Source organism: Herbiconiux sp. (assembly GCF_023264855.1).
Lineage (GTDB): Bacteria > Actinomycetota > Actinomycetes > Actinomycetales > Microbacteriaceae > Herbiconiux.
The window spans coordinates 1-55,422 of record NZ_JAHFUW010000020.1 but is presented as its reverse complement, the minus strand read 5'-3'; the positions used below and the strand labels follow the sequence as shown (position 1 = coordinate 55,422).

The 55,422-nt window shown below is 69.4% G+C and carries 52 protein-coding genes, 3 tRNA genes and 1 other RNA gene (1 of these 56 only partly in view); 32 read left to right on the top strand and 24 right to left on the bottom strand.

From position 1 onward, the window contains the following. On the bottom strand, positions 1–225 hold the 5' portion of the coding sequence (locus tag Q0D75_RS10145) for a thioredoxin family protein (RefSeq protein WP_291052701.1). 198 nt of this gene lie to the left of the window's left edge; only the first 225 of its 423 coding nucleotides appear in the window; it begins with the start codon at positions 223–225; its stop codon lies off the left edge, out of view. 137 nt (positions 226–362) lie between these two features. Here Q0D75_RS10145 and thyX point away from each other — a divergent pair, with 137 nt between their 5' ends. The 5 genes from thyX (at position 363) to Q0D75_RS10120 (ending at position 5,268) form a co-directional block, all read left to right on the top strand. Next, the gene (gene thyX / locus Q0D75_RS10140) at positions 363–1,091 is read left to right on the top strand and encodes an FAD-dependent thymidylate synthase (RefSeq protein ID WP_291052698.1); all 729 of its coding nucleotides are present in this window, start codon (positions 363–365) and stop codon (positions 1,089–1,091) included. Positions 1,092–1,242: 151 nt separating this feature from the next. Beyond that, entirely contained in the window at positions 1,243–3,009 is a 1,767-nt protein-coding gene (leuA, locus tag Q0D75_RS10135; protein ID WP_291052696.1) for a 2-isopropylmalate synthase, read from the top strand. Positions 3,010–3,025: 16 nt separating this feature from the next. After that, entirely contained in the window at positions 3,026–3,703 is a 678-nt protein-coding gene (locus Q0D75_RS10130; RefSeq protein WP_291052693.1) for a GAP family protein, read from the top strand. A 15-nt stretch (positions 3,704–3,718) separates the two neighbouring features. Then, the gene (recO, locus tag Q0D75_RS10125; RefSeq protein WP_291052689.1) at positions 3,719–4,468 is read left to right on the top strand and encodes a DNA repair protein RecO; all 750 of its coding nucleotides are present in this window, start codon (positions 3,719–3,721) and stop codon (positions 4,466–4,468) included. Next, a complete protein-coding gene (locus tag Q0D75_RS10120) occupies positions 4,465–5,268 on the top strand; it encodes an isoprenyl transferase (protein WP_291052687.1) in 804 nt (267 codons plus the stop codon). The genes recO and Q0D75_RS10120 overlap by 4 nt, the downstream gene beginning before the upstream one ends. Before the next feature lie 3 nt (positions 5,269–5,271). Here the strand turns inward: Q0D75_RS10120 and Q0D75_RS10115 are convergent, their stop codons facing one another. Continuing rightward, entirely contained in the window at positions 5,272–6,078 is an 807-nt protein-coding gene (locus Q0D75_RS10115; RefSeq protein WP_291052684.1) for an alpha/beta fold hydrolase, read from the bottom strand. Between the two features lie 88 nt (positions 6,079–6,166). Between Q0D75_RS10115 and Q0D75_RS10110 the strand changes: the two genes are divergently transcribed. After that, positions 6,167–6,838, top strand: coding sequence for a DsbA family oxidoreductase (locus Q0D75_RS10110; RefSeq protein WP_291052681.1), 672 nt, complete (start codon positions 6,167–6,169; stop codon positions 6,836–6,838). 109 nt (positions 6,839–6,947) lie between these two features. Here the strand turns inward: Q0D75_RS10110 and Q0D75_RS10105 are convergent, their stop codons facing one another. Then, the gene (locus tag Q0D75_RS10105; RefSeq protein ID WP_291052729.1) at positions 6,948–7,409 is read right to left on the bottom strand and encodes a YbaK/EbsC family protein; all 462 of its coding nucleotides are present in this window, start codon (positions 7,407–7,409) and stop codon (positions 6,948–6,950) included. Between the two features lie 109 nt (positions 7,410–7,518). Here Q0D75_RS10105 and dusB point away from each other — a divergent pair, with 109 nt between their 5' ends. From dusB to Q0D75_RS10065, 8 genes are all read left to right on the top strand, one after another. Beyond that, positions 7,519–8,835, top strand: coding sequence for a tRNA dihydrouridine synthase DusB (gene dusB / locus Q0D75_RS10100; RefSeq protein ID WP_291052678.1), 1,317 nt, complete (start codon positions 7,519–7,521; stop codon positions 8,833–8,835). After that, positions 8,720–10,048, top strand: coding sequence for a deoxyguanosinetriphosphate triphosphohydrolase (locus Q0D75_RS10095; protein ID WP_291052676.1), 1,329 nt, complete (start codon positions 8,720–8,722; stop codon positions 10,046–10,048). The genes dusB and Q0D75_RS10095 overlap by 116 nt, the downstream gene beginning before the upstream one ends. Positions 10,049–10,052: 4 nt before the next feature. Continuing rightward, positions 10,053–12,005 carry a DNA primase gene (dnaG, locus tag Q0D75_RS10090; protein WP_291052673.1) on the top strand — a complete coding sequence of 651 codons (1,953 nt, stop codon included), beginning with the start codon at positions 10,053–10,055 and terminating at the stop codon, positions 12,003–12,005. Between the two features lie 26 nt (positions 12,006–12,031). After that, positions 12,032–12,964 carry an ATP-binding cassette domain-containing protein gene (locus Q0D75_RS10085; RefSeq protein ID WP_291052670.1) on the top strand — a complete coding sequence of 311 codons (933 nt, stop codon included), beginning with the start codon at positions 12,032–12,034 and terminating at the stop codon, positions 12,962–12,964. Beyond that, the gene (locus Q0D75_RS10080) at positions 12,957–13,895 is read left to right on the top strand and encodes a D-isomer specific 2-hydroxyacid dehydrogenase family protein (RefSeq protein WP_291052668.1); all 939 of its coding nucleotides are present in this window, start codon (positions 12,957–12,959) and stop codon (positions 13,893–13,895) included. Before Q0D75_RS10085 ends, Q0D75_RS10080 begins: the two co-directional genes overlap by 8 nt. A 97-nt stretch (positions 13,896–13,992) precedes the next feature. Next, a tRNA-Asn gene (locus tag Q0D75_RS10075) sits at positions 13,993–14,065 on the top strand. Between the two features lie 142 nt (positions 14,066–14,207). Then, on the top strand, positions 14,208–14,939 hold the full coding sequence (locus Q0D75_RS10070) for an AzlC family ABC transporter permease (RefSeq protein ID WP_291052666.1): 732 nt from the start codon (positions 14,208–14,210) through the stop codon (positions 14,937–14,939). Continuing rightward, complete coding sequence (locus Q0D75_RS10065; RefSeq protein WP_291052663.1) at positions 14,939–15,244, top strand: AzlD domain-containing protein; 306 nt, start codon at positions 14,939–14,941, stop codon at positions 15,242–15,244. Before Q0D75_RS10070 ends, Q0D75_RS10065 begins: the two co-directional genes overlap by 1 nt. 60 nt (positions 15,245–15,304) lie before the next feature. Here the strand turns inward: Q0D75_RS10065 and def are convergent, their stop codons facing one another. Then, on the bottom strand, positions 15,305–15,871 hold the full coding sequence (def, locus tag Q0D75_RS10060; protein ID WP_291052660.1) for a peptide deformylase: 567 nt from the start codon (positions 15,869–15,871) through the stop codon (positions 15,305–15,307). Positions 15,872–15,913: 42 nt separating this feature from the next. On the opposite strand from def, the gene Q0D75_RS10055 reads away from it, so the two are divergent. The 3 genes from Q0D75_RS10055 to Q0D75_RS10045 all read left to right on the top strand — a co-directional run bounded on the left by Q0D75_RS10055 (position 15,914) and on the right by Q0D75_RS10045 (position 18,285). After that, positions 15,914–16,828 (top strand): DMT family transporter, encoded by a 915-nt coding sequence (locus Q0D75_RS10055; protein WP_291052658.1) that lies wholly within the window; start codon positions 15,914–15,916, stop codon positions 16,826–16,828. Between the two features lie 73 nt (positions 16,829–16,901). Then, positions 16,902–18,128 (top strand): glycosyltransferase, encoded by a 1,227-nt coding sequence (locus Q0D75_RS10050; RefSeq protein WP_291052655.1) that lies wholly within the window; start codon positions 16,902–16,904, stop codon positions 18,126–18,128. A gap of 83 nt (positions 18,129–18,211) precedes the next feature. Then, positions 18,212–18,285: transfer RNA gene (locus tag Q0D75_RS10045), tRNA-Ile, on the top strand. A gap of 125 nt (positions 18,286–18,410) precedes the next feature. Here Q0D75_RS10045 and Q0D75_RS10040 read toward each other — a convergent pair. Both Q0D75_RS10040 and Q0D75_RS10035 read right to left on the bottom strand, forming a co-directional pair. Beyond that, positions 18,411–19,427, bottom strand: a complete 1,017-nt coding sequence (locus Q0D75_RS10040) for a helix-turn-helix domain-containing protein (protein ID WP_291052653.1) — start codon at positions 19,425–19,427, stop codon at positions 18,411–18,413. Positions 19,428–19,511: 84 nt separating this feature from the next. Further along, a complete protein-coding gene (locus tag Q0D75_RS10035) occupies positions 19,512–20,486 on the bottom strand; it encodes an alpha/beta hydrolase (RefSeq protein WP_291052650.1) in 975 nt (324 codons plus the stop codon). A 572-nt stretch (positions 20,487–21,058) separates the two neighbouring features. Here Q0D75_RS10035 and Q0D75_RS10030 point away from each other — a divergent pair. From Q0D75_RS10030 to Q0D75_RS10010, 5 genes are all read left to right on the top strand, one after another. Beyond that, complete coding sequence (locus Q0D75_RS10030) at positions 21,059–21,214, top strand: hypothetical protein (protein WP_291052647.1); 156 nt, start codon at positions 21,059–21,061, stop codon at positions 21,212–21,214. Positions 21,215–21,321: 107 nt separating this feature from the next. After that, the gene (locus Q0D75_RS10025) at positions 21,322–21,765 is read left to right on the top strand and encodes a hypothetical protein (protein WP_291052644.1); all 444 of its coding nucleotides are present in this window, start codon (positions 21,322–21,324) and stop codon (positions 21,763–21,765) included. Between the two features lie 80 nt (positions 21,766–21,845). Beyond that, on the top strand, positions 21,846–22,781 hold the full coding sequence (locus Q0D75_RS10020; RefSeq protein ID WP_291052727.1) for an AAA family ATPase: 936 nt from the start codon (positions 21,846–21,848) through the stop codon (positions 22,779–22,781). 10 nt (positions 22,782–22,791) lie between these two features. Further along, the gene (locus Q0D75_RS10015) at positions 22,792–24,132 is read left to right on the top strand and encodes a DUF58 domain-containing protein (protein ID WP_291052640.1); all 1,341 of its coding nucleotides are present in this window, start codon (positions 22,792–22,794) and stop codon (positions 24,130–24,132) included. Then, a complete protein-coding gene (locus tag Q0D75_RS10010; protein WP_291052638.1) occupies positions 24,129–26,504 on the top strand; it encodes a DUF3488 and transglutaminase-like domain-containing protein in 2,376 nt (791 codons plus the stop codon). The genes Q0D75_RS10015 and Q0D75_RS10010 overlap by 4 nt, the downstream gene beginning before the upstream one ends. Here Q0D75_RS10010 and Q0D75_RS10005 read toward each other — a convergent pair. Then, entirely contained in the window at positions 26,436–27,014 is a 579-nt protein-coding gene (locus Q0D75_RS10005) for a PadR family transcriptional regulator (RefSeq protein ID WP_291052635.1), read from the bottom strand. The genes Q0D75_RS10010 and Q0D75_RS10005 overlap by 69 nt on opposite strands. 207 nt (positions 27,015–27,221) lie before the next feature. Here Q0D75_RS10005 and Q0D75_RS10000 point away from each other — a divergent pair, with 207 nt between their 5' ends. After that, positions 27,222–27,725 carry a DUF3145 domain-containing protein gene (locus Q0D75_RS10000; RefSeq protein ID WP_291052632.1) on the top strand — a complete coding sequence of 168 codons (504 nt, stop codon included), beginning with the start codon at positions 27,222–27,224 and terminating at the stop codon, positions 27,723–27,725. Positions 27,726–27,895: 170 nt separating this feature from the next. Here Q0D75_RS10000 and Q0D75_RS09995 read toward each other — a convergent pair whose 3' ends face one another. The 6 genes from Q0D75_RS09995 to aceE form a co-directional block, all read right to left on the bottom strand. Next, a complete protein-coding gene (locus Q0D75_RS09995) occupies positions 27,896–29,131 on the bottom strand; it encodes a beta-ketoacyl-[acyl-carrier-protein] synthase family protein (protein ID WP_291052629.1) in 1,236 nt (411 codons plus the stop codon). A 155-nt stretch (positions 29,132–29,286) separates the two neighbouring features. Then, on the bottom strand, positions 29,287–29,535 hold the full coding sequence (locus Q0D75_RS09990) for an acyl carrier protein (protein ID WP_137837315.1): 249 nt from the start codon (positions 29,533–29,535) through the stop codon (positions 29,287–29,289). A 49-nt stretch (positions 29,536–29,584) separates the two neighbouring features. Beyond that, on the bottom strand, positions 29,585–30,589 hold the full coding sequence (locus tag Q0D75_RS09985; protein WP_291052624.1) for a beta-ketoacyl-ACP synthase III: 1,005 nt from the start codon (positions 30,587–30,589) through the stop codon (positions 29,585–29,587). A gap of 55 nt (positions 30,590–30,644) precedes the next feature. Further along, a complete protein-coding gene (locus Q0D75_RS09980; RefSeq protein ID WP_291052622.1) occupies positions 30,645–31,565 on the bottom strand; it encodes an ACP S-malonyltransferase in 921 nt (306 codons plus the stop codon). A 100-nt stretch (positions 31,566–31,665) separates the two neighbouring features. Further along, on the bottom strand, positions 31,666–32,895 hold the full coding sequence (locus tag Q0D75_RS09975; RefSeq protein ID WP_291052619.1) for a helix-turn-helix domain-containing protein: 1,230 nt from the start codon (positions 32,893–32,895) through the stop codon (positions 31,666–31,668). Positions 32,896–32,973: 78 nt separating this feature from the next. Then, entirely contained in the window at positions 32,974–35,700 is a 2,727-nt protein-coding gene (gene aceE, locus Q0D75_RS09970) for a pyruvate dehydrogenase (acetyl-transferring), homodimeric type (RefSeq protein ID WP_291052616.1), read from the bottom strand. Between the two features lie 251 nt (positions 35,701–35,951). On the opposite strand from aceE, the gene Q0D75_RS09965 reads away from it, so the two are divergent. After that, positions 35,952–36,425: a peroxiredoxin gene (locus Q0D75_RS09965; RefSeq protein ID WP_291052613.1), complete on the top strand. Its 474-nt coding sequence runs from the start codon at positions 35,952–35,954 to the stop codon at positions 36,423–36,425. Between the two features lie 43 nt (positions 36,426–36,468). Here Q0D75_RS09965 and Q0D75_RS09960 read toward each other — a convergent pair whose 3' ends face one another. After that, the gene (locus Q0D75_RS09960) at positions 36,469–37,158 is read right to left on the bottom strand and encodes a hypothetical protein (protein ID WP_291052610.1); all 690 of its coding nucleotides are present in this window, start codon (positions 37,156–37,158) and stop codon (positions 36,469–36,471) included. 49 nt (positions 37,159–37,207) lie between these two features. On the opposite strand from Q0D75_RS09960, the gene Q0D75_RS09955 reads away from it, so the two are divergent. Continuing rightward, positions 37,208–37,280, top strand: a tRNA-Val gene (locus Q0D75_RS09955). Positions 37,281–37,323: 43 nt separating this feature from the next. Here Q0D75_RS09955 and Q0D75_RS09950 read toward each other — a convergent pair. Then, positions 37,324–37,581, bottom strand: a complete 258-nt coding sequence (locus Q0D75_RS09950; protein WP_291052607.1) for a hypothetical protein — start codon at positions 37,579–37,581, stop codon at positions 37,324–37,326. Positions 37,582–37,697: 116 nt separating this feature from the next. On the opposite strand from Q0D75_RS09950, the gene Q0D75_RS09945 reads away from it, so the two are divergent. Continuing rightward, a complete protein-coding gene (locus Q0D75_RS09945; protein ID WP_291052605.1) occupies positions 37,698–38,744 on the top strand; it encodes a DUF418 domain-containing protein in 1,047 nt (348 codons plus the stop codon). A gap of 25 nt (positions 38,745–38,769) precedes the next feature. On the opposite strand, the gene Q0D75_RS09940 is transcribed toward Q0D75_RS09945, so the two are convergent. Beyond that, a complete protein-coding gene (locus Q0D75_RS09940) occupies positions 38,770–39,123 on the bottom strand; it encodes a UBP-type zinc finger domain-containing protein (protein WP_291052602.1) in 354 nt (117 codons plus the stop codon). Positions 39,124–39,217: 94 nt separating this feature from the next. Here Q0D75_RS09940 and Q0D75_RS09935 point away from each other — a divergent pair, with 94 nt between their 5' ends. From Q0D75_RS09935 to Q0D75_RS09925, 3 genes are all read left to right on the top strand, one after another. Further along, complete coding sequence (locus Q0D75_RS09935) at positions 39,218–39,679, top strand: MarR family transcriptional regulator (RefSeq protein ID WP_291052600.1); 462 nt, start codon at positions 39,218–39,220, stop codon at positions 39,677–39,679. Between the two features lie 46 nt (positions 39,680–39,725). Beyond that, on the top strand, positions 39,726–40,166 hold the full coding sequence (locus Q0D75_RS09930) for an OsmC family peroxiredoxin (protein ID WP_291052597.1): 441 nt from the start codon (positions 39,726–39,728) through the stop codon (positions 40,164–40,166). A gap of 81 nt (positions 40,167–40,247) precedes the next feature. Further along, positions 40,248–41,162: an SDR family NAD(P)-dependent oxidoreductase gene (locus Q0D75_RS09925; protein WP_291052593.1), complete on the top strand. Its 915-nt coding sequence runs from the start codon at positions 40,248–40,250 to the stop codon at positions 41,160–41,162. Here the strand turns inward: Q0D75_RS09925 and Q0D75_RS09920 are convergent. From Q0D75_RS09920 to Q0D75_RS09910, 3 genes are read right to left on the bottom strand one after another with little or no spacing between them, the layout of a single operon-like run. Then, on the bottom strand, positions 41,159–43,579 hold the full coding sequence (locus Q0D75_RS09920; protein WP_291052591.1) for a cell wall-binding repeat-containing protein: 2,421 nt from the start codon (positions 43,577–43,579) through the stop codon (positions 41,159–41,161). The two genes, Q0D75_RS09925 and Q0D75_RS09920, sit on opposite strands and share 4 nt — an antisense overlap. 9 nt (positions 43,580–43,588) lie before the next feature. After that, positions 43,589–45,994: a cell wall-binding repeat-containing protein gene (locus Q0D75_RS09915; RefSeq protein ID WP_291052588.1), complete on the bottom strand. Its 2,406-nt coding sequence runs from the start codon at positions 45,992–45,994 to the stop codon at positions 43,589–43,591. Between the two features lie 9 nt (positions 45,995–46,003). Next, complete coding sequence (locus Q0D75_RS09910; protein ID WP_291052584.1) at positions 46,004–48,364, bottom strand: cell wall-binding repeat-containing protein; 2,361 nt, start codon at positions 48,362–48,364, stop codon at positions 46,004–46,006. 209 nt (positions 48,365–48,573) lie between these two features. Between Q0D75_RS09910 and Q0D75_RS09905 the strand changes: the two genes are divergently transcribed. After that, the gene (locus Q0D75_RS09905) at positions 48,574–49,392 is read left to right on the top strand and encodes a Nif3-like dinuclear metal center hexameric protein (protein ID WP_291052582.1); all 819 of its coding nucleotides are present in this window, start codon (positions 48,574–48,576) and stop codon (positions 49,390–49,392) included. A 67-nt stretch (positions 49,393–49,459) separates the two neighbouring features. Then, a complete protein-coding gene (locus Q0D75_RS09900; protein ID WP_291052580.1) occupies positions 49,460–50,194 on the top strand; it encodes a hypothetical protein in 735 nt (244 codons plus the stop codon). A gap of 27 nt (positions 50,195–50,221) precedes the next feature. Here Q0D75_RS09900 and rnpB read toward each other — a convergent pair. The 4 genes from rnpB to panB form a co-directional block, all read right to left on the bottom strand. Next, positions 50,222–50,604, bottom strand: an RNA gene (gene rnpB, locus Q0D75_RS09895) — RNase P RNA component class A. 25 nt (positions 50,605–50,629) lie between these two features. After that, a complete protein-coding gene (gene ppgK, locus Q0D75_RS09890; RefSeq protein WP_291052578.1) occupies positions 50,630–51,475 on the bottom strand; it encodes a polyphosphate--glucose phosphotransferase in 846 nt (281 codons plus the stop codon). Next, entirely contained in the window at positions 51,465–51,653 is a 189-nt protein-coding gene (locus Q0D75_RS09885) for an SPOR domain-containing protein (RefSeq protein ID WP_291052575.1), read from the bottom strand. The genes ppgK and Q0D75_RS09885 overlap by 11 nt, the downstream gene beginning before the upstream one ends. Positions 51,654–51,726: 73 nt before the next feature. Further along, positions 51,727–52,560 carry a 3-methyl-2-oxobutanoate hydroxymethyltransferase gene (panB, locus tag Q0D75_RS09880; RefSeq protein WP_291052572.1) on the bottom strand — a complete coding sequence of 278 codons (834 nt, stop codon included), beginning with the start codon at positions 52,558–52,560 and terminating at the stop codon, positions 51,727–51,729. 112 nt (positions 52,561–52,672) lie between these two features. On the opposite strand from panB, the gene Q0D75_RS09875 reads away from it, so the two are divergent. Beyond that, positions 52,673–54,622, top strand: coding sequence for a hypothetical protein (locus tag Q0D75_RS09875; protein ID WP_291052570.1), 1,950 nt, complete (start codon positions 52,673–52,675; stop codon positions 54,620–54,622). A gap of 343 nt (positions 54,623–54,965) precedes the next feature. Here Q0D75_RS09875 and Q0D75_RS09870 read toward each other — a convergent pair. Beyond that, positions 54,966–55,422: HNH endonuclease signature motif containing protein (locus tag Q0D75_RS09870; protein ID WP_291052566.1), on the bottom strand; the 457-nt coding region annotated here is incomplete at its 5' end.

Genomic DNA, 55,422 nt, shown 5'->3' with positions numbered 1-55,422 from the left:
CAGCAGCCGGTGCGTGGCCGGGCAGGTGGAGCAGTGCTGCGTCGAGAACTGCACGAGGGTGGCGCGCGCGCCGAGCGCCGAGGCGTCGCCGAAGAGCGACGGGTGCAGCGCATCCGTCTCCGCGACCGACGCCGGGCGGCCCTGGCGGACACGCCACACCAGCCCGAGCACCGTCGCGAGAGCGACCAGACCGAGCAGCAGGAGGACGACGGCGAGCGGATGCATGATGACCGCACACTAGGCCGCATCCGGAGCCCGCAGCCGAACTGTGACGTTTGTTACGGGCCGGAGGAGGGGTGCGGGGAGGGGTGCGGGAGGCAGCGGGCGGCGCCGGTGTCGGCCGGGGACGATATCGTGGCAGCGTGGCCGAGATCCTCTTCCGTTCCGACGTGACCGTGGAGCTGGTGCGCTCCAGCGCCCATGACTCCGATGTGCTGTTCGCCGCGCGCGTCTCGACGCAGGGCGAGCAGACGCTCGAGGATGCCGAGGCGGGGACGGCGGCCGATCCGAAGCGTGATCGCGGCCTGATCAACTACCTCATGCGCGACCGGCACGGTTCGCCCTTCGAGCACAACTCAATGACCTTCTACGTGCAGGCGCCGATCTTCGTGTTCCGCGAGTTCATGCGGCACCGGATCGCCAGCTACAACGAGGAGTCGGGCCGCTACCGGGAGCTCCGCCCGGTGTTCTACGTGCCCGGCCCCGACCGCAACCTGGTGCAGGTGGGCAAGCCCGGTGCCTACGACTTCCTGCCCGGCACGCCCGCGCAGACCGCTCTCACCAGCGAGGAGGTGCGCACCGCCAGCGCGGCCGCCTTCGAATCGTACGAGCGGATGCTGGCGGCCGGCGTCGCACGCGAGGTCGCCCGCATCGTGCTCCCGCTGAACATCTACTCCTCGATGTACGTCACGGTGAATGCCCGCTCGTTGATGAACTTCCTGTCGCTTCGCACCAAGCGCGCCGACACCCACTTCCCGAGCTTTCCGCAGCGCGAGATCGAGATGTGCGCCGAGAAGATGGAAGACCTCTGGGCCGCCCTGATGCCGCTCACCTACGACGCCTTCAACGCGAACGGCCGAGTAGCCCCCTGAGAGGCGTGCTAGCCTGATCACGTGTTTTTCGGTCTGCTCCTTCTTAGCTGCCGCGACGAGTCCTAGTTCCCAGGCCTCCCTCGTCGCGGAGTTCGCCGTTGGCTGACCACCACTGGGCATCATCGCCCACACGCACGAGGGACTACACACCATGAAGAACAATCAGGCCGCTTCGGCCATGCCGATCCACAAGTACCGGCCCTACCACGAGCAGATCGCCGTCGAGCTGCCCGACCGCACCTGGCCTGCGAAGCGCATCACCGAGGCGCCGCGCTGGTGCGCCGTCGACCTGCGCGACGGCAACCAGGCGCTGATCGACCCGATGAGCCCCGAGCGCAAGCGCATCATGTTCGACCTGCTGGTGAGCATGGGCTACAAGGAGATCGAGGTCGGCTTCCCGAGCGCCTCGCAGACCGACTTCGACTTCGTGCGCTCGCTGATCGAGGAGAACGCGATTCCGGATGACGTCACCATCCAGGTGCTCACCCAGGCGCGCGAGCACCTGATCAACCGCACCTACGAGTCGATTAAGGGCGCCAAGCAGGCGATCGTGCACCTGTACAACTCCACCAGCGTGCTGCAGCGCGACGTGGTGTTCCGCACCGACAAGCAGGGCATCGTCGACATCGCCCTCGAGGGCGCGCGGCTGTGCAAAGAGGCCGAGAAGAGCATCCCCGAGACGGATGTGTACTACGAGTACTCGCCCGAGAGCTACACCGGAACCGAGCTGGAGTTCGCGGTCGACATCGTGAACCAGGTGCTCGAGGTGTTCGTGCCCACGCCCGAGCGCAAGGTCATCATCAACCTGCCCTCTACGGTCGAGATGGCCACCCCGAACGTCTACGCCGACTCGATCGAGTGGATGGGGCGGCACATCGACAACCGCGAGAACGTGATCATCTCGCTGCACCCGCACAACGACCGGGGCACCGCGGTGGCCGCCGCCGAGCTGGGTTACCTGGCCGGCGCCGACCGTATCGAGGGCTGCCTGTTCGGCAACGGCGAGCGAACCGGCAACGTCGACCTGGTCGCGCTCGGCATCAACCTGTTCACGCAGGGCATCGACCCGCAGATCGACTTCAGCGACCTCGACCAGGTGCGCCGCACCGCCGAGTACTGCAACCAGCTGAAGGTGCACGAGCGCAGCCCCTGGGCCGGCGATCTGGTGTACACGGCGTTCAGCGGATCGCACCAGGACGCGATCAAGAAGGGCTTCGAGGCGATGGCCGCCGACGCCGCCGCCCAGGGCAAAGACGTCGACGACCTGGTCTGGGCCGTTCCCTACCTGCCGATCGACCCGAAAGACCTGGGCCGCTCGTATGAGGCGGTCATCCGCGTCAATTCGCAGTCGGGCAAGGGCGGTGTGGCCTACCTGCTGAAGAACGACCACGCGCTGGATCTGCCCCGCAAGCTGCAGATCGAGTTCTCGGGAGTCGTGCAGGCGAAGACGGATGCCGAGGGCGGCGAGGTCACGAGCGACCAGATCTGGTCGATCTTCAACGACGAGTACCTGCCGGCGCCCGCCGACCACGCCGAAGACAAGTGGGGCCGCTTCGAGCTCACCCGCACCCGCACGGCGAGCGACCTGTCGGGCTCCGTCTCGCTCGAGGTGGAGCTGCGCGTGGGCGACGACGTGATCGAGACAGGCGGCACCGGCAACGGCCCGATCGCCGCGTTCCTGAACGTGATGAGCGAGCAGGGCGTCGACGTGAAGCTCTACGACTACGTCGAGCACACCCTCAGCGCCTCGGGCGACGCGCAGGCGGCCGCCTACGTGGAGCTGCAGGTCGACGGCAACCGCCTGTGGGGCGTGGGCATCGACGGCGACATCTCCACGGCGAGCCTGAAGGCCGTCGTCTCGGCGGTCAACCGCGCCATCCGCGTCAAAGACGCCGAGCGCGAGCTCGCCTCCGTCTGACGGATAGGGTGAGCACATGATCGTGTGGCATGTGCTCGGAGAGGTGCTTCCTCTCGCCTTCGCGGTGATCATCTCACCGCTGCCGCTGGTGGCCGTGATCACGCTGCTGCTCGGCCCGAAAGGGCAGGGCAATGCGGCGGTGTTCACGGCCGCCTTCGCGGTGGCGTTCTTCGCGTTGATCCTCGGTCTGGCATCCGGATCGAAGGGCACCACGCAGAACGATTCGTTCTTCGCGCAGGTGCTGCACATCGTGCTCGGCTTCGCCTTCGCTGCGCTGTTCTTCTACCTGGCCTATCGCAGCTGGAAGAAGCGGCCCAAGAAGGATCAGAAGCCCGTCGAGCCGAAATGGCTGGCCGCGATGGATTCGTTCGGCATCGCCAGATCCGCGGGCCTGGGCGTGCTGCTCGGCGTGGCCAATGTGAAGAACATCCCGATCGCCGTCGCCGCTGGCGCGCAGATCGGCAGCGCCGACCTGGCCTGGTCGCTCGTGTTCGTGTGCTCGGCGGTGTTCGCGATCCTGTCCTCGCTCGGCCTGATCGTGATCACGCTCGTCGGCGGCACCGGGGGAGCGAAGGTCTCCGGGGCGCTCGCCTCGGCGAAGTCCTCGCTCATCCGGCACAACAACCTGATCATGGCCGTGCTGTTCGTGATTCTCGGCGCGCTGCAGCTGGGGAAGGCCTTCGAGGCGTTCTGAGCGGATAATTGACGGATGCCCGTCTACCGTGATGAAGCCGTCGTGCTGCGCACCCACAAGCTGGGTGAGGCCGACCGGATCGTCACCCTGCTCACCCGCCAGCACGGCAAGGTGCGCGCCGTCGCCCGGGGCGTGCGGCGCACGGCCTCGAAGTTCGGCGCGCGGCTCGAGCCGTTCATGGTGGCCGACGTGCAGTTCTACGAGGGCCGCTCGCTCGACACGATCACGCAGGCGGTGACGATCGGCTCCTACGGCGCCGAGATCACCGCCGACTACGCCAGCTACACCGCGGCCAGCGCCATGGTGGAGACGGCCGACAAGCTCACCGAGCACGAGCCCTCGCTGCAGCAGTACCTGCTGCTGGTGGGTGCGCTGCGCTCGCTCTCGCGGGGCGAGCACGGCTCCGGGATGACGCTCGACTCCTATCTCTTGCGGGCCCTGTCGATGGCGGGGTGGGCGCCGAGCTTCTACGACTGCGCGGTGACGGGGGAGGCCGGCCCGCACTCGGCGTTCGTGGTGCAGCTGGGCGGGGTGGTGGCCGACGAGGTGGCGCCGCCCGGAACACCGCGGCTCGACCCGGGCACCCTCGAACTGCTGTCGGCGCTGCTCACCGGCGACTGGGCGGTGGCGGATGCATCCGACTCCGGCGTGCGCTCCCGGGCGAGCGGTATCGTTGCCGCGTACACCCAATGGCACCTCGAGCGCGGGCTCCGATCCCTGGAGCACGTGGAGAGGTCGCAGACGAAGAAAGTCCGAGCCCCGTGAGCCCTCGCACCACCTCGCCCCGCGCGGAGCCGTTCCGGCCGTTGGACTGGACGGGCCTGCAGCCGCCCTCCCTCCCGCGCGGAGCCGTGCCCGAGCACGTCGCCATCGTGATGGACGGCAACGGCCGCTGGGCCAACCAGCGAGGCCTCACCCGGGTGGAGGGGCACCGCGCCGGCGAGGCCGCCCTGCTCGACGTGGTGGCCGGGGCCGTGCAGATCGGCGTCAAACACCTCTCGGTGTACGCCTTCTCGACCGAGAACTGGAAGCGGTCGCCCGACGAGGTGCGCTTCCTGATGGGGTTCAACCGCGAGGTTCTGCACCGCCGGCGCGACCAGCTGAACGAGTGGGGCGTGCGCATCCGCTGGGCCGGCCGCAAGCCCCGGCTGTGGGCCTCGGTCATCAAAGAACTGCAGTTCGCCGAGCGGATGACGGCGCACAATTCCACGCTGACTCTGACGATGTGCGTGAACTACGGCGGCCGCAACGAGATCTCGGATGCCGTGCGCGCGATCGCCGACGAGGTGGCGGCCGGGCGCATCCGCCCCTCCGCCGTGTCGGAGAAACTGATCCAGAAGCACCTCTACGTGCCCGACCTGCCGGACGTGGATCTCTTCCTCCGCAGTTCGGGGGAGCAGCGCACCAGCAACTTCCTGCCCTGGCAGTCGGCCTACGCCGAGATGGTGTTCCTCGACCGGCTGTGGCCCGACTTCACCCGCACCGACCTGTGGCAGGCCATCGAGCACTACGCCGGCCGGTCACGGCGCTTCGGGGGAGCGGTCGACGCACCGAGCGCCGAGTGACCGTCACACGCTGAGGAACGCGGCGGCACGCTCGCCCCAGGTGAGCAGATCGTCGTGGCTCTCGGAGACGTGCAGCTGCGAGCCGGCGATGGCCTCCGCGAGCTTCTCGGACGTGGACACCGGATGCCCGGGGTCGCCGGCCCACGCGAGGATGAGCGTGGGCTGCCGCAGTCCGGCGATGCTCTCCGGCGCGGGCAGATCGGTCTGTGCAGCGCCGCGGAACACCGTCGGGATCAGCTCGGGCCGGATGTCGGGCCGGGGCGGGTAGCCCTCCAACCCGGAGAAGATCGGTGGGACGGGTGCCTGCGCCTGCATCTCGGCGAGGGTGCCGGGGTCGGTCGTCTCGAACAGGGTGGCCATCGTGCGATACACCTCGCCCTGGCCCGCTCGGGTCTCCCACGCGGTCGGCGGGGCCGTGAGCACGAGGCGCGAGAAACGGTCGGGCCTGCGGGTGGCGGCGTGCAGGATGGTGCCGGTGCCCATCGAGGTGCCGATCGCCGAGACCGGCGCGTCGGCGGAGAAGTGCTGGGCCAGGGCGAGCAGGTCTTCTGCCAGGAAGTCCCAGGTGTAGTGCGCTTCGACGGGCGTGCCCGTGGACGCGCCGTGTCCGCGGGCGTCGTAGGAGATCAGGCGCCGGCCGGCCTCGGCGACGGGGGAGAAGTCGGCGAGCCCCAGTGCCGCGTTCGAGGCGCGGCTGGAGCTGAGCCCGTGCGCGTTCAGAACCAGCGGGCCGTGCCCGAGATCGGTGTACGCGAAGTCGATCCCGCGCACCTCGACGTCGTCGCTCGTGCCGCTCGGTGTGCCGTTCATGGGTGGCCCCTCTCGCCGTTCTCGTCGTCACGCTACTCCGTCGCATCCGGGTCGGAATGAACGCGACCGGTTCGAGGTTGTGCCCTTCGTGAGTGACGCCATCAAGATCGACATCTGGTCCGACATCGCCTGCCCGTGGTGCTACATCGGCAAGCGCAAACTCGAAGACGGACTCGAGCAGTTCGCCTCGATCGAGGGCTCCGTGCCCGTCGAGATCGAGTACCACAGCTTCGAGCTGTCGCCGGATACGCCGGTCGACTTCGAAGGCAGCACCACCAGCTACCTGGCCGAGCGCAAGGGCATGCCGGTCGCGCAGGTCGAGCAGATGCTCGAGCGCGTGACGGGAATCGCCTCCTCGGTCGGGCTGGACTACGACTTCGACAAGGTGAAGCACACCAACACGGTGAAGGCCCACCAGCTCATCCACTACGCGAAGGCGCACGGCGTGCAGCTGCAGATGAAGGAGCGCCTGCTCAAGGCCTACTTCGTCGACGGCGAGCACGTGGGGCGGGTCGCCGAGCTGGCCGATCTGGCAGCCGAGATCGGGCTCGATCGCGACGACGTCGTGCGCTCGCTCGAGGCCGACGAGTACCTCGAGGCGGTGCATGCCGACCAGCGGCAGGCCCAGGCCTACGGCATCCAGGGCGTGCCGTTCTTCGTGATCGACGGGCGCTACGGCGTCTCCGGGGCCCAGGATGCGGCCGCGTTCGTGCAGGTGCTCGAGCAGGTCGCCGGCGAGCGCACCGAGGTGGGCGCGTGAGCGGGCGCGCCGACGGTGCGGCCACCCCTGCCCCTGGCATGCTCGCCCCGCTGACCCTCCTGGGCTCCGCGGGCGTCGTCTGCGAGGGCGACTCCTGCGAGATCCCGGATCAGGCCTTCGGCGTGAGCGGCTCGGAGATGTCGGCCACCACCGCGCCGTAGGCCGCGGCCAGCGCATCGGCCTCGACGAAGGCGCTGTGGCCGTGGGCGCCGGCGCCGAGCGCCACGCGACGGCCCGCCACCGACTCGTCGAGGTAGACCGGCCACGCGGTGCTGCTGCCGATCGGGGTGATCGTGCCGCGCTCGTAGCCGGTCGCCTCGAGCGCCACGTCCTGGTGCGGCATCGAGAGCCGGTTCACGCCCACGACCGCACGGAGCTTCGGCCAGCTGATCTGCCGGTCTCCCGGGATGAGGGCGAACAGGAAGTCGCCGTCGTGCCGCTTCACCACGAGGCTCTTCACGATGGCGCCCGGGGTCAGCCCGAGCAGCTCCGCGGCCTCCTCGAGGGAACCGGCGGCGGGGCGCTGCACCACCTCCACGTCGAGACCGCGGTCGGTGGCATCCTGCTGCATGCGGTCCAGGCCGCTCGTCTCACTCACATCCCTCCACAACCCGTGATCTCTCCACAGGATTCCCGCCGATGACGGATGTGCGGCATCCGTCTGGGAGAATTGACGCACGATGTCCTCTTCAACTCTCACTGCTCCGGCTCAGACAGCGCCCGGGCCCAAGCTCGCGATCGGGCCGATTCAGCTCGACGTGCCCGTGGTGCTCGCGCCGATGGCGGGGATTACCAACACCGCGTTCCGGCGGTTGTGCCGTGAGTTCGGCGCCGGCCTCTACGTGAGCGAGATGATCACCTCGCGCGCCCTCGTCGAGCGCACCCCCGAGACGATGCGGCTCATCACGCACCACCCCTCCGAGACACCCCGTTCCATCCAGCTCTACGGGGTCGACCCGGCCACGATGGCACAGGCGGCGCGCATCCTGGTCGACGAAGACCGCACCGACCACATCGACATGAACTTCGGATGCCCCGTTCCCAAGGTCACCCGCAAGGGCGGTGGTGCGGCTCTGCCGTGGAAGCTCGATCTGTTCCGCGAGATCGTGGAGCAGGTGGTGGAGGCCGCCGGGCCCATCCCGGTGACGGTCAAGATGCGCAAGGGCATCGACTCCGACCACCTCACCTATCTCGAGGCGGCCCGCGCCGCCGAGGGCGCGGGCGTCGCGGCCATCGCGCTGCACGCGCGCACCGCCTCCGACTTCTACAGCGGCGAGGCCGATTGGTCGGCCATCGCCACTCTCAAAGAGACCATCACGAGCGTGCCGGTTCTCGGCAACGGCGACATCTGGTCGGGTGAAGACGGCGTGCGGATGATGAACGAGACGGGCTGTGACGGCGTGGTGGTCGGCCGCGGCTGCCTCGGCAGGCCGTGGCTGTTCGGCGACCTGGCCGCCGCGTTCCGCGTGCGGGCGGGCGAGCTCTCCGCCGCCGAGGCCGCCGCGCTGCGCGCCGCCCCGTCGCTCGGCGACGTGGCACGCACGCTCCGCCGGCACACCGAGCTGCTCGCCGAGTTCTTCGGCGACGAAGACCGTGCCTGCCGTGACATCCGCAAGCACGTGGCGTGGTACCTCAAGGGCTACCCGGCCGGGCACGAAGTGCGGGCCGCGCTCAGCACCGTCAAGACGCTGGAGGCGATGGACGAGATCCTCGCCACCCTCGACTGGTCGCTGCCCTACCCGGGCGCCGACGCCGAGGGCCCCCGCGGGCGCGCCGGCAGCCCCAAGAAGACGGCGCTGCCTGAGCACTGGCTCGAGTCGCGCTCGCTCGCCGACGCCGCGGGCCGGGCCGAGCTCGCCGGGGCAGAACTGGAACACAGTGGTGGCAGACGCGATCGACGTCTCCACCTACGCCCCCACCAAGGGGTACTCCGATTCCGACGCCGAGCGTCTGCTGCCCGAAGAGCATTACACCCGCCGCAGCGACTTCGCGCGTGACCGGGCACGCATCCTGCATTCCTCCTCGCTTCGCCGACTCGCGGCGAAGACGCAGGTGCTGAGCCCGGCCGTCGTCGCCGACTTCGCGCGCAACCGCCTCACGCACTCCCTCGAAGTGGCGCAGGTGGGGCGCGAGCTCGCCACGAGCCTCGATCTCGATCCCGATGTGGTCGACAGCGCGTGCCTCGCCCACGACCTCGGGCATCCGCCGTTCGGGCACAACGGCGAACGCGCCCTCAACGACTGGGCGGCCGACATCGGCGGCTTCGAGGGCAACGCGCAGAGCCTGCGCATCCTGAGCCGGCTCGAGCCGAAGGTGTTCGACGAGAGCGGGCGGAGCGTGGGGCTCAACCTCACCCGGGCCAGCCTCGACGCCAGCTGCAAATACCCGTGGACGCATGACGACCCGGTGAAAGACCCCAGCGGCCGCCTGAAGTACGGGGTGTACGACGACGACGTCGAGGTGTTCCGCTGGCTGCGGATCGGCGCCCCCGAGCGCACCCTCTGCGTCGAGGCGCAGGTGATGGACCTCTCCGACGACATCGCCTATTCGGTGCACGACTTCGAAGACGCGGTGCTGAACGGCTACATCGACGTTCGCGTGCTCGGCGAGCGCGTCGACCACGCCGATCTGGTGCAGCGCATCCATGCCCGGGCCGGGGGTGGTTTCTCGCTCGACGCGCTCACCGAGGCCTTCGACCGGCTCGACTCGCTGAAGGTGTGGCTCTCGGAGTGGGACGACTCGCGGCGCGATCACGCTCGCCTGAAGAACCTCACGAGTCAGCTGATCGGCCGTTTCGCCGGCGCCGCCACGCGAGCCACCCGCGAGGCCTATCCGACCCCCAGCATCACCCGCTACAAGGCGAACGTCGTGGTGCCGGAGTGGGTGGCCGCCGAGATCGCCACCCTCAAGGGCATCGTCTCGGTGTTCGTGATGAGCAACGATGCGCGCCAACCCCTCTACTCCACCCAGCGCGGCCTGCTCTCCGAGCTCGCCGACGCGCTGTGGGAGTCCGACGGGCAGGCGCTCGACACGGCCTTCGCGAGCGATTGGCGCGCGGCCGGCGACGACGTCGCCCGCAAGCGCGTGGTGGTCGACCAGGTGGCGAGCCTCACCGACCAGACCGCCGTCGCCCGGCACGACTTCCTCTGCGGGGAGCCCGCACGGATGTCCGTCTCCGTGACCGGCTCCGACCACGGGAACGTATCCTAGAGAGATGGCAGGACTGATCCGTCGGGGCGACATCGACGAAGTCCGGTCGCGGATCAACATCGCCGACGTGGTGGGTGATTTCGTCACCCTGAAGAGCGCCGGGGTGGGCTCGATGAAGGGCCTGTGCCCCTTCCACGACGAGCGGTCGCCGAGCTTCCATGTGCGGCCCCAGGTGGGCTACTACCACTGCTTCGGCTGCGGCGAGGGCGGCGACGTGTTCACCTTCCTGCAGAAGATGGACCACGTCACGTTCTCGGAGGCCGTCGAGCGCCTGGCGGCCAAGATCGGCTTCCAGCTGCACTACGAAGACGGGGGAGCGGCGGCCGACCAGGGCAACCGTGCCCGCCTGCTGGCCGCGAACGAGGCCGCCCGCGAGTACTTCGCCGAGCAGCTCGTCGCTCCCGGCGCCGACGCCGGCCGCGCCTTCCTCGGTGAGCGCGGCTTCGACGCCTCGGTGGCCGCCCACTTCGGTGTGGGCTATGCGCCGCAGGGCTGGGACAACCTGGGCAAGCACCTGAAGGGCCGCGGCTTCACCGAGGCCGAGCTCACGGCCGCCGGCCTCCTGAGCGCCGGCGACCGCGGCACCTACGACCGCTTCCGGGGTCGCCTGATCTGGCCCATCCGCGACCAGACCGGCCAGACCGTCGGTTTCGGCGCCCGCCGTCTCTTCGATGACGACAAGGGGCCCAAGTACCTCAACACCCCCGAGACCGTCGTGTACCACAAGGCGCAGGTGCTGTACGGGCTCGACCTCGCCAAACGCGACATCGCCCGCAGTCGCCAGGTCGTGGTGGTCGAGGGCTACACCGACGTCATGGCCTGCCACCTAGCCGGCGTCACCACCGCGGTCGCCACCTGCGGCACCTCCTTCGGAGTCGACCACATCAAGATCATGCGCCGGGTGCTGTCCGACGACTCGGCGGGGCTCGGCGAGGTGATCTTCACCTTCGATCCGGATGCGGCCGGCCAGAAGGCCGCCCTGCGCGCCTTCAGCGAGGAGCAGCGTTTCGCGGCCCAGACCTATGTGGCCGTCGGCACCGACGGCCTCGACCCCTGCGACCTGCGGCTGGCCAAGGGCGACGACGCGGTGCGGCGCCTGGTCAAGGGCAAGAAGCCGATGTTCGAGTTCGTGATCCGCCAGAAGCTCTCGGCCTACAACCTCGAGACCGTGGAGGGGCGGGTGGCGGCCCTGCGTGATGCGGCGCCGATCGTCGCCGACATCCGCGATCCCTCCTTGCGCCCGGGCTACACCCGCCAGCTGGCCGGGATGCTCGGCATGGACCTCGACGAGGTGCAGCGAGCGGTCGCCCGGGGCGGCACCCGTGCGGCCGGTACGCCGGACGAGCGCCGCTCGTCGCGACCCGATGCCCAATCGGGCGCGGGAGCATCCGGGGACCAAGGCGCCACCCGCCCCTCCGGTTCGCGCGACGGCTCGGGCCCCGCACCGCAAGACGGCCCGCCCGCGGCGGCTCCGCGACAGTCGGTCTCGATCACCCAGCTGCCCGGCACCACCGCCGTGCGCACCGAGCGCGACGCGCTGATGGCAATGCTCCAGTCGCCCACGGTCGTCGGCCGCGACCTGCTCGAGCGGGCCAGCGGCTGCGGATTCAGCCACCCGGCGCTGGCCGCCGTTCGTGATTCGATCGGCCGCAACATCGAGTCCTTCGATCGTGCCGACTGGGTGAGCACGGTGCAGGCCGACGTGCCCGAGGAGTATCGCTCGCTGGTGGAGCAGCTCGCCGTCGCGCCCATCCCCGAGCGCCCCGAGCGCGCCCCCGAGATCTACCTGCGCAGCATCACCGTGTCGCTGATCGAGCGGCACCTCCGCCGCCGAAAGGAAGAGCTGCAGGGCCGTCTGCAGCGAACCGATGCCGTGGCCGAGCCCGTCGCCTACCGCGAGATCGCTGTGCAACTGGTGCAAGTCGAGGCCGACCGCCGCGCCCTACGAGCGGAATGAGAGCTTCCGCATAGGCTCGAAGCCTCATGGTTGACCGAAATGTGATCACGGCTTCGGACGTGACGATCGAATACCCGGCACACAGTGTGAGTTCGGCGTTCACCGCCGTCAAAGGCTTCACGCTCACCCTCGCGCCCGGCGAGATCGTCGGTCTGGTGGGCTCCAGCGGCTCGGGCAAGTCGACCCTCGCCCACGTGGCCTCGGGTCAGGCGGCGCTGCGCACCTCCAAAGACAACTCGCCGCGGATCGTCGGCGGCACGCTCGACGTGCTCGGCTACACGATGCGTGGCATCAAGCGGTCGAAGGTGAGCAAGCTCACCGCCGGCGTGGGGTACGTGGCTCAGGATGCCGGCTCCAAGCTCACCTCGAACATGACGGTCGCCGAGCTGGTCGCCGAACCGCTCTTCCTGCGGGATCGCCGTTTCGATCGACGGGAGGCCGGCCTGAAGGCCGCCACCCTGGTCGACGCGCTCCTGCTGCCCGTCGGCACGATGCTGAAGCAGCCGCACGAGCTCTCCAGCGGCCAGCGGCAGCGCGTGGCTGTGGCCCGGGGGCTGATCCTCGACCCGGTGCTGCTGATCGCCGACGAGCCCACCGCGGGTGTCGACGTGTCGGTGCGCGGCGCGGTCATCGACGTGATCGCCGGGCTCCAGCGCTCCCGCGGTGCCAGCGCGCTGATCGTGAGCCACGATCTCGATGCCCTGCGGCGCTCGGTGGACCGCATCGCGGTCATCCACGAGGGCGTCGTGGTGGGTCTCGGCACGATCGACGAGGTTCTCGGTGACCCGCGGCATCCGTACGTGGCCGGGCTGGCCCGGGAGCTGCACGTCGACGAGGTCGACGAGGACGACTACGACGACGAGGACGCGGACGAAGACGGCTACGACGACGAAGGCGGCGAGGGCTACGACGGCGAGGGCGAGCGCGGCGAAGCCGGCGACGACGCCGACCGTGCCTGACCACCCCACGCCCGGGCCGATCGCCGTGCTCCCGCAGGCCGACCGGGTGTTCACCGAGGCCGTCGCATCGGCTGGCGGAACCGTCGCGCCGCTCTCGGCGGAGACCCGGGGTCTGGTCTGGCTGAGCTATCGCGATCCGGAGGGGTTGCGACAGATCCTGCGCGAGCATCCGTCGATCGAATGGGTGCAATTGCCGTGGGCGGGCGTCGACGCCTTCGCCGAGGTCATCCGCGAGCAGTCGCGCCCCGGCCTGGTGTGGACCAGCGCGAAGGGCGCCTTCGCCCGGCCGGTGGCCGAGCACGCCCTCACGCTCTCGCTCGCCCTGCTGCGGCAGCTGCCGACCCGCCTGCGCGCCTCGAGCTGGGGCGGCAAGGCCGGGACCTCGCTGTACGGGCTCGACGTGGTGATCGTCGGCGCGGGCGGCATCGCGCTCGAACTGCTGCGCCTGCTCGAACCGTTCCAGGTGCGCAGCACCGTCGTGCGGCGCCAGGATGCCGCGGTCCCGGGTGCCGATCGAACCGTGACCGCCGAGCGGCTGCACGAGGTGCTCCCCGACGCCAATCTCGTCGTGGTCGCCGCCGCCTTCACCGGGGGCACGGCCAAGATGTTCGGGGCAGCCGAGTTCGAGCGCATGAAGCGGTCGGCTCTCCTGGTCAACGTCGCCCGCGGCGGCCTGGTCGACACCGACGCTCTGGTGACTGCCCTCGACGAGGGTTCGATCGCCGGGGCCGGCCTCGACGTCACCGATCCGGAGCCGCTTCCCGAGGGGCATCCGCTCTGGTCGGCGCCGAACGCGATCATCACGCCGCACTCGGCGGACACGCCCGAGATGACCGCCCCGATGCTCGCGGAACGCATCCGCCGGAACGTGCGCGCCTTCCTCGACTCCGGCGAATTCACGGGCCGCGTCGACCCCACGGCCGGCTACTGACCGACTCCCGGAACCGGGCGTCGACGGCTCGAAGCCGTCGTCGTGACAAAGGGCCCCCGAACTCCGTGATAGTGTATTGACGCTCATTCAGCAGCATTCCTCGATAGCTCAATTGGCAGAGCAGCCGGCTGTTAACCGGCAGGTTCTTGGTTCGAGTCCAAGTCGGGGAGCGAAGGTCCGGAGGCTCCACCCTCCGGGCCTTTTTCGTTTCCGGCCGGCGGCCGTGCGGGGGTGGGCAGAAGGCTGCCGGCACCCGAGGCCACTAGCACCCGGGTGGCATCCGGTGGGGCATACGCCATCTGGCATCATCGGATGATGACCGAGCGCACCCCCGCCGAAACAGCGGCCCTGCGCAACGGTCTCGCCGTCGGTCTCGCGACCGCCGTCTACGGGGTGTCGTTCGGCGCCCTGGCCACGCTCTCGGGGCTCGACGTCTGGCAGACCTGCTTCCTGAGCCTGGTGATGTTCACCGGCGGCTCGCAGTTCGCCCTGATCGGCGTGCTCGCCTCGGGGGGCCTGGCGGCCGGTCCCGCCGCCATCACCAGCGCGGCCCTGCTCGGCACCCGCAACGTGTTCTACTCGATCCGGATGGCGCCGATCGTGGGCCCGGGCTTCTTCAAGCGCGCGGCGGCAGCCCAGTTGACCATCGACGAATCGACTGCGGTGGCGATCGCCCAGCCCACCCTCGCGGCCCAGCGGATGGGTTTCTGGGTGACCGGAATCGCCATCTACCTCGGCTGGAACCTCACCACGCTGATCGGAGCGCTGATCGGCGACCTGATCGGCGACGTCAGCGCCTACGGGCTGGATGCGGCGGCCGCAGCCGCCTTCCTGGGACTGCTGTGGCCGCGCCTGAAGGAGCGGCAGACGCAGGCGGTCGCCGTGGCCGCAGCACTCGTCGCGACCCTGCTGACGCCCGTTCTGGTGCCCGGGCTGCCCGTGCTGGTGGCGGCCGGGGTCGCGATCGTGGTCGGCGGCTTCAACATCCTCGGCCGGAAAGGTACACCGGATGCCGCACCCGGCGGCAACGCGGAGGCGACCTGATGAATGCCTGGAACATCGTCATCCTGGCCGCCGTCATCTGCGTGGCGCTGAAGACCGTGGGCTACATCGTGCCGGAGCGCGCGTTCTCGCACCCCACCGTGGCGCGCATCGCGAGCCTGCTCACGGTGGCCCTGCTGTCGGCGCTGATCGCCGTGCAGACCTTCGGGGCCGGCCAGTCGATCCAGATCGACGCCCGCCTGCCCGCCGTGCTCGTGGCGGGCGTGCTCTATGCCCTGAAGGTGCCCTTCGTGGTGGTGGTGATCGCGGCGGCGGCCGTGGCGGCGCTCATCCGCGCCGTCACCTGATCCGCGCCGTCACCTGAACCCGGCCGTCACCGGAACCAGGCCGCCACCTGAATCGGCGGATCAGGGCTCGACGTCGTCGACGCCCGGGGTCCAGCTGAACCCGGGAACGCCCCAGCCGCGCTTGCGCTCGATCTTCTCGGCGACCTTGGCGTAGGGCCGGTCGATCCGGTCGACGTAGAGCAGCCCGTCGAGGTGGTCGAATTCGTGCTGGAAGATGCGGGCCAGCCAGCCGGAGGCCTCGATCTCGTAGCGCTGCCCGTCGAGATCGGTGGCGCGCAGCAGCGCCTTGTCGCCGCGCACGAGCGGGAACCGCTCGCCCGGGAACGACAGGCAGCCCTCGGACTCGTCGTCGGGATCGGCCGGCTCGGGCCGGGTGGGAGTGATGAACAGCTCCGGGTTGATCGCCACGCCGCGGTACTCGACGTCGTCGTCATCGGTCCAGCCGTAGACGAACACGCGCAGGCCCACGCCCACCTGCGGACCGGCCAGGCCGACGCCCGGTGCGGCATCCATCGTGTCGAACATGTCGGCCACGAGGGTGCGCAGGTCGTCGTCGATCTCGGCCACCGGCGACGCGGGGGAGTGCAGGACGGGGTCTCCGGAGATCCGGATCGGGAGAACGGCCATTCGCTAAGCCTATCCACGAGGCCGGCGGGGTAGTGTCGTCGGGTGCATCCCGAACTGCTGCTCGTCAGCGAGCCCACAGCTCTCGATCCCAAGCAGTTCATCGGCATCCCGATCGCGCTGGTCGGCGCCGTGTTCCTCAGCCTCGGCGCCCAGTTCCAGCATCGGGGGGTCGCCAAGGTCGAGGCCAAGCACGGCGATGCCGTGAAGGGTCTCAGCTCCCGCCAGATGTTCGCGCTGCTAGCCCGGCCCTCCTGGGTGCTCGGCACGCTCATGCTGGGCCTGGCCGTCGTCTTCCAGCTCACCAGCCTCGGCTTCTCGCCGATCATCGTGGTGCAGCCGCTCGGCGCGGTGGCCCTCGTGATCACGGCCGTGCTCAACTCCCGCATCAGCAAGGTGAAGCTGAACCGCAGCTCGGTGATCTCCATCGTGCTGTGCGTGGGCGGAGTGGGGTTGTTCGTGCTCGTCGCGGCATTCACCGCCGTCGACAAGCCGGTCACCGCGGGCAACCTGGTGACCATCCTGATCGTCCTCGCGGTCGTGCTGGTGCTGTTCGCCGTGGCCTTCATCGTGCTCGGCAAGAGCTTCAAGGCGATCGCCTACATCGTGGGCGCTGGCGTGCTCTACGGTTTCGTCGCGACGCTCGCCAAGGTGCTCATCTCGCGGCTGTTCCAGGGGCAGTTCGATGCGCTCACCATCCTCGCCCTGATCGGCCTGATCGCCGCCTTCGCGCTCGGCGGCTACTTCGTGCAGAACGCCTACAGCTCGGGCCCGCCCGACCTGGTGATCGCCGGGCTCACCGTCATCGACCCCCTGGTGGCGGTCGGCATCGGCATCCTGGTGCTCGGCGAGGCGTCGCAGGCTCCGGTCTGGGCGCTCTTCGCCTACCTCGCGTTCGGAGCCGTGGCGATCCTGGGCGTGTTCGGACTCGCCCGCTACCACCCTCAGGCCCAGCGTTGAGGTAGTTTCGTAGCTAGCCCTCGGCGAATCCCCGCCAGACCACCCTGAGCCAGACCCCTGAGAAAGACACGGTTTGACAGACTCCCGGCCGCTCCGCATCCTGATCGGAGCCGACACGTTCTCGCCCGACGTGAACGGATCCGCTCGCTTCTCCGAGCACCTCGCCTCGGGCCTCGCCTCGCGCGGGCACGACGTGCACGTGGTTTCGCCCTCGGCCAAGCAGCCCGTCGGCACCCGCACCGAGATCTACGACGGCCAGAAGATCACCGTGCACCGGCTCTACAGCTGGCGCTGGTACCCGCACGACTGGCTCACCTTCGCGCTGCCGTGGCGGATCCAGCAGAACAGCGCCCGCATCATCGACGAGGTGAAGCCGGATGTGGTGCACTTCCAGTCGCACATCATCGTGGGCCGCGGCGTCTCGAGCGAGGCGAAGAAGCGCGGCATCCGCATCGTCGGAACCAATCACGTGATGCCCGAGAACATGATGGCCTTCACCGGCATCCCGAAGTTCCTGCAGGACTGGGCGATCGGCCTGGCCTGGGCGGCGGCCCGCCGGTCGTTCATCCGCGCCGACGCCGTGACCGCTCCCACACGCCGTGCGGCCGACTTCTTCGAGAAGGCCACCGGCATCCAGAACATCTACGCCATCTCCTGCGGCATCAACGTCGACAACTACCAGGCCGATTTCACTCCGCGCACCGAGAACCGCATCCTGTTCGTGGGCCGGGTCACCGGTGAGAAGCACATCGACGTGCTGCTGAACGCGGTGAAGCTTCTGCCGGCCGACCTGAACGTGCAACTCGAGATCGTGGGCGGCGGCGACCAGCTGAAGAACCTGCAGACGATGGCCAACCAGCTCGGCATCGGCGACCGCACCACCTTCACGGGGTACGTCACCGAAGAGGAGCTGCGCCGCGCCTACACGCGCTCGACGGTGTTCGCCATGCCCTCGATCGCCGAGCTGCAGAGCATCGCCACGATGGAGGCCATGGCCAGTGGCCTGCCCGTGGTGGCCGCCGACGCGATGGCGTTGCCGCACCTCGTGCACGACGGCCAGAACGGATACCTGTTCACCCCGGGTAATGCGAAGGATCTGGCCGCCAAACTCGAGACGGTGCTCCGCGCTCCGCAAGAGGGCTTCGACGCGATGAAGAACGAGTCGCTCTCGATCGTCGCGGCTCACGACATCGACCGCACCCTCACGACGTTCGAGCACCTCTATCGAGGCGAGCCCGTCACCGACCCCCGCGTCGTGCCGCCGGCGCACGTGCCCGACACCGACGCGCCCTCGTCCTGACCGGCCCCGTTGCCCGGCACGGCCTCCCCGAGACGGTATCGTGGTCTCGCGGTCGCGCCCCGGGTTCCGGATGCTGCGCCCACGGGGCGGTAGCTCAGCTGGTTAGAGCAGCGGACTCATAATCCGTCGGTCACGGGTTCAAGTCCCGTCCGCCCTACCGGAGGTCTCGAGGGGTGCGGTCGTGCGCATGGGGGACCGACGAGAGCCGGAGCACGTCCGCGTGCAGCGCCGTGACGACAAGGAATACCGGTCGGGGCGGTCTGGCCGGTAGGCGTGGGCCGGTCAGTCGAAGCGGTTCTGGGCCAGGCGGTGGAGGGCGAGCGCCAGAGTGAGACGCACGCGGCCTCGTGGGGTGCGCACGTCGAAACCGAGCGAGTGCTCGAGGGCCGTCACCTTGGCCTGCACCGTGGAGTGGTGCAGCCGCAACTGCTGGGCGGCCGCGCGCACGCTCTCGGCCTCGGCCAGGGCATCCAGGAACGGCTCCAGCTGGGGCTGCGTGCGGATCAGCTCCGCCACCGCATCGACATCCGGAGCGGTGCGGGCCGCGTGCTCCGACTCCGCCAGCGCCAGGATCACGCCGAGCCGATCGGCCTCCTGCACGGGTTCCCGGAGCGAGGTGAGACGGAGAGCCACCAGAGCCGATGCCCACGACGTGTCGAGCGCTTCCGGTGCGACGGCGGGGCCGATACCCATCCGCTCCTGCCCCGCACGGTCGAGAGCGTTTGCGGCGCGCGCTTCCAGAATCAGGGCGCGCACCGATCCGACCGGGGTCCGCAGCACGACGCTCGGGGAATCGGTCATGCTCCAGGCCGTGGAGGCCGGCACGGCGACTGCCCGATAGGCCGATCCGGCGTCCAGACGCAACCGCGCGATCGCGGACGACCGCGCCTCGGCGGTGCTGTCGGGATCCAGGACGGACTCGAGGGCGCGGCGAGAGGCCGCCGTGGGGGACGTGCGCTCGACGGCGATGTCGAGCGCGAGCGCCAGCCGCTCCAGGATCATGGCGTCGTTGGTGTGGGGCGCTCCGTCACGCTCGATCCAGGCGCGGCCCCCGTCGCCGAAGGCGTGGGAGGCCCAGTCGCCCGGCGGGCCGGCTCGGCGCGCGCCCGAGTCGTCGACACGCACGGTGCGCCCGTCCACGCTGAAGCCGGCGGCGCATCCGCTCAGGATCGCGGCGCCACGCAGCAGAACCTCGACGTTCGCGTGGCCGTCGACGAGCGCGTCGAAGTACGAGATGACCTTGAGTGATTCCGTCGCTGTGGCGTCTAGAGCCGTCAGTCGACCCACGAGTTCCTGCATCGTCGCCGTTCCCGCTAGCTGTCGTCTGCCCCACCCTAACCCGCGACGGCGAGGGCGCGGGCGAGGGCGGGGCAGAGAACCGGTTCAGGAGCCGAGGATGCGGCGCAGCCACGCCACGCGGGCCGCCCTGGCCTCCAGCGAGAGCGCCGCCTGCGGCGCCATGGCGTCGAATCCGTGGAATCCGCCCGGCCAGACGTGCAGCTCGGCGATGCCGCCCTGCTCCCAGATGCGGGTCGCGTACGCGACGTCCTCGTCGCGGAACACCTCGGCCGTGGCCACGTCGATGAAGGCGGGAGCCAGTCCGCTGAGGTCGGATGCTCGAGCGGGCGCCGCATAGATCGATACGTCGTCGGTCTTCCGACGGTCTCCGAGCAAGGCGTTCCAGCCCGTGTCGTTGCTCCCGCGGTCCCACACGCCGAAGCCGTCGATCTGCCGGCTCGAGATCGTCTCGTTGCGGTCGTCGAGCATCGGGTAGATCAGCAGCTGCCCGGCGAGTGCGGGGCCGCCGAGATCGCGGGCTTTCAGCGCCACACCCGCCGCGAGCCCGCCGCCGGCGCTGGCTCCGCCGATGACGACGCGGTGCGGGTCGACACCGAGCTCCTCGGCATGGTCGGCGAACCACACCAGTCCGGCATAGCAGTCGTCGACGGGCGCCGGGTCGGGGTTCTCGGGTGCGAGCCGGTACTCCACCGACACGACGACGGCGTCGAACTCCAGCACCCAGGAGAGGAATTCGTCCGCACCGGTGAATCGGTCGCCGATGATCATCCCGCCGCCGTGCGTGTGGTAGATCCCCGGGCCTCCGGCGACGTGATCGGTGCGGCTGAAGATGGACACCGTGATGTCGGGTGCGCCCTCGGGCCCTGCCACGATGCGCTCCTCATGCCGGATCGGCCGGTCTCCGATGAGGTCGGAGATCGGCGGGGCGCCCAGCCCGCCCTGCCGCAGCGGGCCGATCAGCTCCGGGGTGACGGTCGACGGCAGCATCTCGCCGACGGCGGCGAGCACGGCTTGGAGTTCGACGTCGAACGGGGGAGCGGGGTTGGTGTGTGTCGTCATGCTGACCTCCATCGGTCGTGGCCACGGCGTTGTGGCCTGCACCCATCCTGAGACCGTGCCGAGCACGACTCAACCGCCAAGCCCACGCGGATGAGGCCCTCCCGGCCGCCAATCGGCGGGCGTGCACGGGGCGTGAACAGCGCATGAATTTCGCATCTCCGTCGGCCATCGCTATGCTACAGACGAAGATCAGCTCGGCCGCACAGTCGTGGACCACCCATCCCGGCGCAGGCGATCCGCAGCCCTGCACGAGGAGAGACATGTCCAGCGCCGACCCGCTCACTTTCGACGCCCTCGAACACTTCGCGGCGGGAGCACCGGATACTGCCGAGCGCGCGGCTTCCCCGCGATCGGCGGCCCGTCTGAGCCGCATCCGGCCCGAGAGCGACAGCGCACAGGCTCCGGATGCGCTGCCCCTCCGCGCGTCCCGTCACGTGAACGCGCCTCGCCCTGCAGAGGCACTCGCGCCTCGCCCTGCAGAGGCACTCGCGCCTCGCCCTGCAGAGGCACTCGCGCCTCGCCCTGCAGAGGCACTCCCGAGTCGCCGTGCAGCGGCACTCCCGAGCGCACCGGTGCGGCCGGAGCAGGCGCAGTTCTACCGGCCCGAACTGCACTCGTTCTGGGAGCGGTTCACCGGCCGTCGCCTCGTGCAGATTCTCGGCTGGACGGCGTTGATCGCCGGCACCGCCGCCCTGGTGGCCTTCGCGATCGTCAAGTTCGCGGCCTGAGCCCTGGCGTAGCTGGGAATCCGCAGGGTCGCGGATGACGGAGGGTCCGCCTATCGTGGGAGGACGGCGGCGACGACGGCGCCTCGATCCGACACTCAAGGAGCAGCGTGCGCGAGACCAGCAGTGACCGCGGGTTCGATTCGAGGTTCGACGTGGCCTTCCAACCCGGGTTCGACGACAGGCCGGCCGCATCCGAGGAGTTCGATCCGTTCGGCCTGAGCGTTCCCGATCGCGACGACCCGCGTCTGTTCGACGGCGAGCAGAACGGGGAGGAGCCTCTGCAGGCGCCCGTGCGGTACATCGACCGCTTCCTGATCGCCATCTGGGTCGCCGGTGCCGTCTTCGTGGTCTTCGGCATCGCCGGGATGGCCTATGGCGCCCGCTCCTACTACGGCACCGAGGGCGGCGGCCCCGACTACTTCTCCATCGTTGCCATGCAGTTCTCGCCGTGGCTGATCGTGCTCGGCCTCGGCACCCTCGTGGGCAGCATCTTCCTGCTGGCCTCCCGCTCCGACCGTCGCGCGGTCCGACGCTCGGATCGCCGCCCGTGACGCCCGAAGCCGCCGCCGCGGCCGGGTTCGCCGCCGCCCCGCTCACGCTGGAGGAGTTCGGCGGTCACACCTCGGCGATCATGGCCAACCTCGAGAGCGTCATCGACGGCAAGACCGAGGCGGCGACCCTCGCGCTGATCGTGCTGATCGCCGAGGGTCACCTGCTGGTCGAAGACGTGCCCGGCGTGGGCAAGACCACCCTGGCCAAGGCGTTGGCGACGAGCGTCGGATGCACCGTCAGCCGCATCCAGTTCACCCCCGACCTGCTTCCCTCCGACGTCACGGGCGTCTCGATCTACAACCAGGTCGACCACGCCTTCGAGTTCAAGCGCGGCGCGGTGTTCGCCAACATCGTGATCGCCGACGAGATCAACCGCGCCTCGCCGAAGACCCAGTCGGCGCTCCTGGAGTGCATGGAAGAGGGGCAGGTGTCGATCGATGGCACCACGCATCCGCTCGAACCCCCGTTCATCGTGGTGGCCACCCAGAACCCGATCGAGATGGAGGGCACCTACGCTCTCCCCGAGGCGCAGCGCGACCGTTTCATGGCCCGCATCTCGATGGGGTACCCGGATGCCGCCGCCGAGCTCATCATGCTGCACAACCGCGAGAGCGTCAGCCCGCTGGATGCGCTGCGGCCGGTGGTCGACAAGCCGCAACTCGCGGCGATGATCCTCACCGCCCGCTCCATCTACGTCAGCCGTGCGGTGGAGTCGTATGTGGTGTCGATCGTGCAGGCCACGCGGGGGCACCCGGAGTTCCGTCTGGGATCCAGCCCGCGCGGCACCCTGCACCTGGTGCGCGCCGCGAAGGTGCTGGCCGCCCTGAGCGGTCGCGAGTTCGTGGTGCCCGACGACGTGAACCAGCTCGTGGTGCCCGTGCTCGCCCACCGCATCGTCGCCACGCGGCGAGCGGCCAGTGACGCCCGCGGAGGCGGAGCCGAGGCCATCGCGACCGCGCTGCGGGCGATCGTGGCGGCCACCCCGGTGCCGCTCAGCAGAACCCGCACGAGCTGATCCGGCGCCGATGGCCGCTCATCGCCCACCTCGCTCCGTTCCGCGGCCTACCGCGCGCGGCTGGGGGCTGATCGCGGCCGCCGTGGTGGTGTTCGTGCTCACGCAGGTGTTCCGGCGCCAGGAGCTCGCCTACCTCGCCTGCTTCCTGCTCGCCGTACCGGTGTTCTCGTTCGCCTGGGTGGTGCTTCGCCGGATCGCCATCTCGGTGCGCCGCCGCTTCGCCCCCGAGTCGGGGTCGGTCGGTCAGCTGGTGGTGGTCAACACCTTCCTGCAGAACTGGGGGAGCGTGCGCACCCCCGCCGCCGTCTGGTCGGAGGGCGCCTCCGCCCCCGTGCGGCCCAGCCCGCCGGCAGCGCTGGACGCGCTGCCCGCCTACCTCTCCTCGGCGCTGGACGAGCCGGGCGTGACGCAGCTGCGGTACCGGCTCGACACCCGGGTGCGGGGAGCGCACGAGATCGGGCCGTTCACCCTCACGCTGAGCGATCCCTTCGGCTGTGCCCTCCGGCGCTTGACCTTCGGCTCGACCGACACCGTCCTGGTGACTCCCGAGGTGTTCGAGCTCGCCCGGATCGACCTCCGGCTCGCCACCGGCGACGGCGCCGAGCAGGTCTCCCGGCGTCTCATCGGCGCCGGCGAGCAAGACGTGATCGCCCGCAAGTACCTGCCGGGCGACTCCATCCGGCGGGTGCACTGGCCCGCCACCGCCAAGCACGGCGAGCTGATGGTGCGGCAAGACGATCAGCGCAACGACCAAGACGCGGTGATCCTGCTCGACGCCGCCTCCTTCGCCGATCGGGAGAGGGCGGCCGGCCGTTCCCAGCGGGGCGCCGGCGAACCGGATGCGGCCTTCGAGTGGGCGGTGAGCGCCGCCGCGTCGATCGGCGTGCACCTGGTGACCGAGGGCTACGGCGTGCGGATCGTCGGGCACTCCCTGGGTCGGCACGAGCCGCAGGCCGACGGCTCGTTCCTCGCCCCGCACGGCCAGTCGGCGCTGGTGCGTGAGCTGGCATTCGCGCGGAGCGACGGGCCGGACGACGCGGATGCGTTCCGCGCCGCCGTCGCGGAGGCCTCCCTCACCTCGCCCGACGCGCCGCCCGTGTTCGCCCTGGTCGCCGAGCGCGACGAGCCCGCCGGGAGGCCCGGCCCCCGGGGCGGCGCCGGCCCGCTCGCCGCGTCCCGGCTGCGCGATCTCGCGGCGATGTCGTCGCATCCGGTCGCCTTCGTAGTCGGCCGGCCGGGGGCCGTCGGTTTCGAACTGCGGCAGGCCGGCTGGAACGTCGTCCCCGTGGGATCGTCCGATCGGCTCGCGGAGCTGTGGCGGTCGCTCGGCGAGGCGCGGGGGATCGCATGAGCTCCCGCCGATCCGCCCGCCCGTTCGCCTCCGGTGCTCTCCCCGGCAACCGCCGGCCCGCCCCCCAGATCCGTCGCGAGGCCCGCAGTGGCGCCTGGAAGAGCTCGCTGGCGGTCGCCGTGTGCCTCGGGGCCGCCCTGCTCGGGCTCGCCCCCGTGCTGCAGGGGCTCGGCTGGTGGTTCGCCACGATGAGCATCGTGCTGCTTCTGCTCGGGGTGATGACCGCGCTGCGGGCCTGGGGGGCACCCGAGTTGGTGGTGATCGCGGCGGGCGCGGTGGTGTGGGCCGCCCTGGTGCTGGTGCTGTACGCCGGTGACAGTCTCTGGTTCGTCTTCCCGACACCCGCCACGCTCACCGACCTCTCGGTCGATCTCGCCGACGCGGGCCTCTCCATCGCCCAGCAGGAGGTGCCGGCGGTAGCCGACGGTCCCATCCTGCAGCTGATGGTGATGGCGGTCGGACTGATCGCCATCGTGTCGGACGGGCTCGCCACCGGGCTGCGGGCGCCGGTGCTCGGCGGGCTGGGTCCGCTGGCCGTGCTCGCGGTGGCGCCGCTCGTGCGGCACGTCGACCCGAATGTGCCGGTCTACGTGGCCACGGCGGCGGCCTTCCTGCTGATGCTCTGGTGCGGCTCCCGGATCGGTGTCGACGGGCCGCGCGGCCCGAGGCTGCGCGGCGGGGGCGGTCGCAACCCGCTGCTCGCGGTCGGGATGTCGGTGGCCGCGATCGCCGCGATGGTCGTGCTGCCCGCGATCACGCCGGGCCTCACCGCCGATTCACTCGCCGAGGAGTCGGGCACCGGCCGATTCCCCTCGGTCTACGCCACCGGGGTCGACCCCACCATCCAGCTCGGCCGGGATCTGCGCCGCAGCGATCCCCTGCTCTCCCTGACCTACAGCACGACCTCCGAAGAGGGGCTCTACCTCAAGATGGTCAACCTGGGCGATTTCTCGACCGGCCTGTGGGAGCCGGAGTCGCCCTACGACGCGGTGGGCTACGACGGGCAGGATTTCGGCACGCCGCCCGGACTGGCCGCCGACGTGCCCACCGTGCAGTCCTCGACCTCGGTGTCGATCGCGGCCCTGCGCAGCGACTGGCTGCCGCTGCCGTATCCGACCCAGAAGGTGGAGCAGCTGAGCGGTGACTGGCTGCTCACCCCGGGCACCTTCACGGTCACCGACCTGCGGGGCGACACGCGCGGTTTGAACTATCAGGTCACGGGCCTGGACATCCAGCCGACCGCCGAGCAGCTGGCAGCGGCGGGCGCCGTGGTGCCGGATGCGATCAGCGGCTTCCTGGCGCTGCCGCCGGATCTGCCGCCCGTGATCGCCGAGACCGCGGCCACCGTCGCCGGGGGAGCGGCCACGAACTACGACCAGGCCGTGGCCCTGCAGGAGTACTTCCGGTCAGGGGAGTTCCGGTATTCGCTCTCCGCTCCGGTCAGCAACGGCTACGACAGCGACAACGCGCTGGCCATCGCCGACTTCCTGGCTCAGAAGGAGGGCTACTGCGTGCATTTCGCCGGCGCGATGGCCGTGATGGCGCGCACGCTCGGCATCCCGTCACGGATCGCCGTGGGCTATGCACCCGGGCAGCAGGCCGATGACACCGCCGACGGCCTTCCCGTCTACGAGGTCTACACCGATCAGCTGCACGCTTGGCCCGAGCTGTACTTCGACGGCATCGGCTGGCTGCCCTTCGAGCCCACTCCGGGCCTGAACATCACCCCACCCGACTACAGCCTCCCCGACTACGCGCAGGCCGGCGCCTCGGGCAGCGCCTCGACATCTCAGCCGAGCAGCACCTCGACGGCCGCGCCCAACGAACGCCCCGACATCCTGAACGGGCAGGGCGCGCAGAGCCCCGAGCAGATCGCGCTCGGTCAGCTACGCGGCTGGGGGGTCTTCGCCGCGATTCTGGGCGCGATCGCCGTGATCGGCCTCGCGCCGTTCTCAGTGCGCCGGATGCTCCGGCGACGGCGTCTGCGCGAGCTCGACACCGCAGCTCTGCCGGGCACCCTGGCCTGGACCGAGCTCGAAGACACCCTCGACGACTACCGGGTGCAGCGCTCCGCGGGGGACACCCTGCACGATCTCGACCGGCGCGTGCGGGAGGAGCTGACGCTGCCCGAAGGCGCCCTCGAGCGACTGCGGCTGCGGGTGGAGTTCGAGCAGTACGCGCATCCCGAGAGCACGGATGCGGTGCGGCGCGCCGGCATCCGGAGCGATCTCGAAGCGCTGATCAGGGCGCTGGAACTCGGCGCGAGCCGTGCCGAGCGCTCCCGTGCCCGGCTGCTGCCGTTCTCACTGCTCAGCCGTCTCCGCGGGCGCCGTGGCCGGACGACGTCCGCGCCGGGGTCGCTCGTTCCGTAGCGGGCGGCCGAGCGCGGCGAGACCGCCGGGAAGCAACTCGAGGTCGTCGAGCCAGCCGAGTGCCGCATCCGCGAGCCGGCCCTGCGCCAGGGCGGTGGGGGAGTTCTGCGTGACCGGCGAGTTCGGCCCCGCCTCGTCGCTGTGCTCGTGCCAGGCGCGGCGATAGCGCTGAAGCAGCGTGCTGCCTGCCGCGTCGTCGAGGCTGCCGACCAGCAGCACTTTGAACACCATGTCCGGCCAGGCGGATGCGGTGTCGACGGTCGTCTCGGCGAGCCACTCGTCGCGCACCAGTCGTCCGTCGGTGGTGAGGCCGTAGAGCGGGAGCCCGTCGTCGGTGCTCCCCGCGATGCGCACCAGGCCGGCCGTGCTGAGCCGATCGAGGGTGGAGTAGATCTGGCCGACGTTGATGCGGCCCACGCGGTCGGTGCGCTCTTCGAGCTCGCCGTGGATCTGCAGGCCGTACGCATCCGCCGTGCCGAGCAGGAACAGGATGCCGGAACGGATCGACATCGCCCTCCATCCTTCGGCCTCGCGGTGGTGCCAGAAAATACTCTCTCAGTATACATCTGTGAGTTCGCGACACCCGGGATGACACGGTTGTGATTCGCGGTGCGGCGACGGCATAATGTGAGCACAACCGAATAGTGCCGCCGCATCATTTGCGCTCATCCATTCACAGGTCGTTGGGGAAGACGTACCTCACGAATGGAGAGAAAAATGGCGGCAATCGTTGCTCGCGGGGTGGTCTACGTCCACTCCGCGCCCCGCGCGCTCTGCCCCCACGTCGAGTGGGCCGCAGGTCGCGCTATCGGTCGTGCCGTGAACTTCGACTGGATCGAGCAGCCGGTACTTCGCGGTTCCCAGCGGGCCGACTTCTATTGGGAGGGTGCGCCCGGTACGGGTGCCGCCATCGCCTCGGCCCTGCGGGGCTGGGAGCACCTGCGCTACGAGGTCACCGAAGACGCCAGTGAAGGCACCGACGGCGGCCGCTGGATGCACACGCCCGACCTCGGCATCTACTACGCCCAGGTCGATGCCTCGGGCAACACCGTCATCCCCGAAGACCGCATCCGCAACGCCATGGAGGCGGCAGGCACCAACGCCCTCGAGCTGCACCGCGAACTCCGTCTGGCCCTCGGCCAGGCCTGGGACGACGAGCTCGAGCCCTTCCGCTACGCCTCCGACATGTCCCCGGTCATCTACCTCCACCGGGTTGGTTAGGTGGGGGCCGGGCTACGCTCGGCCCTCACCTGCTTCGCCGGTCCCTGCCCGGCGAAGCGCGACATGTGATCATGCGGTCGGAGAGCGCGGCCTGCGGTCGCACTCTCCGGCCACACGCTCACCCTGGGTCGTCGAGTAGGGCCCGTTGCGTTCGGTCTTGTACCGCCCGATCAGGCAGTCTTGAAGGCTACTACCGCGTTGTGGCCGCCGAAGCCGAACGAGTTCGAGATCGCCACAAGCTCGCCCTCGGGGAGCTGGCGCGGCTCGCGCACGACGTCGAGCGGGATGTCCGGGTCTTGCTCGGACAGGTTGATCGTGGGGGGAGCGGTGCGCTCGTGCAGGGCGAGCACCGTGAAGATGGCCTCGATCGCACCCGCACCACCCAGGAGGTGGCCCGTGGAGGCCTTGGTGGCCGACACCGGGATGTCGTGCAGGCGGTCGCCGAAGACGTGCAGCAGCGCCTTGTACTCGGCGATGTCGCCGACGGGCGTCGAGGTGGCGTGCGCGTTGATGTGGGCGACGTCGGAGAGCTGGAAGCCCGAGCTCTCGACCGCGGCGATCATGGCGCGCGCAGCAGCCGATCCCTCGGGGTCGGGCGCGGTGATGTGGTACGCGTCGCTGGTGACCGCGCCACCGAGCAGCTCGGCGTAGATCTTCGCGCCGCGGGCCAGCGCGTGCTCTTCGGTCTCGAGCACGAGGGCGGCCGCGCCCTCGCCGAGCACGAAGCCGTCGCGGGTGAGGTCGTAGGGGCGGGAGGCGGTGGCCGGGTCGTCGTTGCGCTTGGAGAGCGCCTGCATCGAGGCGAACGCGGCGATCGGCAGCGGGTGGATGGCCGCCTCGGAGCCGCCGGCGATGATGATGTCGGCGTAGCCGGCCTGCAGGTGCTCGTAAGCGTTGACGATCGACTCGGTGCTCGAGGCGCAGGCCGAGACGACCGTGCGGGCGCCGGCGCGGGCGCCGAGCGACATCTCGATGGCGGCCGCGGGGCCGTTGGGCATGAGCATGGGAACCGTCATCGGCAGAACGCGGCGCGGGCCCTTCTCGCGCAGGGTGTCCCAGGCATCCAGCAGCGTCCAGACGCCGCCGATGCCGGTGGCCCAGTCGACGCCGAAGCGCTCGGGCACGACCTCGGGGGAGCCGGCATCCGCCCACGCGTCGCGCGCGGCGATCAGGGCGAACTGGCTGCCCGGGTCGAGGCGCTTGGTCTCGATGCGCTCGAGCACCTCGGCGGCGGCCACGCGGGCCTGTGCGGCGAAGGTGACGGGCAACTCGCGTTCGGCCACCCACTCCTGCGTGAGCGTGGTCGCTCCGGACTCACCGGCGAGCAGGTTCTTCCAGCTCTCGGCAGCGGTTCCGCCCAGGGGCGAGGTGGCACCGATACCGGTGACGACGATCTTCTTGCTCATGGTGAAACTTTCTGTGGGTGGTCAGTCCAGGTGCGCCGGGATGGCGCCGTGTGCACGGGTGTGCTGTGGGGCCGGCAGGATCGTGTGCCTTCGGGCGGCGATCCTGCCGGCCATCCGCGGTGGGCCGGGAATCGCTTCCCGGGCCGGATCGCGTCTCAGGCCTGGGCGGCGACGATGAAGGTGACGGCGTCGCCGACGGTCTTCAGGTTCTTGACCTCTTCGTCGGGGATCTTGACGTCGAACTTCTCTTCGGCGTTCACGACGATCGTCATCATCGAGATGCTGTCGATGTCGAGGTCGTCGGTGAAGGACTTGTCCAGCTCGACAGTGTCGGTCGCGATGCCGGTCTCGTCGTTGATGAGCTCAGCCAGTCCGGCCAGTACTTCTTCGGTGGACAATGCCATTGTTCTCTCCTTGGGGTGTGTTTGACCGAGACTTAGTTTAGAGGGTTGCTCATGGCAGAACGACGACCTGCGCGCCGAACACGAGGCCCGCGCCGAAGCCGATCTGCAGGGCGAGGCCGCCCGAGAGCTCCGGCCGCTCGTTCAGGAGCCGGTGCGTGGCGAGCGGGATCGATGCCGCCGAGGTGTTTCCGGTGGTCTCGATGTCGCGGCCGATCGCGACCGACTCCGGCAGCTTCAGCTGCTTGGCGAACTCGTCGATGATGCGCATGTTCGCCTGGTGCGGGATGAAGGCGGCGAGGTCTTCGACCGTGACGCCGGCGGCCTCGAGGGCCTGCTTGGCGACCTTCACCATCTCCCACACGGCCCAGCGGAACACGGCCTGGCCGTTCTGCCAGAGCGTCGGCCACTCCGTCTCCTGGTCGCGGAACTGGATGCTGGTGCCGGTCATGTGGATCTCGTCGCGCTTGGTGGCATCCGAGCCCCACACCGTCGGGCCGATGCCCACCGTGTCGCTCGGGCCTACCACCGCGGCTCCCGCGCCGTCGCCGAGCAGGAACGAGATGGAGCGGTCGGTGGGCTCGACGTACTCCGAGAGCTTCTCGGCGCCGATCACGAGCACGTACTCGGCCATGCCGGAGCGGATCAGGGCGTCGGCCTGGCCGATGCCGTAGGCGTAGCCGGCGCAGGCCGCGCTGATGTCGTAGGCGGCGGCGAAGGGGGCGCCGATCCGCTCGGCCACGTGGGTGGCCAGCGAGGGCGTGATCACCGGGTTGGAGATCGTGGAGACCAGGATGGCGCCGATCTGCGACGGCACGATTCCGGCGCCCTCGATGGCCTCCTTGGCCGCGGCCTCGGCCAGGTCGACGGCGAAGACGTCGTGCGAGGCACGCTTGCGCTCGACGATGCCGGTGCGCTGGCGGATCCACTCGTCGGAGGAGTCGATCGGGCCCACCAGGTCGTCGTTGACGACCGAGAGGTCGCCCCGGGCGGCGCCGATGGCGTAGATGCGGGTGAACTCGGGTCCGGTGGACTGCTTGAGTGTGGGCTTGGTCATGGCGTGTTCCGCGAGGCCTTCCGTGGTCGTAGGGGGTGTCGGATGCGGCGGTCGCTCAGGCGGCCTGGTCGAGCAGATCGAAGGCGGCGGGCAGGTCGTCGGGCGTCTTGACCGCGACCGCGGGCACGCCCTTGAGGCCGCGCTTGGCGAGTCCGGTGAGGGCACCGGCGGGAGCCACCTCGATCAGGCCGGTCACGCCGGCGGCGGCGAACGACTCCATGCAGAGGTCCCAGCGAACGGGGTTGGACACCTGGCCCACGAGCAGCTGCACGAACTCGGCGCCACTGGTGACCAGCGATCCGTCGCGGTTGGTCCAGATCGGCAGCGTCGGGTCGCTCGGGTGCACGGTCGACGCGACGGCCGCGAGGCGATCGACCGCGGGGGCCATGTAGTGCGTGTGGAACGCTCCGGCCACCTGCAGCGGGATGACCCGCACACCACGCGGGGCGGCCTCGGCGAGCCGCGCCAGCGCATCCGGAGCACCGGCCACCACGATCTGCCCGCCGCCGTTGTAGTTCGCGGGCAAGACGCCCTGCTCGTGGAAGAGGGTGAGCAGCTCGGTCTGGTCGCCGCCGACGACGGCCGCCATTCCGGTCGAGGTGAGGGCTGCGGCATCCGCCATCGCCCGGCCGCGTTCGCCCACCAGGCGCATCGCATCCGGATTGGTGAGGATGCCGGCTCCGGCAGCCGCGGCGATCTCGCCGACCGAGTGACCGGCGATGCCGCCGACCCGGTCGCGACGGCCGTCGGCGAACAGGGCGTCGAGGGTGAGGATGCCGGCTGCCACGATCAGCGGCTGCGCCACCTTGGTGTCGCGGATGGTGTCGGCGTCGCTCGTGGTGCCGTGCGCCACCAGGTCGACGCCGGCGCTGTCACCGAGCTCGACGAGTGTGTCGCGGAACGAGGCTTCGGCGATCCAGGGTTCGAGGAATCCCGGGGTCTGCGACCCCTGGCCGGGGCATACGACGACGATCATGACTTCAGTCTCCCAAGAGTTCGAGCAGAGGCTGTGTCGATCGTGACCAAGAGATCGCGAAAGACACTGGAGGATAGTGACAAGCGGTCGGGGCGCACCGTCATCGGCGCGGCCCCGGGGAATCGTGGTCGTTCATCGACCCGAGGATGAGCGCCGACTGCAGGATGAGGGCCTCCCGGGCACCCGTCGCATCCCAGCCGATCACCTGGGTGACCCGCTTCAGCCGGTAGCGCACGGTGTTCGGATGCACGAACAGCTCCCGGGCGGTCGCCTCGAGCGAGCGGCCGTTGTCGAGATAGCACCACAGCGTGGTCATCAGCTCGGGGGATTGGTCTTGCAGCGGCCGGTACACCCGGTTGACGAGGGTGGAGCGAGCCAGGGGATCGCCCGCCAGCGCACGCTCGGGCAGCAGGTCGTCGGCGAGCATCGGCCGCGGGGCGTTGCGCCAGGCTCGCGCCACGGCGAAGCCCGCGAGGGCCGCCTTCGCGCTGCGGGACGCGTCCACGAGGCTCGGCACCTCGTGGCCCAGCACCAGGTAGCCGGGCCCGAAGCCGGGCTCCAGCTTCGTCGCGATGTCCAGGAACGACAGCGCCGTCTCGGGCGGCGCCGCCGAGGTCTCCTCCTCGGGCACGGCCGCGTCCAGCGGGTTCAGCCCGTTGGCGGGCTGCGCCCGGCCGATCACGAGCACCAGACGGCCGCCCTGCACGCCGATCAGCAGGTCGGCGTTGAGGTGCCGCGCCGTGCGGCGCAGCTGGTCGACGTCGACCTGACGGGGCGTCGTGCCCACCAGCACGCTCACCTCGCCGTGCCCGTGCCAGCCCAGGGCCGCGATCCGGCTCGGCAGCTCGTCGTCGTACTCCCCGCTCAGGATGCTGTCGACCACGAGGGCCTCCAGGCGCGCGTCCCAGAGACCACGGGCCTCGGCGGCGCGGGCGTAGACGTCGGCCGCCGCGAACGCGATCTCGCGCGAGTAGAGCAGCATGGCCTCGCGCAGCGAGGGGTCGGAGCCCGCCACGCGGTCTTCGACCACCTCGACGACCACCCGGATCAGCTGCAGCGTCTGCTGCAGGCTCACAGAGCGCAGAAGTTCCCGGGGCGCCGAGCCGAACACGTCGGCGGCGATCCAGGTGGTGGTGGTCGGGTCGTCGTACCACTGGATGAACGACTTGATGCCGGCCTGCGCCACCAGGCCGACGGCCGAGCGCCGCCCTGGCGGCATGTCGCCGTACCAGGGCAGCGTGGCGTCGAGACGCTTGATCGTGGCCGTGGACAGTTCGCCCTGGATGGTGCGCAACCAGGCGAGGGTCTGCGCCTTCGTCTTAGCGGCCATCGGGATGACCTCCGGCTCGACGGCTTCGGGGCAGCGGCGTCCCGACCACGATCATCGCTGTGCTCCCGCGCGTCGGCGTCAGCTCTCGCCGCCGGCCGAACCGGAGGTGCCGGCGGTCACGTCGTACAGGCGGTACTTCTCGATCGCCCAGGAGGGGGCGTTCTGGTCGACCTCGCCGCGGGCGGCGAGCTGCTCGAGAACGCGCACGACCACCGAGGGGCCGTCGATCTTGAAGAAGCGACGGGCGGCGGCGCGGGTGTCCGAGAAACCGAAGTCGTCGGCGCCGAGCGTGGCGTACTCGCCGGGCACGAACTGACGGATCTGGTCGGTGACCGCGTGCATGTAGTCGGAGACCGCGATGAACGGGCCGGGAGCATCCTGCAGCTTCGAGGTGAGGTAGGGCACGTGGCGCTCCTCGGTCGGGTGCAGGAAGTTGTGCTCCTCGGCACGCAGGCCGTCGCGGCGGAGCTCCGTCCACGAGGTGACCGACCAGACATCCGCCGAGACGCCCCAGTCGTTCGCCAGCAGCTCCTGGGCCTCGAGAGCCCACGGCACCGCGACGCCGGAGGAGAGGATCTGGGCCTTGGGGCCCTCGGTCCAGCCCGACTTGAGCTTGTAGATGCCCTTGACCACGCCGTCGACGTCGAGACCCTCGGGCTCGGCCGGCTGCACGTGCGGCTCGTTGTACACCGTGAGGTAGTACATGACGTTCGGGTCACTGTGCGCCCCGCCGTACATCCGCTCGAGACCGTCGCGCACGATGTGGTTGAGCTCGTAGCCGTAGGCCGGGTCGTAGGAGACGACCGCGGGGTTGGTGGCCGCGATCAGGTGCGAGTGGCCGTCGGCGTGCTGCAGGCCCTCACCCGTGAGGGTGGTGCGGCCGGCGGTGGCGCCGATCACGAAGCCGCGCGCCATCTGGTCGCCCGCCGCCCACAGGGCGTCCCCCGTGCGCTGGAAGCCGAACATCGAGTAGAACACGTAGATCGGGATCAGCGGCTCGCCCTGGGTGGAGTAGCTCGTGCCCACCGCGGTGAACGCGGCGAGGGCGCCCGCCTCGTTGATGCCCACGTGGATGATCTGCCCCTGAGGGCTCTCCTTGTAGGCCAGCAGCAGCTCGCGGTCGACGCTGGTGTACGTCTGGCCCTTGGGGTTGTAGATCTTGTTCGACGGGAAGAACGCGTCCATGCCGAAGGTGCGCGCCTCATCGGGGATGATCGGCACCACGCGGTTGCCGAAGTCCTTGGCGCGCGTGAGGTCTTTCAGCAGACGCACGAACGCCATCGTGGTGGCGATCTCCTGCGTGCCCGAGCCCTTCTTGAGCGTCTGGTAGCTGGAGTCGTCGGGCAGCGTGAAGGCCGTGTGCTTCGTGCGGCGCTCCGGCACGTAGCCACCGAGCGCGCGGCGGCGCTCGTGCAGGTACTGGATGGCCTCGTCGTTCTCGCCGGGGTTGTAGTACGGCGGGAGGTACGGGTTCTCTTCGAGCTGGGCATCCGTGATCGGGATGTGCATCTCGTCGCGGAACGTCTTGAGGTTGTCCAGCGTCATCTTCTTCATCTGGTGGGTCGCGTTGCGGCCCTCGAACGACGGGCCGAGCCCGTAGCCCTTGATGGTGTGCGCCAGGATGACGGTGGGCTGGCCCTTGTGCTCGCTGGCCGCCTTGAACGCCGCATACACCTTGCGGTAGTCGTGGCCGCCGCGCTTGAGGTTCCAGATCTGGTCGTCGGTGTAGTCCTTGACCAGCTCCAGGGCCCGCGGATCGCGGCCGAAGAAGTTCTCGCGAACGTACGCGCCCGACTCGGCCTTGTACGTCTGGAAGTCGCCATCCGGAACCGTGTTCATCAGGTTCAGCAGGGCGCCCTCGGTGTCGCGGTTGAGCAGGTCGTCCCACTCGCGGCCCCACACCACCTTGATGACGTTCCAGCCGGCGCCGCGGAAGTAGCTCTCCAGCTCCTGGATGATCTTGCCGTTGCCGCGCACCGGGCCGTCGAGGCGCTGCAGGTTGCAGTTGATGATGAAGTTGAGGTTGTCGAGACCGTCGTTGGCCGCCACCTGGAGCTGGCCGCGGCTCTCGACCTCGTCCATCTCGCCGTCGCCGAGGAAGGCCCAGACCTGCTGGTCGGAGGCGTCCTTGATGCCGCGGTTGGTGAGGTACTTGTTGAGCTGGGCCTGGTAGATCGCGTTGATCGGGCCGAGACCCATCGACACCGTGGGGAACTGCCAGAACTCGGGCATGAGCCGCGGGTGCGGGTAGGAGCTGAGCCCGCCGCCGATGTGCGACTTCTCCTGACGGAAGCCGTCGAGCTGGTTGGCGCTCAGGCGGCCCTCGAGGAAGGCGCGGGCGTAGGTGCCGGGGGAGGCGTGACCCTGGATGAAGATCTGGTCGCCGCCGCCCGGGGCATCCTGACCCCGGAAGAAGTGGTTGAAGCCCACCTCGTAGAGGGCGGCGCTGGAGGCGTAGGTGCTGATGTGGCCGCCGACGGCGATGCCGGGGCGCTGCGCGCGGTGCACGAGCATGGCCGCGTTCCAGCGGATCCAGGCGCGGTACTTGCGCTCGAGGTTCTCGTCGCCCGGGAACTCGGGCTCGTTCTCGGGGGCGATGGTGTTGATGTAGTCGGTCGTCGGAACCATCGGCACGTTGAGGTGCAGTTCTTTCGAGCGCTTCAGCAGGCTCAACATGATGTCGCGCGCGCGGCCGTGGCCCTGAGCGGCGACGAGGGCGTCGAGTGATTCATTCCACTCGGCGGTCTCCTCCGGATCGGAATCCACGTGTCCAGCCGAATACGGGTCCTGGTCGTTGACAGTCACCGGCGACCTCTTTCTGTTGTCTGTTTGTGTACAGAACGATGGGATGTCAGGCGCAGGCACCGGGGATGGGGTGGCGAACGCCACAGACCAGCCTAGTGACTATTTCCACCACGATCGCGCCACTGGGATGGAGGTTTCCGCTGGGCGGCAGCTGTGCGGGACGGGCCCGGCGCTTGGCGGAGCGCCACATCAGGTCTAGTGTGGGGACGCGTTTGCCGGAAAGACGTCCCGGCAGTGGAAAGGAAGCCTCCATGGCTTTGGAGAACGACACTCTCGCACCCGACTTCGATCTTCCCAACCAGTACGGGGAGCGGATCCGCCTGAGTCAGTTCCAGGGCAAGAAGCCCGTCGCACTCGTCTTCTTCCCGCTCGCCTTCTCGGGCGTGTGCACGAGCGAACTCTGCACGCTCGAAGACAACCTCGCCCTGTTCAAGGATGCGAACGTCGAACTCATCGGCATCTCGGTCGACTCGAAGGCCACCCTGCGCGCCTGGGCCGAGAAGGAGGGCTACGACTTCACCCTCGTGGCCGACTTCTGGCCGCACGGCGACGTCGCGAAAGACTACGGCGTGTTCTTGGACGAGAAGGGCTTCGCGAACCGCGCGACCTTCCTGATCGACGAGAACCGCATCATCCGTGCCTCCTTCATCACGGCCCCCGGCGAGGCCCGCTCGATCGCGGCCTACCGCGCCGCCCTCGAAGACCTGGTGCCCGCGCGCGTCTGACGCCGGTGCGCCTCCGCGCATCCGGGATCACGCGCATCCGGAATCAGCCGAGGAGGCTGACTCCGCGGGCTATGACGAGGGCCAGCAGCACGAAGCCGGCGAAGGCTTCGAGGCCCATCAGGAGCTTCGAGCGGTGCGTGAGCGGCATCGTGTCGGTAGGGCTGAACGCCATCGAGTTCGACAGCGAGAAGTAGAAGTAGTCGACGAAGCCGGGCAGCCAGTTGCTCGACTTGCTCGAGTGGGCGGCGACCTCGGGGGAGGCGTCGTGGTCTTCGTCCTGCGGAAAGCGGAAGTCGGCCGGCGGGAGCGCATCGCGGCTGCGCTGCGTGCGCACGACGGGGCCGCCGCGATCGAGCTCCCAGTAGAGCAGCGCGAAGCCGATCACGTTGGTGAGCCACACCTGCAGGGCGGCCAGCAGCAAGGTCGGGCCGTCTTCGGTGTTGGAGACGAGCAGGTAGACGAGGAAGACCAGGATGATCTGGTTCGTCGCGCCGATCACCAGCACCAGGATGACGCCGAGCCGTCGCGACCACGCGGTCTGGCGCACCATCCGGTGCGGGTTGATGATGATCACCGCCACGAGCAGGGCGGCGCACACGGCGATCACCGCGTAGCGCCCGTAGCCCAGCAGATCGTTCGGCAGAACGGCGTAGCTCAGGATGATGGCGAGCACGCCGATGGCGGCCGGCCAGCGATGCTCGGCCTGGGCGCGCTCGTGCTTCTCGTCGGGCATGTCCCTGAGCCTAAGCCTGTATGCTTTTGACGCGCCGCACGGCGCGAGGGGGCCTTTAGCTCAGTTGGTAGAGCGCCACGTTTACACCGTGGATGTCATCGGTTCGAGCCCGGTAGGGCCCACTCGCAGCAGCGTGCGGTTCAGCTCCCGGTCGGCGTGCGGAGTTCAGCGCCCCCGCACGTCGCGCGAGCGGCGGGCGATCGCCTCACGGATGCCCTCGTCGTCGACCTCGATGTCGCCCGCGTCGTCGGGGCCGCCCTCGCCGGGAACGGATTTCACCGCCGAGGCATCGATCTCGGGATCGTCGAGGTGCGCCGAGGATCGCGGATCCTGCTGCGCCGATTCGGTCTCCCGGCCGCTCGCCGGGCTGTAGGACTCGTCCTTGCGGACGGTCCCTTCGTCGTTACCGCTTTGAACTGCCATGCTCCGACGCTACGACCGATCCGGATCGCGGCAACCCCCTTGCCCTCCGGGCCGATGCGCGCCGGCTCGTAGGATTGGAGGCGACACCGCTGTGACGGCCGAATCGGATGGGGACGATGAGAGCGATCCAAGCGCACCGCATACCCGCGATCGACATCGCGCGCGGGTGGGCCGTGCTGACGATGTTCATCGCCCACACCCAGCCCGACGACGAGGGCGGGTTCTTCGGCCGGCTGCTCGCGGTCGCCGGCGGCGGGGAGCGGCCGCGCACGCTGTTCGCGATCACGGGCGGCATCGCGCTCGGGCTGTTCGTGGCGTCCCGGCTACGCGAGGGGCAGCTTCTGGGCGAGGTGCGGCGCACGGTGGCCATCCGGGGCATCTTCCTGGTGGCCCTGGGCCTGTTCCTGCAGACCATGTCGTCCGGCGTCTCGATCGTGCTCGACACCTGGGGTCTGCTGTTCCTGATCGCGCTGCCGTTCCTCGTGACGAAGTCGCGCGCGCTGCTGATCGGCGCGGCCGTGCTGCTCGTGATCGGCTCCGCCATCCGGGTCGCCGTGTCAGGACGGGCGAGCGCGTTCGTGCTCGAGCACACCGAACTGGCGCAGCTGTCGGACTGGTTCACGACCGGCAGCTACCCGCTGCTGATCTGGGCGGCCTTCCTCGCCGTCGGCTTCGCCGTGTCGCGGCTCGATCTGACGACGCGACGCAGTCAGCTGATCATCACCGGTTCCGGCGCGGTGCTCACGATCGCCGTCGTGGCGGCCCTGGTCTCCGACGGGGACGCCCCGCTGACGTTCCCGCAGGAACTGCTGCGGCACATCGCCGCCATCGGCGCCGCGCTGCTGGTGGTGGGCGTTCTGCTGCTGCTCACCTCCGGCCGGAACGCCCTCGCCCGGGTGCTCGGCATCGTGCTCTGGCCGCTCCGGGCCGTCGGCTCGATGCCGCTCACGGTCTACACCGCTCATGTGCTCGCCCTGACGGTCTGGTACAGCTCCGACGCGCCCGGGTACGGCACCTGGGAGCCTTTCGTCGTGCTCACCCTGTGCAGTCTGGTGTTCGCCACCGTCTGGCGGCTCACGATGGGCCAAGGGCCGCTCGAACGGCTGATCGCCCTCGTGTCACGGCCGCCGCGCTTCCGGGTGAATCCCGGAGGCCCGGCCTAGGCGGGGTCGCCGGAATGACGGTCGTTCAGCCGAGCAGCTGCTGCCAATCTGCTGGTACTCGCTCGGCCGGTCCGGGAACCGTCTGCGACTCCGGATGCGACGTGGGGGCGGCCAGGGCGATCGCCGTCTCGGCGTAACGGCCGGTTCCGAAGTCCCAGAACCAGTCCTCGCCCGGTTCGAAGCTCTGCATGATGCGGTGTCCCGTGGCGCGGAAGTGCGCCGTGCCGTGCTTGTTCAGCGAGTCGTCGCAGCATCCGACGTGCCCGCATTTCGCACAGCGCCGCAGGTGCACCCACCAGCTGCCGGTTTCGTCGCACTCTAGGCAGCCGGCCCCGCTCGGGGCGGCGGCGGGATCGATGTAGTCGTCGTGTTCTGCCATGCGTCCATCATGCCGCGCGTCGACGCCGAGCGCGTCGCATCCGCCGATCTGTTGTGCACAACTTGATTGGGCACAATGGTGCTACGCTCGCAGCATGCAGACGACGACCGCCGGATCGATCCCCGTGGATCAGCAGATCTGCTTCGCTCTATACAGCGCCTCGCGCTCACTCACCGCGCTCTACCGCGACCTCCTCGCGCCGCTCGGCATCACCTACCCCCAGTACCTGGTGATGCAGCTGCTCTGGCAGGGCGAGCCGCGCACGGTCGGCGCCTTGGGCGAGCGCCTCGAACTCGACAGCGGAACCGTGTCGCCGTTGCTGCGCCGCCTGGAGAGGGCCGGCCTGCTCGAGCGGCGCCGATCCGGCATCGATGAGCGAACGGTGCTCGTGCACCTCACCGACGCCGGTCGCGCTCTCCGCGAGCAGGCGGCCGACATCCCCGAACGCCTCTGCGCCGCCACCGGGCTCGAGCTCACCGACATCGCCGCCCTGCGCGAGCAGGTTTCGCGGCTGAACCGCAACGTGCGCGGTTCGCTCGACCTCGCGAGCCGCTGACGACCGTCCCTCCGTCCCTCACATCCATCACAACGCAAGGAGAATCATGCCCACTCGCACCGCTCGTACCGCCTGGAACGGCAGCCTGGAGACCGGCGAAGGCCAGGTCGAACTGACCAGCTCGAAGCTCGCGACCTTCGACGTCTCGTTCCCGAAGCGTGCCGCCGACGAGGCCGACGGATCGACCAGTCCCGAGGAATTGCTCGCCGCTGCGCACTCGGCCTGTTACGCGATGCAGTTCTCCGCCCTGCTGGGAGCCGCGGGCGGAACGGTCGAGGCGCTCGACGTCAAGGCCGACGTGACCCTCGGGCCCGACCCGGAGGGCGGCTTCCGCCTCTCCGGCATCGCCCTGACGGTGCGCGGAGAGGTCTCCGGAATCGACGCCGCCGCCTTCGCCGAGGCCGCCGCGGCCGCCAAGGCGAGCTGCCCCGTGAGCAAGGCCCTCACCGGGGTCGAGATCACCCTCGACGCCGCACTCGAGCAGTAGCAGCCCGACGGATGCCCGGGGCGGGTGGGAATCCCCCCTCGCCCCGGGTGACCGGCGGCCCGGCATGCCACGATGAACAGCATGACCACCAGCCCTCGCACGATCGTCGTCACCGGCGCCAGCTCCGGAATCGGCGCCGTCGCCGCCACCCACTTCGCCCAGCAGGGGGAGACCGTCGTGGTGGTGGGGCGCGATCCGGAGCGCACCCGCGCCGTCGCCCGCCGGATCGGGGCCGAATACCACCTCGCCGACTTCACCCGGTTCGACGACGTGCGCGCCCTGGCCGCCGTGCTCACCGAGAGGCACGAGCGGATCGACGTGCTGCTGAACAATGCGGGCGGCCTCATCTCGAAGCGCCTCCGAACGGTCGACGGCCACGAGGCCACCATCCAGAGCAACCTGCTCTCGCACTACCTGATCACGCGCCTGCTCCTGCCGTCGGTGCAGAGGGCCGCTGAGGAGAACGCGCCCGGGCACGGCCGCGTCATCACCACCTCCAGCGTGGCGAACCGGGTCGGCCGGCTCGACGTCGACGACCTCGACTTCGAGCACCACCGCTGGCTCGGCGGCTGGCGCGCCTACGGCACGGCGAAGCTCGCGGTGATCCTGTTCACGCGCGAGCTGGCCCGCCGAACCGCGGCATCCGGCGCCGGTGCCGGCACCGGCTCCGGTGCGATCGGGCACTCAGGTGACCCGGCCGTGGAGGCCTACTCGGTGCATCCGGGTGCCGTGAACACGAGTTTCGGCGCGAGCTCGCCGCTCATCCGGCTCGGCAACGCCCTCACCGGTAGCCGCTGGGGTGTGAGCGCCGAGGTCGGCGCCGCCCCGCTGATCGCTCTCTCCTCAGCCTCACCGGTGCCGGCGCCCAGCGGCACCTACTTCGACCGCATGCGCGCCGACGGGCGCACCGCCCCGCAGGCCGGCGACCTCGCGCTTCAGCGCCGTCTCTGGGAGCGCTGTGCCGAGCTCACCGGCCTCCCTGTCGACCTGCCCTAGCTACAGGGCTTGAGGGCGAGCACGTCGGCGGAGAGCGAATTGGGCCCGCCGATGAGGGTGAGCTTCTTGACGCCTTGCTGGTGGAGGGCGTCGAGGGTGACCTGTGGGATGCAGTCGGGTCGGCTGACGTACAGCGGGGCGCCGAGGTGTCCGGCCCAGGCTGAGCCGGAGAGGGCATCCGGGAAGGTGCTGCCGGTCACCAGGAACGCTTCGGCGGAGCTGGTGTAGGCGTCGAGGTTGATGGCGACGGACGCCTCGTAGCGGTCGGCGCCGTCGAGTCGTTCCACGGTCCCGTACGCGCTGAGGGCGTTCTGAATGCCGGCGCTGACTGAAGCCGGTCCACCCGCGATCAGGATCCGATCCGGTGCCAGAGTGCTCAGTGCCGTCTTCGTCGCCGCGTCGAGCGTGTCGGACCGGCCGTCCACCAGCAGCACGGGACCACCCTGGAAACCGGCCGCGCCGCTCGCACCGAGGGCGTCGGGGAAGTTCAGCCCGGTGGCGATGTAGACCACATCCGTATCAGCGCCGAACACGTCGGTCGCCAGATTGCGCGACACGGCGAACCGGTCGGCACCCTCCACCCTGGTCGTGTTCTTCTTCAGTGCGGTGAGCGCCGAGAACACCGCCGGTGACACCGAGTTCGGCCCGCCGACGACCACGATCTTCGACGGATTCAGTCGCTGGATCTCGGCCTTCACGGACGCGGGAAGAGCGCCTTTCGGCGTCATGAGCAGAGGGCCGCCCTGCGTAACTGCAGCGGCGCCGGCCGAGAGGGCATCGGGATAGTTCTCTCCGGTTGCGATGTACACCGTCGGAGCCCCTCCGGGGAAGGCTTTTTGGGAGACTGCGACGGCCACTGCGTACCGGTCGGCCCCGGACACGCGCGTGGTCTTCGGATACTTCTGGAGCGGCACGGTCACCTCGATGCGGACCGGCGGCTCGTTGGCCTTGACCGCGACCGGCGTCGCGTTCTTCAGCTCGGTGCCGTTGACATACCACCGGCTGACATGCGCGGCGGTGTCATCAGGCAGGACCTGAAACTTGTAGTTGCCTGTTGCGAGTCCGGTGAAGGCGAAGGTGCCATCGGCATCAGGGCGCACGGTCTGGCCCGTCATCACTAGGCGCACCTTGGTGAGATCGACCGGCCCCGGACCCTCGAAGGTCACTGTGCCGACGATTCCGGAGGTGCGATCGAGGATGGCATCCGTCGTCACGGACTTCCCTCGCAAGACGACTACGTCCTGAATGGTCTTCCGCACGAACGTCGAGCCGGGTGCGTCGAACCTGAGGGTGTATGTGCCCGCCGGGACGCTCTTCACTGCGTAGTTCCCTGCGGAGTCGGTAGTCACCGTGACGACCGGATCGCTCGGGTTGGGACCTGACCTGGTTACGGTCACACCGGCGATGGGCTGTCCATCGCCGAACGAGGTCACTGTGCCGCTTATGGTCGCCGCTGGAATGAGCTGGGCGTCATATCCCGTCGCCTGCTCTCCGGGCGACAGCTCGATGTACTTCGAGCCTGTTTCCGTGGCGTGGCCCTTCCACCACTGAGGGAGATAGTTCTCGGAGGGATCCGAGAACGACAGCCTGCCGGCCCACTCGTACTGGAGCCCGGTGAGACTCCACGTGCCGTCGGCCCGGGTGGTCGTGCTCTTTCCATTTCGGGTCACTATGACCCCGCTCAGTCCCTTGTCAGCATCCGTCGACGACGTGACCCGACCTGAGATCGATGCGGGAGGGAGCATCTGGATCGTAAGGTCGGTGACGACCTGAGCCGCAACCAGCGTGAGCGGCAGCTCGACCGGGTCCAGCGACTGATGAGAGGCGTTGGCGCCGAGGGAGTAGTCGCCCGCGGGGAGCGATGCGAGCGCGAACGTGCCACCCTGACCCGACTCGAGGTGCTGGTCGAATCGTCCTCCCGTGCCCGGATACTCGAACCAGAGGAGAGCGCCGACGACGGGGGCGCCCGATGGCAACACGACGGTGCCCGACACGCTCGCGCCCGGCATGAGCACAAGATCGACGCTATCGGTGTCGGCGCTCAGGTCGATGCCGGTGATGTAGGCCGGTGCGCGGTCGTCGCCCGCCGCGGGCACCGCCACGATCATGTAGGCGCCGGCGTGCAGACCGTCGAAGCTGTACGAACCGTCGGTGCTCGTGGTGGCGGTCGCTTCCGGGAAGTCCGTGTCGGCGAACCACAACGGGTCCGACCTGTAGGGGTACGCCTGGACGGTGACGTCCACCGCGGGCGTTCCATCGGCTGCGTCCGTCGTCACCGTTCCGGTCACGTGGACGGTCTCGGCGGCTGTGGCTGTGCCTTGTGCGGTGAGTGTGCTGCCGATGACGAGGGCCAGGCCCACGAGTGTGGCGAGCGCTCGTCTCAGAACCGGGGGTGTTCGGGGGTTGTTCGAGACCATGGCTGGTTCCTAGCTGCAGGGTTTGAGGGCGAGCACGTCGGCGGAGAGCGAGTTGGGCCCGCCGATGAGGATGAGCTTCTTGACGCCTTGCTTGTGGAGGGCGTCGAGGGTGACCTGCGGGACGCAGTCGGGTCGGCTGACGTAGAGCGGGGCGCCGAGGTGGCCGGCCCAGGCCGAGCCGGAGAGAGCATCCGGAAAGGTGCTGCCGGTGACGAGGAATGCTTCGTCGGAGCTGGTGTAGGCGTTGAGGTTGATGGCGACGGAGGCTTCGTAGCGGTCTGCGCCGCCGAGGCGTTGCACGGGGCCGTAGGCCTTCAGGGCGTTCTCGATGCCGGTGCTGACGGATGCGGGTCCGCCGGCGATGACGATCTTGCCGGGATCGAGGGTGTCCAGTGCCGTTTTGGTGGCGGCATCGAGGGTTCCGGCTTGGCCGTTGACCAGGAGGACGGGGCCGCCCTGGAATCCGGCGGCGCCGCTGGCGCCGAGTGCATCGGGGAAGTTCAGGCCGGTCGCGATGTAGACGACGTCGGCTCCGCCGTCACCGAAGACGTCCAGGGCGAGTTCCCGCGACACCGCGAAACGGTCCGCGCCGTCGACCCGAGTGGTCTTGGACTGCAGCTTCTTCAGCGCGTCGAACACGGCGGGGGAGACGGAGTTCGGGCCGCCGACCACCACGATGTTCGCCGGCTTCAGACGCTGGATCTCTGCCTTCACCTCGGCGGGAAGGGTGTTCTTTGGGGTCATCAGCAGGGGGCCGCCCTGCGTGACCGCGGCCGCGCCGGCCGACAGCGCATCCGGATAGGTCTCACCCGTCGCGACATAGACCGTGGGAGCGCCGCCCGGGAACGTCTTCTTCGACACGGACACCGCGACCGCGTACCGGTCGGCGCCGGACACCCGGGTCGTCTTCGGATACACCTGCAGCGGCACCACGACGTCCGCGCGTGTCGGAGGCTCGTTCGCCTTCACGACCACGGGGGTGGCGTTGCTCGGGTCGGTGCCGTTGACGTACCAGCGACTGACATACGTGGTCTGGTCGTCCGGGATCACCTCGAACTTGTAGGTGCCGCCGGCCAGGCCGGTGAACGTGAAGTTGCCCTGGGCATCGGGCCTCACGGTCTGCCCCGTCATCCGCAGGCGGACCGCGGTGAGGTCGACGGGGCCGTCTCCCTCGAAGGTGACCTTGCCGACAATCGCGGAAGCACGATCCAGAACCGCATCCGTCGTCACGGACTTGCCACGCAGGACGACTACGCCTGCCACGGAGGTTCCCAGAAAGCCGGAACCCGACTTGTAGAAGTTGACGGAGTACGTACCGGCCGGCACGCCCCTCACCGAATAGTTGCCTGCGGCGTCCGAGATCACCCTGCTACCGGCGATCGCAGAGTCCGGCCCGGTGACCGATACGGACACCCCGGCGATGCCGATCCCGTCTCCGAACGAGGTCACCTTGCCGGAGACGGTCCCAGCGGGAACGAGTCGGGCGTCATAGCCGGTCGCCTGTTCGCCCGGATCAAGCCTGATCCCATTAGCAGCCGATTCCGTCGAGGCTCCCTTCCACCACTGTGGGAGGTATGCCTGCGTGGGATCCGAGAACGCCAGTGTGCCGCTGCCGAAAGGCTGCCGCTGGTCGCCCGTCAGAATCCAGGATCCGTCCGTCGCCGTGGTCGTGCTCACTCCGTCGCGGGTGACCACGATTCCCCCGATTCCCTGGTCGGCATCGATCGACGACGTGACGCGGCCTGAGATCGTCGCATGGGCGAGCAGCTGAACCGAGAAGCCCGCCTTGGCCTCCGATGGCGCCAGAGTCACCGGCACCCACACGGGGTCGAAGTCGTCGGAAGTCCCAGTCAACGTGAAATCACCGGCCGGAAGCTGGGCAAGCTGGAACGCACCTTCCGAGTCGGTCGTGGTCTCCTGGGACACTGTGCTACCGGTGCCGTGGAGGGCCACGTACACTTCCGCGCCGGGAACAGGCGAGGCCGATGGGGAGAGGACCGTACCGGACAAAGTGGCCCCCACAACCTGAGTCAGGTCGAGGTCCGTATCGGACGTCACCGGAAAATCCTCGACGATCGCCGGAGCGCGGCCGTCTCCCGCAGCGGGTCGGGTGATGATCGTAAAGCGTCCCGGAGCGTAGAGGTCCAGCGAGTAGGAACCGTCCGGGGCTGTCCTCGTGTCGGCGATCAAGCCCAGGTCTTCCGGGCCCAGGATTTCGTAGGCTTGAACGATGACGCCCACGGCCGGAGCGCCATCAGCACTGTCCAGCGTCACCGTTCCCGAGAGCTGCGCAGGGCCGGAAGCCATGGCTGCGCCTTGTGCTGTGAGTGTGCTGCCGATGACGAGGGCCAGGCCCACGAGTGTGGCGAGCGCTCGTCTCAGAACCGGGGGTGTTCGGGGGTTGTTCGAGACCATGGCTGGTTCCTAGCTGCAGGGTTTGAGGGCGAGCACGTCGGCGGAGAGCGAGTTGGGCCCGCCGATGAGGATGAGCTTCTTGACGCCTTGCTTGTGGAGGGCGTCGAGGGTGACCTGCGGGACGCAGTCGGGTCGGCTGACGTAGAGCGGGGCGCCGAGGTGGCCGGCCCAGGCCGAGCCGGAGAGAGCATCCGGAAAGGTGCTGCCGGTGACGAGGAATGCTTCGTCGGAGCTGGTGTAGGCGTTGAGGTTGATGGCGACGGAGGCTTCGTAGCGGTCTGCGCCGCCGAGGCGTTGCACGGGGCCGTAGGCCTTCAGGGCGTTCTCGATGCCGGTGCTGACGGATGCGGGTCCGCCGGCGATGACGATCTTGCCGGGATCGAGGGTGTCCAGTGCCGTTTTGGTGGCGGCATCGAGGGTTCCGGCTTGGCCGTTGACCAGGAGGACGGGGCCGCCCTGGAATCCGGCGGCGCCGCTGGCGCCGAGTGCATCGGGGAAGTTCAGGCCGGTCGCGATGTAGACGACGTCGGCTCCGCCGTCACCGAAGACGTCCAGGGCGAGTTCCCGCGACACCGCGAAACGGTCTGCGCCGTCGACCCGGGTGGTCTTGGACTGCAGCTTCTTCAGTGCGTCGAACACGGCGGGGGAGACGGAGTTCGGGCCGCCGACCACCACGATGTTCGCCGGCTTCAGACGCTGGATCTCGGCTTTCACCTCGGCGGGAAGGGTGTTCTTTGGGGTCATCAGCAGGGGGCCGCCCTGCGTGACCGCGGCGGCGCCGGCCGATAGCGCATCCGGGTAGGTCTCACCCGTCGCGACATAGACCGTGGGGGCGCCGTTCGGGAACGTCTTCTTCGACACGGACACCGCGACGGCGTACCGGTCGGCGCCGGACACCCGAGTGGTCTTCGGATACACCTGCAGCGGCACGACGACGTCCGCGCGTGTCGGAGGCTCGTTCGCCTTCACGACCACGGGGGTGGCGTTGCTCGGGTCGGTGCCGTTGACGTACCAGCGGCTGACGTACGTGGTCTGGTCGTCCGGGATCACCTCGAACTTGTAGGTGCCGCCGGCCAGGCCGGTGAACGTGAAGTTGCCCTGGGCGTCGGGCCTCACGGTCTGCCCCGTCATCCGCAGGCGGACCGCGGTGAGGTCGACGGGGCCGTCTCCCTCGAAGGTGACCTTGCCGACGATCGCGGAAGCGCGATCCAGAACCGCATCCGTCGTCACGGACTTGCCACGCAGCACCACGACATTCGGCACCCTCTTCGGCACGAACGTCGAACCGGGGGCGCTGAACCAGACGGAGTAGGTGCCGGCGGTGATGCCCTTGACGGAGTACCGGCCGGCGGAGTCGGTGTACACGACAGGGCTGCTCGAACCGGAATTGGGCACCCCCACGGTTACGGCCACGCCGGACATCGGAAGCCCATCGCCGAACGAGGTCACAGTGCCGGTGACCGTCGCCGCCGGGACGAGAGCGGCATCGTATCCCGTGGCCTGCTGGCCGGCGGTGAGGCGGATGTCCTTCGCCAAGCGCTCATCGGACTGATTTTTCCACCACTGAGGCAGGTAGGTCTGGGTGGGGTCGGAGAACGCCAGCGATGCCGTAGTCGGGTACTGGTCGTCGGTTAGAGTCCACGTGCCGTCGGCCGCCGTGGTGGTGCTCACCCCGTTGCGCGTGACGACGATCCCTTCCAGGCCCTGTTCGAGGTCAGTCGAGGAGGTGACGCGGCCCGAGATCGAGGCGTAGGGGAGCACCTGCACCGTGAGATCGGAGACCACCTGCGACGCGGCGAGCGAGAGCGGCACCGTCACCGGATCGAAGGCGGTGCTGTTCGTGACGAGGGAGTAGTCGCCGGGAGGCAGCGATCCGAAGGCGAAGGCGCCGTCTGCTCCGGTCGTGGCGAACTGATCGAACCGCCCTCCGGTGCCGGGGTACTGCAACCACTGGACGGCGCCGGAGACCGGCTCGGACGCCGGCGACACGACGGTACCCGACACCGCAGCACCCGGGACGAGCACGAAGTCGAGACCGTCGGTGTCGGTGTTCACGACGACGTCGGTGATCAGTCCGGGTGCGCTGTCGTCACCCGAGGCGGGAACGGCCACGAGCATGTAAGCACCGGGCGTCAGGGCGTCGAAGCTGTAGCTTCCGTCGGCATCGGTGGTGGTGTCGGCCGCCGGATAGTCCGCCTCGGCGATCCAGAGCGGATCCGAACTGTACGTGTAGGCCTGGACCACGATTCCGGCAGCGGGCGTGCCATCGGCCGTGTCCAGGGTCACCGTTCCGGTCGCCTGCACGGTCTCCCCGGCCATCGCCGCGCTCTGCCCGGACACGATCGCGCCCGCCACCAGGGCGAACCCCATCAGTGCCGCGAGTACCCGCCTCGGTGCCTTAGATCCCGCCGTAGTCGATCGTGTCATCCTCTGTCCCCCGTCTGTCCCCGTCTCGACACTAGTAGACGGCGGTGGCCGTACTCAACGGAAGTAGGAATCACGGAATCGGGGGTCGCCTGGCGGGCGGCGGGCGGCGCCGGGCCGGGCACGCCGGTGGGCCGGGCAAGTAGTCTGGTCGCGTGCCTCACACGCTTGCAGAATTCACCAGCGCCGTCGAAGGACTGTGGCCCACGGAGTTCGCCGAAGGATGGGATGCTCCGGGGCTGTTGAGCGGGGCGCCGGACGACGAGGTCTCCCGCGTTCTGCTGGCCGTCGACGCCGTGGCCGAGACGGTCGGTCAGGCCGTCGCGACGGGGGCCGACGTGCTGCTCGTGCACCATCCGCTGCTGATGCGCGGCGTCACCACCGTGGCCGAGACGGGCTACAAGGGAGCGCTGCTCGCGAAGCTGATCCGATCCCGGTGCGCGCTCATCGCTGCGCACACGAACGCCGACATCGTCGACGACGGAACCTCCTCGGTGATCGCCGGCCGGCTGGGACTGATCGAACAGCGGCCGATCGTCGCCGGCGCGCGGTCCGGAACGGGCCTCGGCCGGGTAGGGCGCCTGCCCGAGCCCACCACGCTCGGACGCCTGGCGCTCGCCCTCGGCGAGATCCTGCCCGCCACGGCCACCGGCATCCGCGCGGCGGGGGAGTTCGAGCAGGAGGTGTCGACGGTCGCCCTGTGCGGTGGGGCCGGGGACTCGCTGCTCGGGGAGGCCGCCGTGCGGGCATCCGATGTCTACATCACCTCGGATCTTCGACACCATCCGGCGTCGGAATCCCGCGAGCAGTCGCTGCTGGGCGGCGGCCCCGCGCTGATCGACGTGTCACACTGGGCGAGTGAGTGGCTCTGGCTCGACACCGCGGCCCGGCAGCTCGCCGAACGGCTGCCCGAGGTGGAGTTCGTGGTGAGCGAGTTGCGAACCGATCCCTGGGATTTCACCGTCACGCAGTGACCACCCGCGCCGACCACCGCCAGCGCCCCTGGCGCCCGCACACCCGCACCGAACACGAAGGAACCAGATGAAGGCTCCGGCCCTCGAACAGAAGAAGCTGCTCGACCTTCAGGCGGCCGACAACCGCATCGCGCAGCTGCAGCACTCCCTGCGCACCCTGCCGCAGGAGGCTCGGCTGGCCGAACTGCAGCGCGACTCGATCGCCGCCCGGCAGGAGTTCGGCGGGGTGTCGGGCGAACTCGAAGACGCCAAGGCCGAGATCGGCCGGGTCGAGGGCGACATCCAGACCGTGGCCGCGCGCGAGAAGCGCGACCAGGAGCGGCTGCAGGCCTCCTCCTCGTCGAAGGACATCCAGGGTCTCGAGCACGAGCTCGAATCGCTCCGGGTGCGCCGCTCGAACCTCGAGGACATCGAGCTCGGCGTGATGGAGCGGATGGAGGAGATCGAGGCGCGTCTGGCCGCGATCACCGCGCGCCGCGATGACATCGCCACCGAGGAGCGCCTGCTGGTGGCCCAGCGTGACGAGCAGAAGGGACGCATCGCCACGCAGCTCACCGTGGCCGAGTCGGAGCGATCCGCCATCGCCGGCGGCATCCAGGCCGACCTGGTGGAGCTCTACGAGCGCATCCGCGGCCGGTACGGCGTGGGTGCTGCCCTGCTCCAGCACGGCGTGTCCAAGGGCAGCAACGTGGCGCTCACCGGCACCGACCTGGCGGCCATCCGTGCCGCCGACCCCGACGAGGTGCTGATCGACCCCGAGGGCACCTGCATCCTGGTGCGCACCGACGAATCGGGTCTGTGAGCAGGTCTGCGAGCCGGCCGGCGTGAGGTGAATGGGCCGGCGATACGCCGGGTTCTGTGGGGGAGCGAGCTCCCTGACGGCCATCTATCTAGGAGTTGCGTCACCGCAACCCTCAAGCGGTCTACCCGGATGCTGAGCGAGCAGCGTTAGCGCATCCTGTCTGACCTTGCTCCGGGCGAGGTTTACCGAGCCGACCGCGTCACCGCGGCCTCTGGTGGTCTCTTACACCACCGTTTCACCCTTACCCCGGGCCTTGCGGCCCGTGGCGGTCTACTTTCTGTGGCACTATCTCGCGGGTTGCCCCGGGTGGGTGTTACCCACCGCCCTGCTCTGTGGAGCCCGGACGTTCCTCGGCACCGCAGTCGAGGCCTGAGCCCCGGATGCGGCGACGCGACCGTCTGCCGGCCCATTCACTCCGGCCAGCTTACGGCACGGCTACTCGAGGAAGGTCGTCCGCATCGTCGACAGGCAGGCCGCCCCGAGGATGCCCGCGTTGTTGCGCAGGGTGGCCGGCACGATCTCCGTCTGCAGGTCCAGCAGCGGGATGAACTCCTCGAAGCTCTTCGAGACACCGCCGCCCACGATGAACAGGTCGGGCGAGAACAGCATCTCGAGCTGGTCGTAGTACTTCTGCAGACGGTGCGCCCACTTCTTCCAGCTGAGGTCTTCCCTTTCCTTCGCCGCGTACGAGGCCTTCGTCTCGTAGTCGACGCCGCCGATCTCGAGGTGCCCGAGCTCGGCGTTCGGGATGAGCACGCCGTCGTAGATGATCGCCGTGCCGATGCCGGTGCCGAGCGTGGTCATCAGCACCAGGCCCTGACGGCCCACGGCCGCGCCGTAGCGCACCTCGCCGAAACCCGCCGCATCGGCGTCGTTGACGAACGTGATGTCACGGCCGAGGGTCTTCTCGAACAGCTTCTCGGCCTCGAAGCCGATCCACTTCTTTGAGACGTTCGCCGCCGACATGGTGACGCCCCGGCGCACGACGGCCGGGAAGCAGATGCCCACCGACGCGGAGGCCGGGATCTCGCCGAGCGAGTTGACCAGATCGAGCACCGTCTGGGCGATCGCATCCGGCTCACCGCCCTCGGGCGTGGCGATCTTCTTGCGCTCGGTGAGCAGCTCGCCGGTGCCCACATCCACGATCGCACCCTTGATGCCGGTACCGCCGATGTCGATGCCCACCGCCACGGTGCCCGGCTCCTTGGGCTGCTCGTGCGTGTCGGCGCCGGTCACGTCTTTGCCCTCGGTGACAGCCTCGGGCGCGGCGTCAGCGGTCATCGCGCGCGTCTTCCTCGGCCCACTTCGCGCTGTTGGCGCGCAGCTTCTCGAGCGCGTGCTCGGCCTCCTCGTGCGTGGGGAAGGGCCCGACACGATCGGCGGAATTCGTGACGTACCCCTTCTCGACCTCGCCGGTCTTCGTGTTGTACCAGAACTGCGTCGAGGGGTCTTCGCTCATGTCAATCGTTCCTTCGTGATTCGTAGCTGTGCTGTCAGCATTCGTAGCTGTGCCGGCAGGGGGAGCGCCGCTGTCATTCGTAGCTGTGTTCGGGGCCAGGATAGCGGGCATCGGCGACGTCGCCACGGAACCGGGTCACCGCATCCGTCAGCACACCGCGCAGGTCGGCGTACTGCTTCACGAATTTGGGGATGCGGCCGGTGGAGAAACCGGCGAAGTCGGTCCAGACCAGGAGCTGGCCGTCGACGTGGGGCCCGGCGCCGACACCGATGGTGGGGATGCGCAGGGCCTCGGTGACCCGCTGGGCCGCTTTGGCGGGAACCATCTCGAGCACCACGGCGAAGGCGCCGGCCTCCTCGATGGCCAGCGCGTCGGCCAGCAGCTGCTCCTCGCCCTCGCCTCGGCCCTGGATGATGTGGCCGCCGAGGCCGTGCTCGCTCTGCGGGGTGAAGCCGATGTGGGCCATCACGGGGATGCCGGCGTCGACGATGCGGCGGATCTTGTCGGCGCTGCGCACGCCGCCCTCGAGCTTCACGGCGTGGGCGCGGGATTCCTTCATGAAGCGCACGGCGGTGTGCAGCGCCTCCTCGGCGCTGTTCTCGTAGGATCCGAACGGCATGTCGGCCACGACGAAGGCGCGCGACACGGCGCCCGCCACGCCGCGGGCCAGGGGGATCAGCTCGTCGACGGTGACGGGAACGGTGGTGTCGTAGCCGAGCACGTTGTTGCCGGCCGAGTCGCCCACGAGCAGGAAGTCGATGCCCGCCTCGTCGAAGATCTGCGCCGAGAGCATGTCGTAGCTGGTGAGGCCGGTGATCTTGACCCCGGTGTCTTTCGCGTTCTGGAAGTGACGGGTGCGAACCCGCTTGATGACCGGTTTGTCCGACGGCGTCGTCTGCTCTGGCATGCGGCCAGTCTAGTTCCGGTGCTCCGCCCCGAGGGATGCTCGGGGCCGGGCTCCCCGGAGTTGAACCGGGGATGCGTTAGGTTGGCTACCACGTAACCCGAATGCGTGAATCGTGACCCGAAGTCGAAAGGGAGACGTGGGCCGTCGAATAATTGCGCAGTTCGCGTTGGGTGCCGCCGTCGCCGCCGTTCTGGTGGCCGGACCGGTATCCGGCGCAGGCGCCGCTACGAGCACAGAGCGATCCTGCGATCCCGGACTCCCCTCCGCCGCGGTGTGCGCCACCTTGACCGTTCCGGAGAACCGGGCGAATCCGTCCAGCCGGGCGATCGAGCTGCCGTACGTGGTGATTCCCGCGTCGACCCAGCCGGCGACGGGCACGCCGATCGTCACCATGGCGGGTGGGCCCGGCCAGACGTCGACCGATGCAGCGCTCGCTCTGGCGGCTGACCCGCGGATCGGCGGAACCCGCGACATCGTGGTGCTTGGGCAGCGCGGTGGCGTCGATTCCAGCAACTCCCTGGACTGCCCTGCGGCCTCCTCGGCGTACGTCAACACCTTCACGACCGATGACACGCCGTCCGAGGAGATGGCCGACGTCGGGCTCGCGCTGAAGGACTGCCTGACGGAGTTCTCGACGGCGGGCGGCGACACCACGGCCTACACGAAGGCGGATGCCGCGGGCGACGTGATCGACCTGCGCCAGGTTCTGGCCTATCCCACCTGGACGCTCTACGGCGACTCCTGGTCGACCAAGGTGATGCAGCTCGTCGCCTCGCGGGACTCCGGCGGCGTGGATGCCGTGGTGCTGAACGCGTTCAGCCCGGTGGACCGTGACATCAAGGGCGATGCCTACCTCGCCCTCAGCGACACGCTCACCGCCCTGTCGGCGCGCTCCGACGGGGAGTATCCCGATCTGAACGCGGATCTCGCGGCCGCCGCGGCCCTGTTCAGCGACGAGCCGGTCAACGGGCTGATGACCAACCCGATCACCGGAAAGCAGCGCTACTACTCGCTGACCGGGTCGGATGTCGTCACGATCGTGCAGCAGGCGCTGTACGACCCGGCTACCGCCGCCGCTGTGCCGTACCTGCTGTCGCGCCTGGCGGACGGCGACACCGGCGCACTGAACCCCTTCATCCCGATCGCCCTGCAGCACGTCGCCGACACGAGCCTCGGGCTGTACTGGCTGGAGACCTGCCGCGACGAGCAGCCGTTCTGGTCGGCCGACCCCACGGTGCCGGCGGCCGAGGGCTCGGAGAGCACGGATCCGGTGCCGCTCCCGGTTCTCACCTACCTGACGGCGGCCGATGCGATCTGCGGATCGCTCGGTCTGCCGCCGTCGCCCACCGAGAACCGGGCCACCGCGCCGGCGCCGCAGCCGACGCTGATCTTCGCCTCCGACAGCGACCCGCTGATCTCGGTCGGTGCGGCGCAGTCGGGGCAGGCGGCGTTCCCCTCGAACCAGTTGGTGATCGTCGGGGCGAACGGCCGCGCGGGCGCCACGGCAGATGTCTGCGCGATGGATCAGCTGGCCACCTGGCTGGCCGCGCCCGGAGCGGCGGTGCAGACGACGTGCACCGATGGCGCTGCGGCGTACCCGCTGGTGAGCGCCGACTCGGTGCACCCGACGTCGCGCTTCGCCTCGGTGGTGACCGCGGTCGATCAGAAGAACGCGTTCGAGCTGACCGTGCCGCTGATCTTCGGCGTATTCGTGGCCCTGTGGCTGATCGGCTGGATCATCGCGGTGCTCGTACAGACGCTCCGCCGCGAGCCCTTCGGCTTGCTGCTGGCCAGCGGTATCGCGCCGGTCACCGGCGCCGTCTTCCTCGGCGCGGTCTGGATCGTGATCGCCACGACGCTCAGTGCGTACCCCGGCTTCACGCTCGTCGGCGTGCCGACGATCTTGCCGTGGCTCGGCATCCTGCTCGGAGTCGGCTTCTTCGGCCTGATCCCGGTGTGGCGTCTGGGCGGTCGTGGATCGGCTGCTCTGGCGGCCGCCGCCACGCTCGTCTGGCTCGCGATGATCGTCTGGTTCGTCTGGATCGTCGTTCTCCCGAGCTGAGCCGGCCACCCGAACGCCCTCGCGCGTCGGCGCCGTCAGTTCCGCGCCCTCGCGCGTGGGCGCGCCCAGCTTCGTGCGATGGCGCGCCCCTCTTGCGCCCTCGCGGCTTACCGTGACCGCCCGTGAGCATCGGCACAGCATTGCTCGCGTTCTCGAGCGAATCTGCTGGATTCAGGATGCTCCGTCGTGAATCCGGGAGATCGGTGCTGCTCTACCTGAGTGCAGTACGCCGCCTTCATCGGGTTTCGCTGTGCGCGACCTGCGGGCCCGAGCCCTGGCTGTCCGGTGGAGCGAGCATCGCCCCTCAGTCACCGGCGGACCCTTCGACGGCAGGTTCGTGTGGTCAGAACGGTGGTGGATCGTAGTCGGGACCGCTCGGTGGCGCGCTGGAGGGCGTGCTGAAGATGTCGACCGGTGGTCGTGGAGGTGGAGGTGCCGCCGGAGGTGGTGCTGGTGGAGTCGTGGGTGTTCGTCCGGTGGGGGTGGTGGTGTAGGTGGTGCCGCCGGGGCTTGTCCAGTGGAGGGTGCGGTTGCCGGTGGGGTCGGGTTGAACTCGCCATCCGGTGGAGTGTTTCAGGTGGTGGTGTTTGGGGCAGAGGTGGGCGAGGTTGTCGGGGGTGGTGGATCCGCCGTGGGCCCAGTCCACTGTGTGGTCGAGTTCGCAGGCGGTCGCGCGGCGTCGGCAGCCCGGGAACCGGCAGGTCTGGTCGTCGATGGTGAGGACGGTGCGCAGTTCTGCGGTGGGCCGGTAGCGGCGGCGGGTCACGGTGCAGATCTGCCCGGTGTCGGGGGCGGTGAGT

Coding starts and splice junctions, on each gene's coding strand:
- Q0D75_RS09985 (WP_291052624.1), bottom strand. CDS start 30,589: ATGACCAAGCCCACACTCAAGCAGTCCACCGGACCCGAGTTCACCCGC.
- Q0D75_RS09885 (WP_291052575.1), bottom strand. CDS start 51,653: ATGAGCGAAGACCCCTCGACGCAGTTCTGGTACAACACGAAGACCGGC.
- Q0D75_RS10020 (WP_291052727.1), top strand. CDS start 21,846: ATGGCCAACCTCGAGAGCGTCATCGACGGCAAGACCGAGGCGGCGACC.
- Q0D75_RS10010 (WP_291052638.1), top strand. CDS start 24,129: ATGAGCTCCCGCCGATCCGCCCGCCCGTTCGCCTCCGGTGCTCTCCCC.
- leuA (WP_291052696.1), top strand. CDS start 1,243: ATGAAGAACAATCAGGCCGCTTCGGCCATGCCGATCCACAAGTACCGG.
- Q0D75_RS09910 (WP_291052584.1), bottom strand. CDS start 48,364: ATGGGGTTCGCCCTGGTGGCGGGCGCGATCGTGTCCGGGCAGAGCGCG.
- Q0D75_RS09980 (WP_291052622.1), bottom strand. CDS start 31,565: ATGATCGTCGTCGTATGCCCCGGCCAGGGGTCGCAGACCCCGGGATTC.
- Q0D75_RS10130 (WP_291052693.1), top strand. CDS start 3,026: ATGATCGTGTGGCATGTGCTCGGAGAGGTGCTTCCTCTCGCCTTCGCG.
- def (WP_291052660.1), bottom strand. CDS start 15,871: ATGGCCGTTCTCCCGATCCGGATCTCCGGAGACCCCGTCCTGCACTCC.
- Q0D75_RS09950 (WP_291052607.1), bottom strand. CDS start 37,581: ATGGCAGTTCAAAGCGGTAACGACGAAGGGACCGTCCGCAAGGACGAG.
- Q0D75_RS09945 (WP_291052605.1), top strand. CDS start 37,698: ATGAGAGCGATCCAAGCGCACCGCATACCCGCGATCGACATCGCGCGC.
- recO (WP_291052689.1), top strand. CDS start 3,719: ATGCCCGTCTACCGTGATGAAGCCGTCGTGCTGCGCACCCACAAGCTG.
- Q0D75_RS10015 (WP_291052640.1), top strand. CDS start 22,792: ATGGCCGCTCATCGCCCACCTCGCTCCGTTCCGCGGCCTACCGCGCGC.
- Q0D75_RS10035 (WP_291052650.1), bottom strand. CDS start 20,486: ATGACGACACACACCAACCCCGCTCCCCCGTTCGACGTCGAACTCCAA.
- Q0D75_RS09920 (WP_291052591.1), bottom strand. CDS start 43,579: ATGGTCTCGAACAACCCCCGAACACCCCCGGTTCTGAGACGAGCGCTC.
- Q0D75_RS09925 (WP_291052593.1), top strand. CDS start 40,248: ATGACCACCAGCCCTCGCACGATCGTCGTCACCGGCGCCAGCTCCGGA.
- Q0D75_RS09935 (WP_291052600.1), top strand. CDS start 39,218: ATGCAGACGACGACCGCCGGATCGATCCCCGTGGATCAGCAGATCTGC.
- Q0D75_RS10005 (WP_291052635.1), bottom strand. CDS start 27,014: ATGTCGATCCGTTCCGGCATCCTGTTCCTGCTCGGCACGGCGGATGCG.
- Q0D75_RS10105 (WP_291052729.1), bottom strand. CDS start 7,409: ATGCAGCAGGATGCCACCGACCGCGGTCTCGACGTGGAGGTGGTGCAG.
- Q0D75_RS10115 (WP_291052684.1), bottom strand. CDS start 6,078: ATGAACGGCACACCGAGCGGCACGAGCGACGACGTCGAGGTGCGCGGG.
- Q0D75_RS10085 (WP_291052670.1), top strand. CDS start 12,032: ATGGTTGACCGAAATGTGATCACGGCTTCGGACGTGACGATCGAATAC.
- Q0D75_RS09900 (WP_291052580.1), top strand. CDS start 49,460: ATGAAGGCTCCGGCCCTCGAACAGAAGAAGCTGCTCGACCTTCAGGCG.
- Q0D75_RS09930 (WP_291052597.1), top strand. CDS start 39,726: ATGCCCACTCGCACCGCTCGTACCGCCTGGAACGGCAGCCTGGAGACC.
- Q0D75_RS09995 (WP_291052629.1), bottom strand. CDS start 29,131: ATGAGCAAGAAGATCGTCGTCACCGGTATCGGTGCCACCTCGCCCCTG.
- dusB (WP_291052678.1), top strand. CDS start 7,519: ATGTCCTCTTCAACTCTCACTGCTCCGGCTCAGACAGCGCCCGGGCCC.
- Q0D75_RS09990 (WP_137837315.1), bottom strand. CDS start 29,535: ATGGCATTGTCCACCGAAGAAGTACTGGCCGGACTGGCTGAGCTCATC.
- Q0D75_RS09940 (WP_291052602.1), bottom strand. CDS start 39,123: ATGGCAGAACACGACGACTACATCGATCCCGCCGCCGCCCCGAGCGGG.
- ppgK (WP_291052578.1), bottom strand. CDS start 51,475: ATGACCGCTGACGCCGCGCCCGAGGCTGTCACCGAGGGCAAAGACGTG.
- Q0D75_RS09915 (WP_291052588.1), bottom strand. CDS start 45,994: ATGGTCTCGAACAACCCCCGAACACCCCCGGTTCTGAGACGAGCGCTC.
- panB (WP_291052572.1), bottom strand. CDS start 52,560: ATGCCAGAGCAGACGACGCCGTCGGACAAACCGGTCATCAAGCGGGTT.
- Q0D75_RS10040 (WP_291052653.1), bottom strand. CDS start 19,427: ATGCAGGAACTCGTGGGTCGACTGACGGCTCTAGACGCCACAGCGACG.
- dnaG (WP_291052673.1), top strand. CDS start 10,053: ATGGCAGGACTGATCCGTCGGGGCGACATCGACGAAGTCCGGTCGCGG.
- Q0D75_RS10065 (WP_291052663.1), top strand. CDS start 14,939: ATGAATGCCTGGAACATCGTCATCCTGGCCGCCGTCATCTGCGTGGCG.
- Q0D75_RS10000 (WP_291052632.1), top strand. CDS start 27,222: ATGGCGGCAATCGTTGCTCGCGGGGTGGTCTACGTCCACTCCGCGCCC.
- Q0D75_RS09960 (WP_291052610.1), bottom strand. CDS start 37,158: ATGCCCGACGAGAAGCACGAGCGCGCCCAGGCCGAGCATCGCTGGCCG.
- Q0D75_RS09975 (WP_291052619.1), bottom strand. CDS start 32,895: ATGGCCGCTAAGACGAAGGCGCAGACCCTCGCCTGGTTGCGCACCATC.
- Q0D75_RS10070 (WP_291052666.1), top strand. CDS start 14,208: ATGATGACCGAGCGCACCCCCGCCGAAACAGCGGCCCTGCGCAACGGT.
- Q0D75_RS09965 (WP_291052613.1), top strand. CDS start 35,952: ATGGCTTTGGAGAACGACACTCTCGCACCCGACTTCGATCTTCCCAAC.